The sequence below is a fragment of the Streptomyces sp. NPDC039462 genome, from assembly GCF_055639375.1.
In genome coordinates, this window is the sequence record NZ_JBVKAO010000001.1 from 1,025,502 (window position 1) to 1,079,875 (window position 54,374).

A 54,374-nucleotide genomic window follows, 5' to 3' on the forward strand; every position below is an offset into this window, starting at 1 on the left:
GCCGTAGGCGCGCTCGCCGACCGGGCGGGACTGGCTCTTGAACAGCTCCACGTCCTGGGCCACGTAGTCGGCGATGCCACTGGCCGGCTTCCGCGTGACCCAGGAGCCGCCCCACGTGGTCTTGTCGGGGTGGATGTGCGCGTCCACGAGGGACGGCAGGGCGATCCGGCCGCCGCCTTCGACGACCTTGGCGCCCTTGGGCGCGGGCCGGCCCGAGATCCGGCCGTCGACCACCGTGAGGTCGACGGGGGTGCGCCGGCCGAGCGGGCGCACGTTGCGGAACACGGTGGCCTTGGCGGCTGCGGACGCGGATGCGGTGGGGGTGCCGGTCGACAGCGCGGCACCGGCACCGGCGAGGGCGGCGCCGGCGAGCACACCGCGGCGGGACAGGGGTGTCATGGGGACTCCTTCGGGCGGGGGAGGAGCGGGGCGGCGGAAGGGGGGGCGTCCGCAGTTTGTATACCAACGCCTGGTGTGCCGCAAGGGTGTGTCGGGAATGCGGCGACATAAGGGCGGGTATGGGCGGGGGGCATCCCTCAGGATGCGGGGGTGCTCGGGCGGGTTGGTATACAGAGCGTCCGGCGGGCCCCTCGATCAGCCCTGTCGGCCCTCTAAGCCCTCCGCGCTCGCTGTGCCCTCCGCGCCCTCTGCGAAGAGCGACCGCAGGGCCACCGCCTGGCTGTCGCGTACATGGAGCAGCGTGCTCGCCGCCGCCGTGTCCTCGTCGCCCGCCGCGATGTGCCGGTAGATGAGCCGGTGCTGGGCGCGCATGTGGTCGGGCTCGGCGCGCATGCCGAAGAGGAGCTGGAGCTGCCAGCTCAGCTGCTCCATCGTGCGGGCGAGCAGCGGATTGCCGGAGAGGGCGACGATGCCCTCGTGGAACGCGGTGTGGGCGGCGACCTCGCGCGCCCCGTCGTCCGCGTCCGACGCCCGCTCGGCGCGGTCGAGGGTGGCCCGGAGCGCGGCGAGGCCCGGCGGTTCCTCCGGGGCATCGCGCGCCACCCGGCGGGCCGCGAGCCGGGACGCCTGGACGGCGAGGGGCTCCCACACCTCGTACAGATGCCGTACGTCGGCGCGCTCCAGGCGGCGCACCCGCACGCCGCTGTGCGGCAGGAGCTCCAGCAGGCCCTCGGCGACCAGCGCGCGCAGGGCCTCGCGGACAGGGACGCGGGACATCCGGAGCTCCTCGGCGACCTCCCGCTCCACCAGGCGGGCGCCGAGCGCGTAGCGGCGGTCGACGATGCGCTGCCGGACGGCCTCGCGCGCCTGGGCGCTCAGCGACGTCCGCTCGGCGCCGCCCGCCGTGGCGTCCGCCGCGCCGCTCGCCGTACTGCCCGCCACGTGCACCGTCCTCCGCTCGGTCCGGGCCCGCCGCCCCGGGGGACGTCCGCCCCGCCGTGGAGGATAGCCGGGCGGGCGGCGGGTCAGCCTCCGGTGACGCGGCGGTCCGCGTACTCGAAGACGGAGCCGTCGGGGTGCATCGCGATGAGGTTCCGGCCGGCCGGGGTGGGGACCGGGCCCGCGACGACCCGCGCCCCGGAGGCGTTCAGGATCGTGTACGCCTCGTCGACGTCCTCGACCGCGATGGTCGCCGCGACCTTGCGGAGCACCTCCAGCTCGTGCTCCGGGCCGCTCATCAGCAGGAAGCAGCCGACCGCCGCGACGGAGACGCCGCCGCGTTCGAAGCGCAGGGCCTTGCCGCCCGCGAGTCGTTCGTAGAACGCGACCGAGGACTCCAGGTCCTCGACGCAGATCCGCAGCGTGGTTCCCAGGATCTCCATGGTCGGAACGATTTCATGATTGCCCGTTCGGCCGCCACCGCCTCGGGCGAGAAGAGCGCCCAACTCCCTTCCGCCGCACGCCCGCACACCCGCACGCACGTCGGAGGGCGGCACCGTGCGGTGCCGCCCTCCGTTCGCCGTGCGCCGTCCTCAGGACTGGGGACGGCTGCCGTGGTTCGCGCCGTTCTTGCGGCGGGCCTTCTTCTTGCGGCGTCGCTTCGAGGACATGGGTACCTCCGTGGTTCCGATGGTGCTTCCCGGGTGCGAATCCGGACGATCACGCCCCGCCTACCCTAGGGGACAACCGGCCATGGTGTGTCCCTCGTCACGTGCGGGTCCGGGTCGTGCTGCGGTGTCTCGTGGGCGCGGGAGCGGGTACCCGGCCGCCATGACTGGCCCCGAGAAACCACTGATCAGCCCGGAGAAGCCACTGACCAGCCCGGATAAGCCACTGACCGGCCTCGACAAGGGCCTGACCGACGAACTGGTCCGGACGATCCGCGCCGAGCTGCGGGAAGAGCTGCGCGAGCAGACCAAGAAGCAGCGTCGCAAGGCAACGCTGTACGCCGCGTCCGGCGCCGCCGCCCTCTACGCGGGCGCCGCGGCGGCCCTGGCCGTCGGCCTCGTCATCGACCTCGGCCTGCCCGACTGGGCGGCGGCCCTCATCGTGGCGGGACTCCTCGGCGCGGCGGCGGTCCTGCTGCGCAACGCGGCGCGACCGCGGCCCGGCAAGGACGCACGGGATGCCGGGGACGCCGGGGCGCTGCCCGAGCCGGGCGGCAGCGGACTCACGGCCCCCACGGCCCCGCCCGGCGGCCTCGGCGTCCCCGACGCCCCACCGATGCCCCCCACCGCCCCGCCGGTGCCGGAGACCCCGCCGCGCCGGACCACCTGAACCCGAACGAGTTCCGGCGCCGCGGGCAGAGTCACCGATACGACGTAGCCGTGGACGTAGGCCTGGGGCCCCGCCGCCGAGTCGGCGCCGCCCCGTCCCCTCAGCGCCCCGCCCACCCCGTGACGCCCACCACCTCCGCCGCGATGTCCCGCACCTCGCGGCCGTCCGTGGTGACGTGGTGTGTGCCGGGGGCGGCATGCTCGTCCAGGTGGCGGGCCATGAACGTACTTCTCCGCAGCTGCTGTTCGAGTTCCGAGCCGCGTTCGCGGGCGGTGAGGCGCTGCTCGGCCGTGGTGTCCGTCGCGGTCAGCAGGACGCGGATGAGGCGCGGGCCGTCCAGCGCCCGGGTGAAGAGGTGTTCCTCGGCGGCCAGGACACTCGCCGTATTCGTGTAGACGAGCCGGCTGCAGCCGAGCGCGCGGTAGTTGGCCCAGATCGCCGCGAGATTGCGGCCCGTGATCCCTGAGCGGTCCGGGTCGTCCGGCGGCGCCGGGTGAACCGCGTCCAGGAGGTCGCCCTCGATCAGGGCGTGGCCGATGTCGGCCGCCCGCAGCAGGGCCGCCACCTCCAGGCCGACCGACGACTTGCCGACGCCCGACCGGCCTCCGATGAGCAGCACTTCCGCGCCCCTGCCCGCACTCATGCGTCTCTCCTCATGGGCCGAGCCTCCCAGGGCGCCCCGGCCCGACGCGACCGGGAATCGACCGGGAACCAGAGCGCGGCTCTCAGGCGACCCGGAACTCCTCCACGTCCTCCGTCCGCAGTTGCAGTCCGTGGCCGACGCCGCCGCCCGGGCGGACCACGCCCCCGGTCGGGTCGAGCGCTCCGTCGAAGAACATCGACTCGATCCGCACGTGGTCGTGGAACCACTCGATGTGCCGCAGGTTCGGCACGCAGGCAGCGGCCGCCGCGTGCGCGTGCGGCGCGCAGTGGCCCGAGACCTCCAGGCCGTGCGCCTGGGCGAGGGCCGCCGCGCGCAGCCACTCCGTGATCCCGCCGCAGCGGGTCGCGTCCACCTGGAGGCAGTCCACGGAGGGGATCATGCGGGCGAAGTACGGGAGGTCGTAGCCGTAGCCGCCCGCCGTCACGTCGCACACCAGGGCGTCCCTGACGAGCGAGAGCCCGCGCAGGTCGTCCGAGGAGACCGGCTCCTCGAACCAGCCGACGCCGTGCTCGGCGAGCACCCGGCCCACCCGCACCGCCTGTTTGCGTGTGTAGCCGCCGTTCGCGTCGACGTACAGCTCGGCCTGCGGGCCGATGACGTCGCGCGCGGTGCGGACCCGGGATACGTCGCGGGCGGCCGACCGACCCCAGGCCTCGCCGACCTTGATCTTGACGCGCGGGATGTGCTGTCCGTGCACCCAGCCGTTCAGCTGGGCCGCCAGGTGGGTGTCGTGGTACGTCGTGAAGCCGCCGCTCCCGTAGACGGGCACCTCGTCGCGGGCCGCCCCGAGGAGGCGTACGAGAGGCAGCTCCAGGAGGCGGGCCTTGAGGTCCCACAGGGCGATGTCGATCGCCGAGATCGCGCACCCGGCGGCGCCGGGGCGGCCGGTGTTGCGGACGGCCTGGGTCATCGCGTCGTGCGCGGCGGGGATGTCGAGGGCGTCGAGTCCCTTGATGACGGGGGTGAGTTGCTCGTCCACCAGGGCGGCCACCGTCGCGGGGGCGTAGGTCCAGCCGGTCCCCGTCGCGTCGCCCGCCGTGACCTCGGCGACGACGATGGTCGTGGTGTCCCAGGCGAAGGTGCCGTCGGCCTCCGGCGCGTCGGCGGGCACGGTGTAGGCGGAGACGACGGGTCGTTCGAGGGGAACTTCGTGGTTCATCGGGTCTGTCCTGGGTCGTGACGCGTGGTGAGCGGGTGCCGGGTGCTTTCGCCGGCACCCGCGGGGCGCCGGGTCGTGCGTGTCATCGCAGCGCACCGTCCCCGGGCGTGGCGGGCGGGGCGCTCTGGAGCTGCGGCAGGACCTTCGTGCGGTAGAAGTCGAAGAAGCCCCGCTGGTCCGGGCCGATCTGGCTCACGTACACGCGGTCGAAGCCCGCGTCGGTGAAGGCGCCGAGCGTGCCGACGTGTTCGTCCACGTCGTCGCCGCACGTGAAGGAGGAGGCGGCCATCTCGTCGGTGACCAGCGGGTCGAGCTGCTCGAAGTGGCGCGGCGTCGGCAGGAGTTGCGCCATTTCGCCGGGCAGTAACTGACTGCTCCACAGCTCGCGCGCCCGGCGCACCGCGGCCTCGCGGTCGAGGCCGTAGCAGACCTTGACGCCGCCGCTGACCGGCTTGCCGCCGCCACCGCCCTTGCGGTAGCGGGAGACCAGCGTCTCGTCGGGCGTCATCGTGATGAAGCCGTCGCCGATGCGGGCGGCGAGCGCCGTCGCCTTGGGGCCGAAGCCCGACACGTCGATGGGCACGGGCTCGTCCGGCACCGTGTACAGGCGGGCCTTCTCGACGGTGTAGTGCGTGCCGTGATGGTTGACCTCCTCGCCGGTGAAGAGGTTCCGCATCACCTGGACGGCCTCCTCCAGCATCTCCAGGCGGACGTGGGCGGGCGGCCATGGCCCGCCCAGGATGTGTTCGTTGAGCGCCTCGCCCGTGCCGACGCCGAGCCGGAAGCGGCCGCCCGTCAGTACCGCGCTCGTCGCCGCGGCCTGCGCCACGACCGCCGGGTGCATGCGCACGGTCGGGCAGGTCACCGCGGTCTCCACGGGCAGCGACACCGCCTCCGCGAGTGCGCCGATCACCGACCAGACGAACGGGCTCTGCCCCTGCGCCGCGTTCCACGGGTGGTAGTGGTCGGAGATCCACAGCGCCTGGAACCCGGCCTGTTCGGCCATCCGGGCCTGCTCGACCAGTTCGGCGGGACCGAACTCCTCGGTCGCCAGGAAATATCCGTACTCGGGCATGGGGGGTTGCACCTCCGGTGGGCGGCGGAGCTGGATGAATACGGCTGCGGGTAACCCCCGGGCGCCGGGGGCAAACGGCGCTCGGGCGGCGTCCCTCAGGCGGGGTCCCGGCATCCGCGGCGGTGAATTCCGCGGCCCGGGGCGGGAGTTTGGCCTCCGTCGCGCAGGGGCACGCGGGGGGTCCGACCGCGCCGGACCCGACCCTCCGGAGGCGCACGTGAGCCGACCCCGCATCGTCATCGTCGGAGCCGGGTTCGCCGGTTACCGCACCGCCCGCACCCTGTCCCGGCTGACCCGGCACAAGGCCGACATCACCCTGCTCAACCCGACCGACTACTTCCTCTACCTGCCGCTGCTGCCGCACGTCGCCACGGGCGTCCTGGAGCCGCGGCGCGTCACCGTCTCCCTCTCCGGCACGCTCCCGCGCGTACGCCTCGCGCTCGGCGAGGCCGACGGCGCCGACCTGGAACGGCACAAGGTGACGTACACCGACCCGGAGGGACAGCGCGGTGAGCTGCCGTACGACCGGCTCGTCCTCAGCGTGGGCAGCGTCAACAAGCTGCTCCCCGTGCCGGGCGTCGCCGAGCACGCGCACGGCTTCCGCGGCATGCCCGAGGCGCTGTACCTGCGCGACCACATCACCCGCCAGCTGGAGCTCGCCGCGACCGCGCCGGACGCGGCGACCTGCCGGGCCCGCTGCACCTTCGTGGTCGTCGGCGCCGGCTACACCGGCGTCGAACTCGCCGCCCACGGCCGCCTGTTCACGGACGCCCTGGTGCGCAGGCAGCCGCTGCGGCAGGGCATCAGGCCCCGCTGGCTGCTGCTCGACATCGCCGACCGCGTCCTGCCCGAGCTCGACCACCGCCTCTCGTCCACCGCCGACCGCGTGCTGAGGCGGCGCGGCGTGGACGTCCGCACCGGGACCTCCGTCAAAGAGGCCACATCCGACGGAGTACTTCTGGACGACGGGGACTCCGTCGACACACGCACCCTCGTCTGGTGCGTCGGCGTACGCCCCGATCCGCTCGTCGCGGGACTCGGCCGTCCGCTGGAGCGGGGACGGCTGCGCGTCGACACGTTCCTCCAGGTGCCGGGCCACCCCGAGGTGTTCGCCTGCGGGGACGCCGCGGCCGTGCCCGACCTGACCAGGCCCGGCGAGGTCACCCCGATGACCGCGCAGCACGCCTGGCGCCAGGGCGCGACGGCGGCACGCAACGTCGCCGCGTCGCTCGGCTTCGGCACCCGGAGCACCTACCGCCACCGCGACCTCGGTTTCACCGTGGACCTCGGCGGCGCCCAGGCCGCCGCCAACCCGCTCGGCGTGCCGCTGTCCGGGCCGCTCGCCGGAGCCGTCACCCGCGGCTACCACCTGGCGGCGATGCCCGGCAACCGCGTGCGCGTCGCCGCGGACTGGCTCCTGGACTCCCTGCTGCCGCGCCAGGCCGTGCAGTTGGGGCTCGTCCGCTCGTGGTCCGTACCGCTGGAGTCCACCTCGCCGGAGGTGGCCCGCGTGCCGCACCAGCGGACGAAGGGGAGCACGCCGCCCGAGAACGCCACGACCCCGATGCCTGAGGAGGGCCCCGATGCCGACCAGCACCGCACAACTTGAGGCGCTCGCCCAGCAGTTGCGTGTCGACTCCGTCCGGGCCGCGGCCGCCGCAGGATCCGGACACCCCACCTCGTCGATGTCCGCCGCCGACCTGATGGCGGTCCTCGTCGGCCGCCATCTCCACTACGACTTCGACCGCCCCGACCACCCCGGCAACGACCGCTTCATCCTCTCCAAGGGCCACGCGTCGCCGCTCCTCTACGCCGCGTACAAGGCCGCCGGAGCGCTCACCGACGACGAGCTGCTCACCTTCCGCGAGCACGGCAGCCGCCTCGAAGGCCACCCCACGCCGCGCACCCTGCCCTGGGTCGAGGTCGCCACCGGCTCGCTGGGGCAGGGGCTGCCCGTCGGCGTCGGCATGGCCCTGTCCGGGAAGCGGCTCGACAGGATCCCGTTCCGCGTCTGGGTGCTGTGCGGCGACAGCGAACTGGCGGAGGGCTCCGTGTGGGAGGCCGCCGAGCACGCCGGGTACGAGCACCTCGACAACCTCACCGCGATCGTCGACGTCAACCGGCTCGGCCAGCGCGGCCCGACCCGCCACGAATGGCAACTGAGCGCCTACGCAGTCCGGTTCAAGGCATTCGGCTGGCATGTGGTCGAGACCGACGGGCACGACGTCGACGCCGTCGACCGCGCCTGCCAGGAAGCCGGATCCACCGCCGGACAGCCCACCGTGATCCTCGCCCGCACCGTCAAGGGCAAGGGCGTCGCCGCCGTGGAGAACCGCGAGGGCCTGCACGGCAAGCCGCTGCCGGACGCCGAAGCGGCCGTCGAGGAGCTGGGCGGCGCACACGACGTACGCGTGGAGGTGCGCAGGCCGGCCGCCGCGCGGACGCTGCACGCCGTGCGCAGCGGCCACCTCGAACTGCCCCGCCACGCACTGGGCGACGCCGTCGCGACCCGCACCGCCTACGGCCAGGCGCTCACCGCGCTCGGCACCGCACGCGGCGACGTGGTGGCCCTGGACGGCGAGGTCGGCGACTCGACACGGGCGGAGTACTTCGCCAAGGAGCACCCCGACCGGTTCTTCGAGTGCTACATCGCCGAACAGCAACTCGTCGCCGCCGCCGTAGGATTGGCGGCCCGCGGCTGGGTGCCGTACGCCTCGACGTTCGCGGCGTTCCTCACCCGCGCCCACGACTTCGTGCGGATGGCGGCGGTCAGCGGCGCCGACATCAACCTCGTCGGCTCGCACGCGGGCGTCGCGATCGGCCAGGACGGCCCGTCCCAGATGGGCCTGGAGGACCTGGCGCTCTTCCGCGCGGTGCACGGCTCCACCGTCCTGTACCCGTGCGACGCCCACCAGACCGGGCAGCTCGTCGCCGAGATGGCAGGACTCGACGGAATCCGCTACCTGCGTACGTCACGCGGGGACGCGCCCGTCATCTACGGACCCGACGAGAGGTTCCCGGTCGGCGGCTCCAAGGTGCTGCGCTCCAGTGACGCGGACCGGCTGACCGTGGTGGCGGCGGGGGTGACCGTCCACGAGGCGCTGACCGCGGCGGACGCGCTCGACCGCGAGGGCGTCCCCGCGCGCGTCGTCGACCTGTACTCCGTCAAGCCCGTCGACCGCGACGCCCTGCGCGAGGCGGCCGAGCGCACCGGCTGCCTGCTCACCGTCGAGGACCACCGGGAGCAGGGCGGCCTCGGCGACGCGGTCCTCGACGCGTTCACCGACGGCAGGCCGGTGCCGCGCCTGGTGCGGCTCGCGGTGCGGACGATGCCGGGCTCGGCCTCCCCGGCGGAGCAGCTGCGCGCCGCCGGCATCGACGCGGAGTCGATCGTGGCGGCGGCGCGGCTCCTGGTGGAGCAGGGCGTGGTCCGCTGAGCAGGAGCAGGAGTACGAGCGCGGTCAACGCGATCGTGTTGCCCTGAACCAGGCGTTCGCCGACGGGTGGAACATCAGCGCCGTAGCCGTGAGCGCGGCGGCCAGGTGCAGCACGACCCCCGTGCCGGCCGGCCAACGGTCGGGCCAGGCCGCCAGGGTCGGCGCTGCCAGCGCCCCGAACGCCCCCAGGGCGCCCGTCAACGCCCAGCGCGGCCAGCGGGAGCCGCGGCGCAGCCGCACCGCGACCAGGACGACCGCGGAGAACAACGCCATACGCAGCAGGAGCCCTCCCGTGAACCCACCGATGAACCCGCCGGTGGACGCGTCGAGGTCACTGCCCCCGGACGCCTCCCTGACGACCGTGAGCACCATCGCGAAGACGCCCGCGGCCGCCGCGGTGAGCCAGAGCGCGAAGGCCGCCCTGACGGCGGCGGGCGCGGGCGGCTCGTCGGTGCCGGGCAGCATGCGGGCGAGGAGCCCGGGTTCGGGGGAGCGGGGCCGGGGGCGGGGGACTCGGGGCAGGGCGGGGTGGGAGACGGGGGCGCCGGGGGACCGCCGGTCAGGACCGGAGGCATTCGTCACATCGGCGTTGTGCGTCGGGGAGCTGTGCTTCATGGCGGGCCTCACAGGAGCGGGACGACTGGTCGACACGGTCCGATCCTTCCGGCCGGGAGCCCATGCGGCACGCCCGCCGTCCCCCGGCTTACGGGTGGTGTCAGCCACCCTCCCGACCAGGGTGAACACCACCGTGTCGGTGCGGCCGGGGGCGACTACCGGACCTGACGCTGGGTACTCGCCGGGTCACGTCGCACTTGGCGAACCGAGCCGAAGGGACCCCCATGAACGACGTACGGACGGTGCGGGCCGGCCGCCGCACCGTAGAGCTGCACCGACCGCAGAAAGTCCTCTTCCCCGGCCTCGACGGCAAGGGCAAGGGCGGCGGAGGCACCGAGGGGGACCACGGCGGCACGGGCCACACGAAGGCCGACCTCTTCGACTACTACCGGGCCGTCGCCCCCTTCATGCTGCCCCACCTGCGCGACCGGCCGCTGATGCTGGAGCGCCACCCGGACGGTGTCGACGGCCCGCAGTTCATGCAGAAGGACACCCCGGACCACTATCCGGACTGGATCACCCGCGTCGAGGTGGCCAAGGAGGGCGGCACCGTCACCCACACCGTGTGCGACGACACGGCGACCCTGCTCTTCCTGGCCGACCAGGCCTGCGTCACCCTGCACCGCTGGCTCTCCCGCACGGCCCGGATCGACCGCCCCGACCGGATCGTCTTCGACCTGGACCCCTCGACGGACGACTTCGGCGCGGTGCGCGACGCCGCGCGCCTCCTCGGCGAACTGCTCGACCACATGAACCTGCCGTCCGCCCTGATGACGACGGGTTCGCGCGGGCTGCACGTCGTCGTGCCGCTCAACGGCCACCACGACTTCGACGACGCGCGCGCCTTCGCCAAGGACGTCGCCGACACCCTCGCCGAAGCCCATCCCGAGCGGTTCACCACGGCCGCCCGCAAGAAGGACCGCGGCGACCGGCTCTACCTCGACGTACAGCGCAACGCGTACGCGCAGACGGCGGTGGCGCCGTTCTCGGTGCGGGCCGAGCCCGGGGCCCCGGTGGCCGTGCCCATCGCCTGGGAACAGCTCGACGACCCCGCGGTGCACGCCCGGAGCTGGACCATCGACAACGCGGTGGAGCAGGCACGCACCGACCCGTGGGCCGGCGTCCTGCGCTCCGGGCGCGCACTCGGCCCCGCCCGCCGCAAACTCCGCGCACTGCGCGGCTGACCGCCCCGGCGTCCTGGCCGGACACGTAGCGATCACGTTTGGCCAAGGCTCTTCGGGTAACCCGGTGAAGGAGGTGAACATGGCCAATACGTCACGTAAGACCACAGAAGACGCAGACAGTAAGGCATCAGGCGAAAAGACGTCCGGTGAGAAGACGTCACAGGCCAAGGAGGCTGACGGCGAGAAGGCTTCGCTCCCCGGTCCCATGGCGGTGCTCCGCCACGCCAGGGAACAGCTCGCCGAGCTGACCGGGGCGACGCCTGAATCGGTGTCATCCTTCGAACGCACCGAAGACGGCTGGCTGTTGGAGATCGAGGTCCTCGAACTCTCCCGTGTCCCCGACACGATGAGTCTCCTCGCGAGCTACGAAGTGCAGCTGGACCCGCAGGGCGAGCTGACGGGCTACCGACGGCTCCGCCGTTACGAGCGCGGACGCTCCGAACCCCGCGGCACCGGCGGCCGCTAGCAGGAAGGCCGGACCGGACAGCGCAGGACAGGACCGGAGAAGGGCAAGCCAAGACAGGACAGCCAAGACAGGACAGCCAAGACAGGACAAGAGCACCCAAGACCCAAGGAGGCACAGTCGGCATGACCGTAGTCCCGGCACAACAGTCCGGCGGCGGAGGCGGCACCAGTGGCCTGTACGACGTCGTGGAGCTCATCCTCGACCGAGGACTCGTCATCGACGCCTTCGTACGCGTTTCGCTCGTCGGTATCGAGATCCTGAAGATCGACGTCCGTGTCGTCGTCGCGAGCGTCGACACCTATCTCCGGTTCGCCGAGGCGTGCAACCGCCTCGACCTGGAGACCGGAAAGAAGAAGGACCCCGGCCTGCCCGACCTCGTGGGCGAGATCACCGAGTCCGGCGCCAAGGGCAAGTCCAAGGGAGCGCTCTCCGGAGCCGCCGAGACCATATCGGACGCCTTCAAGCAGTCCCGTGAGGAAGGCCAGCGCCAGACCGAGGACCGGCCGAAGCGCCGTTCCACCACGTCCCGCCGGAAGGAGGAGCAGGAGTGACCACCTACGTCTACGGCATCGCGAGCAGCTCCCACCCGGCGCTGCCCGAGGGCATGGAGGGCATCGGCCGGCCGGCCTGCCCCGTGCGCATCCTGAAGAGCGGTGAGCTCGCCGCCATCGTGAGCGACGCCCCCGAGGACCTCAAGCCCAAGCGGCGCGACCTCCTCGCGCACCAGAACGTCCTGTCGGAGGCCGGCGCCGCGGGCTCCGTGCTGCCGATGCGCTTCGGCAGTCTGGCCCCTGACGACGAGACGGTCACCTCCGTGCTCGGCGAACGGGCCGACCACTACTTGGAGCGGCTGCGCACCCTCGACGGCAAGGTCGAGTACAACGTGAAGGCCTCCCACCACGAACAGGCCGTACTGCACCAGGTCCTCGCCGAGAACCCGGAGCTGCGCGCGATGGTCGAGGCCAACCAGCGCCAGGGCGGCGGCACCCACGAACAGAAGCTGCAGCTCGGCGAGATGGTGACCTCGAACGTGCGGGCCCGTGAGCAGAGCGACGCCGTCGAGGTGCGGCGCGCCCTGGAACCGGCCGCCGAAGCGGTCGCCGACGGCCCGGAGAGCAGCGGCTGGCTGGCGAACATCTCGTTCCTGGTGAACCGCAAGTCCGCCGAGGGCTTCCTCTCGGCCGTCGAGGAGCTGCGGGCCACCCAGCCGCACCTGGACCTGCGGGTGCACGGTCCGCTGCCCCCGTACAGCTTCGTCGACCCGGGACCCGCCAAGTCCGCGGAGTGAGAGTGACGGCATGGGCCTGATCGGTGAACTGCTCCTGCTGCCTCTCGCCCCGGCCCGCGGCTCCCTCTGGGTGCTCAGGCAGGTGGTCGACGAGGCGGAGCGGCAGTACTACGACCCCTCGGCGATCCGTCGTGAACTCTCCCGCCTCGAGGAGCTCCTGGAGGCGGGAGAGATCGACGAGACCGAGTTCGAGCGGCGCGAGGACGAGCTCCTCGACCGACTGCAGCACAGCACAGGACAGGACTTCTGAGAATGAACCGAATGGCAGTGGGCCTCGCCGTGGGCGCGGGATACGTCCTCGGTCGCACGAAGAAGGCGAAGTTCGCGTTCGCCGTCGGCACGATGGTGGCCGGCAAGCGGCTCAACCTGAGCCCCAAGGCGCTGGGCGCCTTCGTGAACCAGCAGCTGCAGAACAACCCGCAGTTCAAGGAGATCGGCGACCAGCTCCGCCAGGACATGCGGGGCGTGGGCAAGGCGGCCACGGGATCGCTCCTCAACCGGCAGCTCGAAGGTCTCGCCGACCGGCTGCACGACCGGACCCTCGGCGTCCAGGACCGCATCGCCGGCGTGGTGCCGGGCCAGGCGGACGACGCCGACGAGGACGAGGACACCGAGAGCCGCGACGAGGACCAGGACACCGAGAGCCGCGACGAGGACCAGGACACCGAGAGCCGCGACGAGGACCGGGATCAGGGAGAGGACCGGGACGAGGACGCGAAGCCCGAGCGGTCGCCGCAGCGCAAGAAGGCGCCGTCGAAGCGGACCGCCAGGAAGCCGGACGAGAAGCCGGACGCCAAGTCCGCTCCGAAGGCCGCCGCGAAGAAGACCCCGGCCAAGAAGAGCCCGCAGAAGACAGCCCGTAAGACCGCGCAGAAGAAGTCCACCGCGGCGGCGCGCGGCACCGCCCGCAGGGCCGCGTCGTCGGCGTCGTCCCGCAGCGGCGGCAGGGCGAAGGGAGGCAGCGACCATGGCTGAGTCACCACTGAGCAACATCACGCGCAGCCCGGCCGCCGACCGCCTGAAGGAAGAGGCGCAGGCCTACTTGATGGCGCAGGTCGAGCGCATGCTCGTCGGCGTGGGCCACCGGCTCGGCGACGCCACCGTCAAGCTGAACGACATAGCGGAGGGCAAGAGCCCCGGCTTCGGCAAGCTGGCGGCCCAGGCGGGCAAGAAGGTCGCCGAGGGCAAGGGCCCGGTGCGCAGCGCGCTGGAACTCGGCGGCAGCCACCTGAAGGACTCCGTGAAGGGCGCCGTCCAGAACATCGGCGGCGGCAAGCGCAAGAAGGGCGGCGCGGGCCAGAAGCCGACAGTCATCATGGAGTACGTCGACGTGGGCGTGCCGCTCCGCGAGGCGTACGACCAGTGGACGCAGTACCAGGAGTTCGCCACGTTCACCAAGGGCGTCAAGGACGCCACCGTGGCGAGCGACACGGACACCGACTGGAAGCTCAAGGTCTTCTGGTCCACCCGCAGTCTGAAGGCGCACACCACCGAGCAGGTGCCGGACCAGCGCATCACCTGGACGTCCGAGGGCGGCAAGGGGACGACGAAGGGCGTCGTCACCTTCCACGCGCTCGCCGAGAACCTCACCCGGGTGCTGCTGATCATCGAGTACTACCCGAAGGGCCTCTTCGAGAAGACCGGCAACATCTGGCGCGCCCAGGGCCGCAGGGCCCGTCTCGACCTCAAGCACTTCGCCCGGCACATCACGCTGCGCGGCGAGGCGAGCGACGGCTGGCGCGGCGAGATCCGCGACGGCGAGGTCGTCCGCAGCCACGAGGACGCCGTGGCCGAGGAGGAGGACGAGCGCGCGGACGAGCACGAGGCGCAGGACGAGCACGAGGACGAGCCCGAGGCGCAGGACGAGCCGGAGTCCGAGTACGACGAGGAAGAGGACGAGCGGGAGGACGAACCGGCCGAGGAGTACGAGGACGAGGACGAGCCCGAAGAGGCGGAGGACGAGGAACTCCGGGGCGAGCACGACCACGAGCTCGGTGAAGAGGACGAGCCCGAGCCGGAGGACGAGCCCGAGGACGAGTACGACGAAGAGGTCGAAGACGAGGCCGACGCCGACGAGGAGAAGCAGCGCGAGTACGCCGAGTCGGCCGGCGGCGGACGGGCCCGTCGATGACGACCTCTTCTGGCGGCGGACTGCCCGGCCCCTACGGCGGAGGAGGCGGCGGAGCCAACCTCGCCGACATCCTCGAACGCGTCCTGGACAAGGGCATCGTCATCGCCGGCGACATCAAGATCAACCTGCTCGACATCGAACTGCTCACCATCAAGCTCCGCCTCATCGTCGCCTCCGTGGACAAGGCCAAGGAGATGGGAATCGACTGGTGGGAGGGCGACCCGGCGCTCTCCCAGGGGGCGCGCCGCACGGAACTCTCCCGGGAGAACGCCGAGTTGCGCCAGCGCCTGGCGGAACTGGAGGAGCGGATGTCCCTGGAGCCGGCCGACAAGGAGACACATGAACGCCGTGAACGATGATCCGCACGGCGACGGCCCGCGCCACGACGACCTGCGGTACGTCTACGCGGTCTGCCGCCCCTTCACCGCACCGCTCGCCGCCGACCTCACCGGGGTCGGCGGCGTGCCGCCCCGGCGCCTGGAGCACGAGGGCCTGGTCGCCCTGGTCGGCCCGGTGCCGGAGCGGGACTTCGCGGAGGACGCTCTCCGCGCCCACCTGGAGGACCTGGACTGGCTCGCCGACACGGCCCGCGCGCACCAGCGGGTGATCGACGCGCTCACCTCCGTCACCTCACCGCTGCCGCTGCGCCTCGCGACCGTCTTCCGTGACGACAGCGGCGTACGCGCCATGCTGGCGGACGGCGCTGAGCGCTTCCACCGTGTCCTCGAACGGATCGACGGACGCGTCGAGTGGGGCGTGAAGGTCCACCTCCTGCCGAGCGAGGAGTCCGCGGCGCCGCAGGCCGCCGCGCCGGCCCGGCAGACCGGGCCGACCAGCGGGCGCGACTACCTGCGCAGGCGGCGCAGCCAGCGCACGGCGCAGGAGGAGGGCTGGCAGCGGGCCGAGGCCTTCGCCCGGCGGCTGCACGAGACACTGTCGCGGCACGCCGAGGACTCCCGGCTGCACGCGCCGCAGAACGCGGAGCTGTCCCGCACGCCGGGCCGCAATGTGCTGAACGCGGCGTATCTGGTGAGCCGCGAGGACTCCGAGGAGTTCGTCGAGCTCGTGGACCGCACGAAGGACGAGGACGAGGGGACGAGCCGGCTGCGGGTGGAGCTGACGGGGCCGTGGGCCGCGTACTCCTTCACCGGCGACGAACGCGCCGACGAAGAGAAGGACCGTGCCGAATGACCGTCGTCGAACGCCGCGAGATCGCCCTGGTCGACCTGCTCGACCGGCTGCTCGCGGGCGGCGTCGTCATCAAGGGCGACATCACCCTGCGGATCGCGGACGTCGATCTCGTACGCATCGACCTCAACGCGTTGATCAGCTCGGTGAACGAACAAGTGCCGTCGCCGTGGCCGGACAGGGAGTGAACCATGGAACCGGAGCGCCGCGACGAACACCGCAAGCGCATGGACCTCGACCCCGACACCGTGGAGCGGGACCTGGTGAAACTGGTCCTGACCGTCGTCGAACTCCTCCGTCAGCTGATGGAGCGACAGGCAGTGCGCCGCTTCGACACCGGTGAGCTGACCGAGGACCAGGAGGAGCGGATCGGCCTCACGCTGATGCTCCTGGAGGACCGGATGGCCGAACTCCGGAACCGGTACGGGCTGCGGCCCGAGGACCTGAACCTGGACCTCGGGCCGCTGGGCCCCCTGCTCCCCAGGGAGTGACCCGCTCCGGCGGAGAGCCAGGCGGCTCACTTCCGGCAGAGCACCTCCCCGTGCAGCACCGCGAACCACGCGTCCTGCCGGCCGCCCCACTCCCGCCATGCCGCGGACACGGCGCGCAGCTCCTCCACGTCCGCGTGGCCGCCCGCCACCGCGCGCTCGGCGTACGTGGAGGCGAGCGTGCGGTCCGCCCACAGGCCGCTCCACCAGGCCCGCTCGTCCTCGGAGCTGTAGCACCAGGTGGCGGCGGTCGCGGTGATGCCGGTCTCCGCGAAACCGGCCTCCAGGGCCCAGGACTTGAGCCGGCGCCCCGCGTCGGGCTCGCCGCCGTTGGCCCGGGCCACCCGCAGGTAAAGGTCCAGCCAGTCGTCCATGGCGGGCAGCTCCGGATACCAGGTCATCGCCGAGTAGTCCGCGTCGCGGACCGCCACGATGCCGCCAGGCCTGCAGACGCGGCGCATCTCGCGCAGCGCCCGCACCGGGTCGCCCACGTGCTGGAGCACCTGATGGGCGTGGACGACGTCGAACGTGTCGTCGGGGTGGTCGAGTTCGTGCACGTCGGCGACGGCGAACCCGACATTGCGCAGGCCGCGTTCGGCGGCGGTGGCGCGCGCCGTGTCCAGGATGCCGGGGGCCCGGTCCACGCCGGTGACATGGCCGTCGGGGACCAGCGCGGCGAGGTCCGCGGTGATGGTCCCGGGGCCGCAGCCGATGTCCAGGACCGTCATGTCGGGCTTGAGCGAACCGACCAGGTAGGCGGCCGAGTTGGCGGCGGTGCGCCAGGTGTGCGAACGCAGCACGGACTCGTGGTGCCCGTGCGTGTAGACGGCGGTCTCCTCCGGCATGGCGGAACTCCTTCGGGTGCGACTGTACGAGGCACCGTACGCCGTCATGCCGAATAGTGAGACTGGCGTATCAATATGTGGTCAGTGCGTTCCGTTGGCGGACAGTCAGCGGGCCGCCGGGAACGGCCGGTAGACGGTCAGCGCCTCGGGCAGCTTGTCGACCGTCAACGACCCCTGGACCCGCGTCACTTCACCGTCGTACGCCACGACCGTGCCCGCCGCGAGGCCGTCCACCCGCAGCCGGGGCAGCCGTGCGGCCGTCTGCGCGGGGGAACGCACATCGGGCCCCGTCAGCGCCGCGGCGAGGAGCCTCGCGCCCGGCCTGCGGCCGCCGTGCACGACGCGGACGTCGAGCAGCCCGTCCGCCAGGTCGAGCCTGCGGCCCGGAGTGAGGCCCGGCCGGTGGTAGGTGCAGTTGCCCGCGAAGAGCATCCACATCGCCCGCTCCTTGCCCCGGAACTTCGCGACCAGCGGCCGTTCGTCGGAGCGCAGCACCTTCAGCGCCGCGAGCACCGAGGCAGGATGGCCGCCGATGCGGTGCGCCCAGTGCTCGCGCTGCCGCACCAGCTCCGGGTACACGCCGAGGCTGAACGTGTTGAGGAAGTAGCCCTCTTCCTGCTCCTCGGACCCGTTCTCCGAGGTGAAGCGGCCGACGTCCACGGCGACCGCGTCGCCCGCCTCCACCGCGCAGGCCAGGTCGCGGGCGTCCTCGACCCCGAGGTCGTACGCGAAGTGGTTGAGCGTGCCGCCGGGCAGCACCGCGAGCGGCAGGCCGTGGTGCAGCGCGACCCGGGCCGCGGCGTTCACCGTGCCGTCGCCGCCGCACACACCAAGGACCTGAGCGCGGGCCGCGGCCTTCTCCAGCTCGGCGCCGATGTCGGCGGGCTCGGCGACGACGACCTCCGCCTCCGGCAGCGCGTCGCGCAGCGACTTCACGCGCTGCGGGGTGCCGGCCCCCGCGTTGGCCACCAGGACGAGCCCCGCGCCGCCCGGCAGCGCGGGCGCCGTCACCCGGGGGCGGCCGGGCGGCGCCAGCTGCGCCCGCGTCGGCACCAGACCGCGCACCGCGAACGCCGCGCCCGCGCCCAGCGCCCCGCCCACCAGGACATCGCTCGGAAAGTGCGCCCCGGTGTACACGCGGGAGACCGCGACGGCCGCCGCGAGCGGCGCGACGGCCGCACCCCACGCCCGCGACTCCAGCGCCACACCCGTGGCGAACGCCGCGGCGGACGCCGAGTGGCCCGAGGGGAACGACGTGGTGATCGGCTGCCGCTTGAGCCGCCGGATCAGCGGCACCGGGTCGAGCAGCGGCCGGGGCCTGCGCACCGAGCGCTTGCCCAGCGTGTTGATCGTCGCGGAGGCCAGCGTCAGGGACGCCACGCCGCGCAGGGCCGCGCGCCGGGCCCGCGGGGTGCGCGTCGCGGCGATCCCCGCGGCCGTCGCGAACCACAGCACGCCGTGGTTGGCGCTCCGGCTCAGCCGGGGCAGCACCGGGTCGGCGCCGGGCCAGTGCCGCGCGGCGACCGCTTCGAACAGCCGGCTGTCGAGGGAGACCATGCGGGCCTTGAACGGATGGTGCCCGGCGGCGGGGCGGGACAGGTCGATGCCGGAGACGTCCGGGGAGTCAGCGCACATGCCGCACGCGTACCCTGCGCGCCGCCCTTCAGGCCGGACGGGTGAAGCGGACCGGGCGGGAATCGGTTTGCCCGGGCACCCGTCGGCCACGGACAATCCCGCTCATGGGACATCTGGAAGCCGCACACCTTGAGTACTACTTGCCGGACGGGCGGGCGCTGCTCGGTGATGTCTCCTTCCGGGTCGGCGAGGGCGCCGTCGTCGCCCTCGTCGGGGCGAACGGCGCGGGCAAGACGACGCTGCTCCGGCTGATCTCCGGCGAGCTCCAGCCGCACGGCGGCAGCGTCACCGTGAGCGGCGGACTCGGCGTGATGCCGCAGTTCGTGGGCTCCGTGCGCGACGAGTCCACCGTGCGCGACCTGCTCGTCTCCGTCGCCCAGCCGCGGATCCGCGAGGCCGCGAAGGCCGTCGACGCCGCCGAGCACGCGATCATGACGGTCGACGACGAGGCCGCCCAGATGGCGTACGCCCAGGCGCTCTCCGACTGGGCGGAGGTGCAGGGGTACGAGGCGGAGACCCTCTGGGACATCTGCACCACCGCCGCGCTCGGCGTCCCCTATGACAAGGCCCAGTTCCGCGAGGTCCGCACGCTCTCCGGCGGCGAGCAGAAGCGCCTCGTCCTTGAGGCCCTGCTGCGCGGCACCGACGAGGTGCTGCTCCTCGACGAGCCGGACAACTACCTCGACGTACCGGGCAAGCGCTGGCTGGAGGGGCAGCTCAAGGAGACCCGCAAGACCGTCCTGTTCGTCTCCCACGACCGGGAGCTGCTCGCCCGCGCCGCCGAGAAGATCGTCAGCGTCGAGCAGAGCCCCGGGGGCGCCGACGCGTGGGTGCACGGCGGCGGCTTCGAGACGTTCCACGAGGCCCGCAAGGAGCGCTTCGCGCGCTTCGAGGAGCTGCGCCGCCGCTGGGACGAGAAGCACGAGCAGCTGAAGAAGCTGGTGCGCACCCTGCGCCAGGCCGCCGACGTCAGCCACGAGATGGCCTCGCGCTACCACGCGGCGCAGACGAGGCTCCGCAAGTTCGAGGAGGCGGGCCCGCCGCCCGAGCCGCCGCGCGAGCAGGACATCACCATGCGGCTGCACGGCGGGCGGACCGGCGTCCGGGCCGTGACCTGTGAGGGACTGGAGCTCACCGGCCTGATGCAACCCTTCGACCTGGAGGTGTTCTACGGCGAGCGGGTCGCGGTCCTCGGCTCGAACGGCTCGGGCAAGTCGCACTTCCTGCGGCTGCTCGCGGGCGACACCGACAACCCCGTCGCGCACACCGGGTCCTGGAAGCTCGGCGCGCGCGTCGTGCCAGGCCACTTCGCGCAGACCCACGCGCACCCCGAGCTGATGGGCCGCACGCTCCTGGACATCCTGTGGCGCGAGCACGCGCAGGACCGCGGCGCCGCGATGTCCCGGCTGCGGCGGTACGAGCTGACGGGCCAGGCGGAGCAGAAGTTCGAGCGGCTCTCCGGTGGCCAGCAGGCCCGCTTCCAGATCCTCCTGCTCGAACTGCAGGGCTGCACGGCACTGCTCCTCGACGAGCCCACGGACAACCTCGACCTGGAGTCCGCCGAGGCGCTCCAGGAAGGTCTTGAGGCGTTCCAGGGGACGGTCCTCGCCGTCACCCACGACCGCTGGTTCGCCCGCTCCTTCGACCGCTATCTCGTCTTCGGCAGCGACGGCCGGGTCCGTGAGACGCCGGAGCCCGTGTGGGACGAGCGGCGGGTCGACCGGGTGCGGTAGACCCGCCGCTCCGCCGGGCGTCAGCCGAAGGCCGGCGACGCCGGCTGCGGGCGCCCGGCCCCCGGTGCCGCACGGCACGTCACGTCCTTCGCCGGCAGCCTGCCGGTGACCAGATAGGCGGTGGCGGTGTCCTGGGCGCACCGGTCGGCCGGGCCCGCCGCCATGCCGTACGCGACGCCGTGGCCCTCGCCCTCGTCGACGGTGACCAGCCGGGAGCCCTTGAGCGCGCGTTGCATGCCCCGCGCGGTCGACAGCGGGGTCTGCGAGTCCCACTCGTTCTGCAGGATCAGGGTGCCGACCTTGTTGTCGATCCTGGTCAGGGGCTCCACCGGGCGGTCCCAGAAGGCGCACGGCGTGATGTTGGACGCGAAGTCCCCGAACAGCGGGTAGCGGGCCGCGTCACGGACCGAGTCGCGGCGGTACGTCTCCGGATCGCGCGGCGAAGGGGCGTCGCCGCACATCACGGTCCAGAGCGACGACAGCAGGTTGTCCGGGCTCTCCGGCGCGGACGGGAGCTCGGGGACCGGCTTGCCGGCGGCGGCGTCCTTGAGGAGGACGACGAGTTCGGCGGCGCTGCGGACGGTGAAGAACTCGCGCCGCAGGAGGACGCGGACGTCCGCGCCGGTGAGCTTCTCCGTGCCCACCACGATCGGGTCCCGGTCGGCCCGCTCCACCAGGCGCCAGAAGGCCGCGGCGACCTCGTCCGGGGTCTTCCCCAGGTGGTACGTGGCGGAGCGCTCGGCGGTCCACCGCGACCAGCGGGCGAACGCGGGCTCGGCCTCCGAGGCCCACACCTGGATCATCTTCCGCCACATGCGCTTCGGATCGACGGCGCTGTCCAGGACGAACCGGTCGGCGCGTCCGGGGAACAGCTGCGTGTAGGTGGCCCCGAGGGCCGTCCCGTACGAGACGCCGAAGTAAGAGATCTTCTTCTCGCCGAGGACGGCCCGCAGGACGTCCATGTCCCGAGCCGTGTTGCGGGTCGTCATGTGCGGCAGCCTGTCGCCCGCCCGCGCGCGGCACTTGTCCGCCACGGTCTTCGCCCATCTGACGCTGTCGCCGAACGGCTTGTAGGGGCGCGGCCACTGCCGCTCCGCCTCGGTGAGCCCGCAGTTGACGGGTGCGCTCCGGCCGACGCCACGGGGGTCGAACCCGATGAGGTCGTACCGGTCCTTCACGGACGCGGGCAGGTGCTCGGAGAGGTGGAGCGGCAGGCCGAGCCCGGGGCCGCCCGGGCCGCCGGGGTTGGAGAGCAGGACGCCGCGGCGCTTGCCCGCGTCGCCCGCCCTGATCCGGGATATCGCGAGGTCGATGGTGGCGCCGGCGGGGTGGCGGTAGTCGAGCGGCACCTTGATGGTGGCGCACCGGAATCGGGCGGGCGTGTCGGCGCCGCACCGCTGCCAGTCCGGGGTCTGGTGCGTGAAGCGGGCCGCGTGGCCGCTTCCGGTGCCCTGCCGGGGCGCGGCGGAGGCCGGCAGCGCGGTGAGGCCGGGGAGGAGCGTGGCGGTTGCGCCGAGCGCGAGGATCGGTAAGAGGCGGCGGCGTGGGGCGGAGCGGGGCACGGGGTGGTCCTTCCGGTCGCAGAAGTCCTGACGACCGGAGGGACGCCGGAACAGAGCCCCCTGCCTCCCCCGTGGGAACCGCTGTTTCAGGACATCTCCCGAACCTCTTCCCACCACCCCCGCACGCCCCTGTCACGCACCGGGAGCGCGCGCGAACCGTGTGCGGTGCATCCTGGATAGTACGGGCCCAGCGGGTACCCGGGAGGCAGGGAGCGAGACGACCACAGCGATGGGAGCGCGCCATGAACGGAGTCGAGCCGAGCCGGCTGGACGACCAGCAGCTCATCAAGGAGCTGGAGACGATCCACCGCACCCGCCACACCACCCTGCTGCACGGTTCGAGCGACGCCCTGCGGGCCCACAACGAACGCATGGCCCAGCTGGAGGGCGAGTATCTGCGCCGCCACCCGCACCGCTCCGTGGCGGGCGGACGGACCCGCGAAGGCGCGCGGGAGAGGGGAACGACAAGCTCATGACGGACCGTTCCGCAAGCAAGGCCGACCCGCCCCTGCTGGACCGGCACGGCGCGGCGCTCGACCTCTTCACCGACCGCGTGCACGCCGTCCGCGCCGACCAGTGGGACGACCCCACGCCCTGCACCGACTGGACCGTGCACGACCTGGTGAACCACCTCACGGCCGAACAGCTGTGGGTGCCGCCGCTGGTCCGCGACGGCGCCACGATGGAGTCCGTCGGCGACCTCTTCGAGGGGGACATGCTCGGCCCGGACCAGATCGCCTCCTGGGACACCGCGGCCGCCGCCTCCAGGGCCGCATTCCGCGAGCCGGGTGCCCTGGACCGCATCGTCCACCTCTCCTCCGGGGACGCGTCGAGCACCTTCTACTGCGGGCAGATGACCGTCGACCTCGTGGTGCACGCCTGGGACCTGTCCCGCGCGATCGGCGCCGACGAGCAACTGCCCGACGAGCTCATCGACTTCGCCGTACGGGAAGTCGCCCCGTACGCCGATGAGTTGGAGAAGAGCGGCCTCTTCGCCCCCGCGGTGGAGCCGCCGCCCGACGCGGACGCGCAGACCAAGCTGCTGAACCTCATGGGCCGCAGGGTGTGACCCCCTCGCCGCAGAGGGAACCTGATGTCCATGAGAGTCGGTGTGGTGGATGTGGGATCGAACACGGTGCGCCTGGTCGTCGCGGACGCCGACGGGCAGGTGCCGTTGCCGGTCCACACGGTGAAGAGACGGCTGCGGCTCGGCGAGCACCTGGACCAGGACGGGCGGCTCGGCGAGGAGCCGGTCCGGCAATTGGTCGCCGCGGTGCGGGACGTGCAGGAAGAGGCGCGGAGGTGGGGCGTGGCCGAGCCCTTCGCCTTCGTCACGTCGATCGTGCGCGACGCCCCGAACCGCGCGGAGGTCCTTGAGGCGGTGGCGGCGGGGACCGGGGTCCGGCTGCGCACCCTGTCCGGTGAGGCCGAGGCGGAGCTGACGTTCCTCGCCGCCAGGCGGTGGATGGGCTGGCGCGCGGGGCCGCTGGTGCTCTTCGACATCGGCGGCGGCTCCCTGGAGGTGGCCTTCGGGCGTAGCCGCCTGCCGGACTACGCCGCCTCGCTGCCGCTGGGGGCGAGACGGCTGACGCGGGAGCTCTTCGACGGCCAGGACCCGCCCCGCGAGGAGGACCTCAAGGCGGTGCGCCGCCAGGTGCGCCACCAGCTGCGCGACGTGGCCGCGCGGATCCGCTGGGAGATGCCGCACACGGCCGTCGCCACGTCCCGCACGTTCCAGCAGCTCGCCCGGTTGTGCGGGGCGGCTCCCGGTCGCTACGGACCGTTCATGGAGCGGCAGTTGGGCCGCGCCGAGCTGGGCAAGGCGGTCCGGGAACTGGCCCGGCTGCCCGCCGACCGGCGCGCACAGCTGCCGGGCATCTCGGCGGCGCGCGCCGGGCAGTGCGTGGCCGGCGCGGTCGTCGCCCACACGGCCATGAAGCTGACCGGGATCGAGACGGTGACGGTCTGCCCGTGGGCGCTGCGCGAGGGGATCCTGCTGCGCTACATCGAGGACGGTGACGCCGACTGGTGGGCCGGGGAACATGTGCACACCGCCGACGGCGGTCGCGGTGACCCGGCGTCCCTGCAACTGGCCACCGCGACCTGCGCCACCTGAACGCGGCCCTTCCGGGCTACTTCCCCTTGGTCCCCTTGGCGAACTCCGCGAGGAACGCCTCGCAGAACGCCTTGAGGTCGTCCGGCTTGCGGCTGGTGACGAGCGTGTTGGGGCCGCCCGTGCAGACCTTGACCTGCTCGTCGACCCAGGTGCCGCCCGCGTTGCGGATGTCGGTCTTCAGGCTCGGCCAGGAGGTCAGCGTCCGGCCGCGCACCACGTCCGCCTCGACGAGCGTCCACGGGGCGTGGCAGATGGCCGCCACCGGCCTGCCCTGCTCGAAGAAGTCCCGTACGAACGCGACGGCCTTCTCGTCCATCCGCAGGAAGTCCGGGTTGGCGACCCCGCCGGGCAGCACGAGCCCGTCGAACGCGTCGGCCCGCGTCTCGCCCACGACCTCCTGGACGGGGAACGTGTCCGCCTTGTCGAGGTGGTTGAAGCCCTGGACCTCGCCGGACTGCGTCGACACCAGGACGGGCTCGTCGCCCGCGCCCTCGACGGCCTGCCACGGGTCGGTGAGTTCGATCTGCTCGACGCCCTCGGGCGCCACGAGAAACGCGATGCGCTTCGGCATGGCGGAGTGTCCTTTCTCTTCTTCCGGCTCCTGCACAGCTGTACGGGTGCCTCTCCGTGCGGGTTATATGTAGGCCCTTTTGCCCTTTCTACGGGCCTTTGGTCCCACGGTGGTACAGCGACACGGCACGTCTACGCGAGGCCCGGCGCGAGGTCGCCGAGGCTGACCATCCCCACCGGCCGGCCGTCCTCGACGACGGGCAGCCGCCGTATCGCGTGGTCGCGCATCAGACCGACCGCTGCCGACACCGCGTCGTCGGGACCCACCACCACCGGGTTGGGCGTGCAGACGGCCTGCGCGCTGACCGTCAGCGGATCGGCGCCGTCCGCCACGGCGCGCAGCGCGATGTCCCGGTCGGTGAGCACGCCGAGAACCCGGCCGTCCACGGTGACGAGGACGTCGCCGATGTCCTGGGCACGCATCAGCTGCGCCGCTTCCACCAGAGAAGCGTCGGGGCGGACGGCCACGACGCCCGGCGTCATGACCTCCCTCACGTAATCGGCCATGGCTGGGCCCTTCCTGCATATGTCCTTCGTACGTTCGTCGTGTGCCTTCGCCGCAGTACCCCTGAGCCCCGCGGCCATGCCCTTTCCGGGAGGTTTGCGCCGCCGGGCCGGGGAGACCCGGGCAGCGACACCCCCCACACCGACTGGGAGGGCAGAGGTCATGGCGGTACTCGCCGTATTCATCCCGCTGGTCATGCTGGGCGTGGTCCTGGCGCTCGGCCGGTACGAGGAAATGCTGCTGCCGCCCGCGAAGAACCCGGACGACGTCATAGGGCGCCGCACCGCGTGACGCGGCAGCACGGTGCCGCCGGGCCTGTGGAAACGGCCGGGCGGCACTGTCGCGCGCGGCACCCTCCGGGCCTCAGTGCCGGCCCCACTCCTGCATCTTCGCCTTCAGGCCCTGCTTGAGCATCGAGCCCCGGTCCGCGTCACCCTTGAGCATCGAGGTCACCGTGGCCTCCAGCTGGTCCCACGTCGCGTGCGGCGGGATCGGCGGGACCGCGGGGTCGGTGCGGAACTCGAGCACCGCGGGGCCGTTCGCCGCGAGCCCGGCGCGCCAGGCCTCCTCGACGTCCTCGGGGCGCTCCACCAGGATGCCGGTCAGCCCGATCGAGCGGGCGAACTCGGCGTACGGCACGTCCGGCAGCGATTGCGACGGCAGGAAGGACGGGGCGCCCTCCATCGACCGCATCTCCCACGTCACCTGGTTCAGGTCCTGGTTGTTCCACACACCGACGACCAGCCGCGGATCGTCCCAGCGGTGCCGGTACTTGGCGGCGGTGACCAGCTCCGCCATGCCGTTCATCTGCATCGCCCCGTCCCCCACCAGGGCCACCACGGGCCGGTCGGCATGTGCGAACTTCGCCCCGATCGCGTACGGCACACCGCACCCCATCGTGGCGAGAGTGCCCGACAGGGAGGCCCGCATGTCGCCGCGGATCGTGAGGTGGCGCGCGTACCAGTTCGCCACCGAGCCCGAGTCGGCGGTGATGATCGCGTTGTCGGGCAGCAGCGGGTCGAGGGCGCGCGCCACGTGCTCCGGATTGACCGGGTCGGCGGAGAGCGCCGCCCTGCGCTCCAGCACACCCTTCCAGCGCGTCACGTTCGCGCGGATCTCGTCGTGCCACTCGCGGCAGACCGCACGGCGGTTCTTGTCGATGAGCGGGATCAGCTCGCGCAGCGTCGCCCGCGCGTCGCCGACGAGATTCACCTCGTACGGATAGCGCATCCCGACCATGTGCGGATCGATGTCGATCTGCACGCCCCGCGCGGAGCCGAACTCCGGCAGGTACTGCGAGTAGGGGAAGCTCGACCCGATCGTCAGGAGCGTGTCGCAGTCGCGCATCAGCTCGTAGCTGGGGCGGGTGCCGAGCAGACCGATCGAACCGGTGACGTAGGGAAGCTCGTCGCTCAGCGCGTCCTTGCCGAGCAGCGCCTTCGCCACGCCCGCGCCGAGCACCTCGGCGATCTCCTCGACCTCGGCACGCGCCCCCGCCGCTCCCTGCCCGATGAGGATCGCCGCCTTGTCGCCGGAGTTGAGGACCTCCGCGGCGCGCTCCAGGGCGGTCGGCGAGGGCATCGCCGTCCAGCTGCTGCGGTCCAGGCTGGAGGGGACCATCTTGAACGCGTGCGGGGGAGGGGAGTACTCCAGCTCCTGTACGTCACCGGGGACGATGACGGCCGTCGGGCAGCGCCGCGCGTACGCGGTGCGGATCGCCCGGTCGATGACGTTGGGCAGCTGCTCGGGCACCGTCACCGTCTCGACGAAGTCGCCCGCCACGTCCTTGAACAGCGTGTGCAGGTCGACCTCCTGCTGGTACGAGCCGCCCATCGCGCTGCGGTCCGTCTGCCCGACGAGGGCGAGGACCGGCACGTGGTCGAGCTTCGCGTCGTAGAGACCGTTGAGGAGATGGACCGCCCCGGGGCCCGACGTCGCCACGCACACGCCGAGCCGCCTGCCGAACTTGGCGTACCCGACGGCCTGGAGGGCGGCCATCTCCTCGTGCCGCGCCTGCACGAAACGCGGCCGGTCCTCGGCCCTGCCCCAGGCGGCGAGCAGACCGTTGATGCCGTCACCCGGATAGCCGAAGACCTGCTCGACGCCCCAGGCGCGCAGCCTCTCCAGAATGTGGTCGGCGACCTTGACGCTCATGACGGAGCCCTCCGGGCGGATCGGGGATCGGAAGTCCCGTCCGGGTGTCCGGCGGAACCGTCGAGAAACCTCGGGGTGTTTGCTGCGGGAAGGTCGGGGCAGGCGGAAGAGAGTGCTTCGGACCGGAGGCACGTCCGTGGGAGCGACCGCGTCGCTCGCCCCCGGGTGTGCCCGCAGTGCTCCGGCACGCACTCACTCCCACGGTGACCGTCCACCCCAAGGCACCCCACGAGGGAGTTGCGACGCACCATGCGATCCCACGCCAGCACCGCAGTGGCCACCAGGACCAAGCGGCACCCGCACGACGACGCCCCCGACACGGCGGAAGGCTTCGCCCGCCTCGTCGAGATGGAACCCGGCCCCGAACGCGACGCCCTGCGCCAGGAGCTCGTCCGGGCCTGGCTGCCCATGGCCCAACGGCTCGCCGCCCGGTTCCGCAACCGCGGCGAGGCCCTCGACGACCTGCGGCAGGTCGCCGCCCTCGGCCTCGTGAAGGCCGTCGACCGCTACGACCCGCAGCGCGGCACCGCCTTCGAGAGCTACGCGGTACCGACCGTCACCGGTGAGATCAAGCGGCACTTCCGCGACCACATGTGGACCCTGCACGTGCCGCGCCGCGTCCAGGACCTGCGCAACCGCGTCCGGTTCGCCCGCCAGGACCTCTCCCAGATCTCGGGCCGCGCCCCCACCGTCGCCGAGATCGCCGAGCACGCGCAGATGAGCGAGGAGGACGTCAAGGCCGGCCTGGAGGCGCTCGACAGCTTCACCGCGCTCTCCCTCGACGCCGAACTGCCCGGCAGCGAGGACGGCTACTCGCTGAGCGACGCGCTCGGCGAACCCGACCCCGCGCTCGACGTCGTCGTCGACCGCGAGGCCGTCAAGCCGCGCATCGCGGAGCTGCCCGAGCGCGAGCGGGAGATCCTCTACATGCGCTTCTTCGGCGACATGACGCAGAGCCGCATCGCGGACGAGATGGGCATCTCGCAGATGCACGTCTCACGGCTGATCAGCCGCTGCTGCGACCGGCTCCGCGACCAGGTCATGCGGGACGCCGCCTGACGCCTCAGCGGTCGGCGGTGCCACGCCGCATGGCGAGCGCCATGTGCCGGGACATCACGTCGACCGCTCGCGCCTCGGCCATCGAGAAGGCCAGCCGCGCACCGCTCCGGAACAGCGTGAGGACCCCCTCCACCGGGCCCTGCGGGCGGGCGGTCAGCGGCACGCACAGCAGGGACGTGACCTCGGCGCGGATCAGCGTGTGCGCGCCGGACGCGTCCCTGCCGAAGGCGTCCGGGTCCTCCGGGCGCACCTGAAGCGACGCCGCCCCGCCGCGTGCCGTCTCCACGACGAGCGGGGACGCGGCGGGGTCCTGCGCCAGCACGTCGGCGACCGGGCCGTCCGGCGGTCCAAGGACCGTCGTACGCCGCAGCCGCGCCGCACCCTCGTCGGCGATCACCCAGTCGGCGAACCGCCCGTGCAGGACCGCCGCCGCCCGTTCGAGGACGGCCGCGCGGTCCCCGGCGGGCGCGGTCAGCAGCGCCGACGTCATGGCGTCCATGAGGTCGAGCTGCGCCGCGTGCCGCGTCGCCTCGCCGAGGTCGGGGGCCGGGCCCGGCGCGCTCGGCACCTGCTGCGCGCGGTCGGCCGCGGGCTGCAGCACGACGAGGACCGCCATCCGCGGCTCGGCGCCGGGACGCAGCGCCGTGAGGGTCGCCCGGACCGGCGTGCCGGGGCTCTGCTGAAGGTGGACGTTCAGGCTGCGGTCGCCCTCGCCACGGGCGACCGCCGCGGTCTGCGAACGGAAGGCGACCCGGTCCGCGTGCATCAGGAACCCGGTCAGCGGCCGGCCCGTCGCGTATCCGGCGCGCACCCCGGTGAGGCCCGTCGCCGCGAAGTTCATGCGGCGGACCACGGTCTCCCGGTCGATTAGCGCGACCGGCAGCGGCAGCCGTTGGAACAGGGACCGCAACAGCCGCTGCTCGTCCCGGTCCGATGTGGCGTCGTCCCACCGTCCGTTGACGGCGAGCCGCTGGTACGTGGGCCACAACTGGGCGGCCACGTGATCGAGTTCGAAGATGGCCGCGTCGAGCACGGTGCTGAGGTCGCCCGCGGGAACGGACCGGGCGGACTTCAAGTCCGCTATCCGGCGCACAAAATCCGCGAGCTCTTCACCGAACTCCTCCATTTGAGACATGCGTCGAACCTATCCGCTGCGGCAGTTTCCCGGAGGCCTTGGAGGGAAGCCGAAGGGCAGAGGAGGAACACGTCATGGCGCCCATGCCCGACCCGGACCTGCTTCGACCCGAGTCATCCCTGCCCGGCCGCCGGCTTTCCGAACTCGCCGAACAGGCCGTTCGCTGCACCCCCGCCTGCTGCGGTGCGAGCACGACGGTCTCCGACGGCGGCGACGAGCACCCCATCGCCGTCACCCACCCCGACCTCGCCGGGCTCGTCTCGGTGCAGCTGCACTCGGGCGACGGGCCCATCCCGGCCGCCGAGCAGTGGGGCGCGCCGGTCGGCGCCGACGACCTGCTGCGGGACGAGCGCTGGCCCGAGTACCGCGCGATGGCCCTCGACTCCGGCGTGCGCTCCAGCGTCACCCTGCCCTTCCGGCGCGGCGGGCTCACGGTCACCCTGAGCCTCTTCAGCTTCCGTCCCGGAGCGCTCGACGACCCGGGCCACGGGCCCGCCCAGGCGCTCGGCGACCTCGCCACGAACTGCTTCGTGCGCGACCGGCACTACCGCGCCGCGCTGACCGAACTGGACCAGCTGGGCACGGCCATGCGGACACGGCCCGTCGTGGACCAGGCGTCAGGGATCGTCATGCACGTCCTGGGGTGCGACGCGGACACCGCCTTCGGGGTGCTGCGGCGGATATCCCAGACGACCAACAGGAAGCTCGCGGACGTCGCGGCCGCGCTGGTCGAGACGAAGGGCCGCGGCCTGGAACGCGAACTGGTCTCCCTGGCCCGCTGAGCGCGGCAGGGGGCGACGGCGACAGCCGAGTGAGACATGGGCCCGAACCGGGCGGACGACCGGTTCGGGCCTTCCGCGTGTGCCCCGGGACGCTCACCCGGGCGGAGGCCAGGGCGGGCGGGGGAGAGGGCGCCGCGCTGTGATGGACACGTACGGCGATGCCCCGGCCCTGTCCCGGTGACGCCCCGAGGATGTGCCGGCACGTGCTGGATTCACACCCCCGCGACGGGGCATGACCAGGACAGAGGTACGCGAGTGCACGGAGGTACGGATGCGGCGGACGGACACGGAGGGCCGCGGACCCGTCCGGTACGGGCCGCACCCGCCGGAGCCTGGCCTCCCGGTGCTGCCCGAGCTGGCGGCGGCCGCCGCAGCGGCAGTCGGCCGTTCCGCATGCGAGCCCGCGGGCGGCGGTCCCGTGCTCCTCGACGCCGCGTGCGGCTACTGGACCCGGCGCGGCCTGCCCGTGGAGCGCGACCGGACCGTCGCCGCCCCCGGCGCCCCGCCCCTCCTGCTCGCCCTCACCGCGGCCCTCGGCGGCGACGTCCTGCTGCCCCGCCCCTGCCCCGCCTGGTGGGCGCCCCAGGCGCGGCTGCTCGGCCGCGGCGTCTACCCCGTGCCGACGCCCGCCGAATGCGGCGGGATCCCCGACCCGTACGCCCTCCTGGAAACCGTCCGCCGGGTCCGCGCCGAAGGCGGCACACCCCGGCTCCTCGTGCTCTCCGTCGCCGACGACCCGACCGCCACCGTGCCACCCCCGGAAACGCTCCACGAGACCGTCGAGGCGGCCGTCGGCGAAGGCCTGCACATCGTCAGTGACGAGACCTGGCGCGACACCCTGCACGAGCCGCACGACACCGTCCTGATCGGGCCCGCCGAGATGGACCACGAGCGGGTCACCGTCCTCTGCGACCTCGCCGGCCCGTTCCTGCCCCCGGCGCTGCCCGCCGCCGTCGCCCGCTTCCCCGCCACCGCCGAGGGCGCCGCCCTGCGCGCCCGCACCCTGGACGTCCTCACCGCGCTCGGCGCGACCCTCGCCGCCCCGGCGGCGGCCGCCGCCTCGTACGCACTCGGCGAACCGGACGAGATCACCGACCGGCTCACCGCCGCCGTCCGGCTGCACGCGCGCGTGGCCGCCGCCGCGCGGCGCGCCCTCCTCGCCGCCGGCGCCCTCACCCGACCCCCGCAGGCGGGCCGCCACCTCTACGCCGACCTGGGCCCCCTGCGGTCCGCGCTCGCCGCGCGGGGCGTCGGCGACGCGCAGGACCTGGAGGACTTCCTCACCGAACGGCTCGGCATGCCCGCACCGGGCGGCCACCGCTTCGGCGACGACATGGACGCCCTGCGCGTACGCCTGTCCACGGGCCCACTCCTCGGCTCCGCCCCCGCGGAACGCCTGGCCTCCCTCACCGCCCCCGACCCCCTGGACCTGCCGCATGTGAAAAGAGCGCTCGGCGCCTTCGGATCGGCCTTCGAAGACCTCCACGCAGCAGACCGTCGAATGGAGCCGCCTCGATGACCCAACAGACACATCAGCACCACGGCGGTCCCCGGAACCGGGCAGCACACCCGCGACCGGATTCCGACCGGACGTCCGACACCGGCCCGGCGTCCGACACCCCTGCCCCGCCGTGCCCGCCCCGCGGGCCCCGCGTGTGGCCGACGTCGTTCGCCGACCGGCTGACCGCGCCGTTGCCCGGCCTGCGGGGGCTTGCCCGGTTCGCTCGGGAGAGTGCGTTGCGGCCGCGGCCCGAAGGGCTCGTCGACATTCCGCGGCTGCCCTTCGAACCCGGGCCGTTGCCGGACGTCGACGCGCGTACCGTCGCCGTCACCTGGGCCGGGCACGCCAGCTGGATCATCCGCATCGGGGGGCTCACCGTCCTCACCGACCCCGTCTGGTCGAGGAAGATCCTCGGTACCCCGGCGCGTGTCACGCCCGTCGGTGTCGCCTGGAGCGCGCTGCCGCGGGTCGACGCGGTCGTCATCAGCCACAACCACTACGACCACCTGGACTGGCCGACCTTGAAGAGGCTGCCCAGGGACACCCCCGTCTTCGTGCCCGCGGGGCTCGGCCGCTGGTTCACCCGCCGCCGTTTCGTCGACGTCACCGAGCTCGACTGGTGGGAGGGCGCCGAACTCGGCGGGGTGCGCCTGGACTTCGTACCGGCGCACCACTGGTCCAAGCGGAGCCTCCTCGACACGTGCCGCACGCTGTGGGGCGGCTGGGTGCTCACGGACGCGCGCGGGCAGCGGGTCTACTTCGCGGGCGACACCGGGTACGGCCACTGGTTCGAGCGGATCGGCGCCCGTTACCCCGGTATCGACCTCGCCCTCCTGCCGATCGGCGCGTACGACCCGCGATGGTGGCTGCGCGACGTCCACTGCGACCCCGAGGAGGCGGTGCGCGCGGCGGCCGACATGGGGGCGCGCCGCATGGCCCCCATGCACTGGGGCACCTTCCTGCTCTCCGCCGAGCCGGTCCTCGAACCGCTCACCCGGGTGCGCGCGGCGTGGGAGAGGACGGGGCGGCCGCGCGAGGACCTGTGGGACCTGCCGGTGGGAGCGTCGCGGGTGCTGGATCGAAGCTCCGCAGCTGCCGGGTGAGCGCGTCCCCCAGGGCCTGGTCCAACGGGCCGCTGTGCTCGATGCCCAGCTGACCGGCCAGCTCGACGGCGTGCAGACGGACGGCGGCCTCCAGCAACTGGGCGTAGGCATCGACCGCGCTGCGGAGCCGGGACCTCGCGGTCAGCGCGAGCACGCCCGCGACCGGCGCCGCGGGCCACCACCACACCGCAAGCGGCGCGTACAACACCCCCCAGCCGCCCAGCGTGGACGCACGTGTGAGCGCCTGCTCGGCGGCGGTGATCTCCGCGCGGGTGGTCTCGGGCAGCATGAGCCACAGGTGCGGCCAGAGCACCGGCAGGTCCAGGTGGTGGTCGCGCTCCAGGCGGATGGCGACGGCGTGGACACGATCGCCGCTCCACGTCGGCCGGTCCGGTTCCTCCGCGCCGACGCGCCGCATGGCTTGGTGCGCGGCATGACGGGGCGCGGGGTCGGCCCGCTCGCCCCGCAGCGCCAGGAACCGGGCGTCGGCGTCCAGTTGCCGCCGGTAGCGCAGCGCGGCATCCCTCCAGCGAGCCCGGCGGCGTACGACACGTGCGTACGCCCACTGCCGGAACGGACGCGGCCAGGCCCGCCATCCGGCGGCCAGGACGGCGCGCCGGAGCACCGAACCCAGCCCTTGGGCGGCAAGACCCGCCGCCCCGGCCGCGGCGAGAACCGCGCCGAGCAGCACGACCTGCCCGCCGGCCTCGGAGACGACGGGGGACCGGGCCCACCGGCCGATCCGGTCGACGAGTCGCTGGTGGTCCAGGGCATGGGCGTGGCCGAGGGAAGAGGCGACGGTGGCCGTGGCGAGCAGGAGCGCCCCGGGCAGCACCAGCAGCGTGAGCCAGCGCTCGGCGAGCTTCTGCCCCAGCGCGCCGAGGAATCCGTTCACCGCGCTACAGCCGTTCCCCGCGCAGGGGCAGGCCGCTGACGCGGCAGCGCGGCGCGTCGGAGCCGTCGGGCCAGGCGTGCCGGGAGCACTGGCGCGTCGGGCAGAGCAGCACCTGCTCGGCGGGCAGGGAGGGGTCGATCCCGAGCGGGGTCATGCCGCGGGCGGCGCCGCCGTGCACCCCTGCGGCGTCACCCACCGCGAGCAGCGCCTCGTGCAGGGCGTCCAGCGCGGGGGCGGGGTCCTCTCCGGCACGCAGGTCGGCGAGGAGGCGCTCCAACGGGGCGGCGCCCCCGGTCGCGTACGTCTCCAGGTCGGCACGGATGCGCTCCAGACGCCCGCAGACGTGGGCGATCGCCTCCCGCACCCTCGTGTCGACACCGCTGTGCTGTTCCGCCACTTCGCGCCCCCTTGTCCGTACTGACGCGGCCATGCTGTCCGAAGCCGCCCGTCGGCGGCAACAGTCGATCTAGCCTTGCCGGTTGACGAGCCGTCATCGACAGGGGGGCCTGATGGGACAGCGCGAAAGGCTGCTGGCAGCGGTCAGGAGCGGCGTGGAGCGGGCGGGCGAGAGACGGGATCTGTCCCACGCCCTGGATCCGGCCGCGCTGAGCGCTGCGCGCGAGCTGGCGGCGTTCGCCGCCGAGGGCGACCTGGAAGCCGCGCACGCCTTGGCCTGGCTGCACTACGTGCGCTCCCAGGTGCTCCCGCGGGCGCGGGCCGAACGGGAGTGGAAAGAGGCGGTCCGCCTCTTCGGGCAGTGCTTCGTCGTGACGGAGGAGACCGTACCGGAGTCCCTGCGCCCGGCCGTCGCCGAGCGGGCGGTCCCCGATCTGATGGACCTGCTCACCCGCTCCTTCGCCACCACCACCGATCCGGCGCTCCTGGACACCGCCGTGGACCTGGCGCGACGTATCGAGCGCAGGCTGCCCGAAGGCCATCCGCGCCACGCCCACACCCTTTCCCTCCTCTGTGCCGCCCTGGACACACGGTTCGCGCGCGGCGGGGACCTCACGGACGCGGACGAGGCGGTTCGGGCGGGCCGTGCCGCCGTCCTGGCCACCCCCGACGGCCGGCCGCAGCGCGCGGGCTACCTCTCCAACCTCTGCGCCGCTCTGCTGAACCGCGCCGAGCGCACCGGTGACGTGCGGGACATGGACGAAGCGGTGGCCACCGGCCGCGCCGCCGCCCGGGGCGGTAACGAGGACGACTCCGAGCGGGCCCTGCACCTGACCAACCTCGGTGCGGCCCTTCGGGCGCGGTTCCAGCGAAACGGCGAGCCGGGCGACATCGACGAGGCGGTGGAGGCGAGCCGCGCCGCCGTCCGCGCCGCACGCGCCGAGGATCCCCGCCGGGGCCTGTTCCTGTCCAACCTCGCCGTCGCCCTGCAGTCCCGGTTCCAGCGCACCGGGATGCTCACGGATGTGCACGAGGCCGTGGAGGCGAGCCGCGCTGCCGTCCGGACCGGCGCGCGGAGCGCGGCCTTCCTGTCCAACCTCTGCGTCGTCCTGCTGGACCGCTTCAACCGCACCGGGATGCTCGCGGACGTGGACGAAGCGGTGGAGGCGGGCCGCACCGCCGTCCGGGCGGCACCTGACGGACACCCCGACCAGGCCGTGAGCCTGACCGGTCTCAGCTCCGCCCTGCGGTTCCGCTTCCAGGGCACCGGGATGCTCGCGGACGTGGACGAGGCCGTGGAGGCGAGCCGCGCCGCCCTCCGGGCCACCCCCGGCCAACACCCCGAACGCGCGGCACGCCTGGCGGGCCTCGGCGCCTGCCTGCGGATGAGGTTCGAGCGCACCGGGGAACCGGGGGACGTGGACGAGGCCGTGGAGGCGGGGCGCGCCGTCCTGCGGATCGTCCCCGACGGCCACCCTCGACGCGCGGCGTACCTGGCCGAGTTCGCGGTCGCCTCGCAGCTGCGGTTCGAGCGCGGCGGGGACCCGCGCGACCTGGACGAGGCGGTGGAGGCGAGTCGCGCCGCCGGCAGGCTCACTCCTGGCGGCCACCCCCGGTGCATGCACTTGGTCAGCCTCTGTATCGCCCTGCGGACGAGGTTCGAGCGCGGCGGGGACCCGCGCGACCTGGACGAGGCGGTGGAGGCGGGCCGCGCGGCCCGCCGGGTGATGCCCGCAGACCACCCCAACCGTGCCGGCGCCCTGATGAACCTCGCGAGCGCCCTGCGGCTGCGGTTCGAGCGCACCGGAGCGGCAGCCGACTCGGCGGAGGAGCGGTCCGTCTGGGAAGGTGCGGCCGAGTCGGCCGCCGCTCCACCGTGGATACGCATCCGTGCGGCGCGGGGGGCAGCGCGCCTGGCCGCGTCCTCGGACCCCGGCCGGGCGGCCGCGCTCCTGGAGCGGGCCGTGCTGACGCTGCCGCAGGTGGCACCGCGCCGGCTGCGGCGAGGCGACCAGCAGCACGCCCTCGGCACCGACGCCGTCGATCTCGCCGCCGACGCGGCGGCCCTGGCCCTGACCGCCCCCGGCGGCACCGCGTCAGAACGGGCCGCGCGGGCGCTGCGCCTGGTGGAGGCGGGCCGGGCCGTGCTCCTGTCCCAGGCGCTGGACACCCGGGACGACCTGTCCGAGTTGCACGTCCACCACCCCGAACTGGCCTCGCGCTTCGCCGTTCTGCGCGCCCTGCTGGACCAGGAGCAGACCGCAGTCGAGGGGGCGGCCGCGGGCACGGGCCACGAACGTTACCGCGTAGCGGCCGAGTTGGAAGAGCTGATGGACCGCATCCGGACCCTCGAAGGCTTCACCGGCTTCGGCCTGCCCCCGACCCTCGACACCCTCCTGAGCGAAGCCGCCCACGGCCCCGTGGTGACGTACAACATCAGCCGCTACCGCAGCGACGCGCTGCTCCTCACCGGCGAGGGCATCACCTCCTGCCCCCTGCCCCGGCTCACGGAGAAGGCCCTCTACACCCAACTGGAGACCTTCCACCAGGCATTGGATGAGGTGACAGCGCCCGACGGCGACCGGATCGCCGCGCAGCGGTCCCTGCGCGGCGTACTGGAATGGCTCTGGGAGGCGGCCGCGGAGCCGGTCCTCTCGGCCCTGGCGGCGACGCCCGACACGGCCGCGAGGGCTCGGCCCGGGGAACTGCCGCGGGTGTGGTGGGCGCCGGGCGGTCTGCTGGGACTGCTTCCCCTGCACGCGGCGGGCTTCCACACCGACCAGGGCGACGCGGCACCGCGCCGCACGGTCCTGGACCGGGTGATCTCCTCCTACACGCCCACCATCCGAGCCCTGCGCCACGCCCGCAGGAGCCGCCTCCTGCCCGCGCCCACCGACGAGCCCCGGTCCCTGATCGTCGCCATGCCGCACACACGCGGCCTCAGCCCCTTGGAGTACGCCGCCGAGGAGGCCCGCCGGATCCACCCTCTGCTGCCCCGCCCGGTCCACCTCACGGCACCCGGTCCCACCGCCGACGGCGCCCCGCCCCCGCCGAGCCGCGAGACCCCGACCACGGACACCGTCCTCGCCTGCCTTCCGCAGTACGCCGTGGCCCACTTCGCCTGCCACGCCGAGAGCGACCACAACGACCCCGCACAGAGCCGCCTGCTCCTGAACGACCACGCCACCACCCCGCTGACCGTCGCCGCACTGGCCCGGATGAACCTCCCCCACGCACAGCTGGCCTACCTCTCGGCCTGCAGCACCGCGGACCCCGGCAGCTTCGATCTGCTGGACGAGGCCATCCATCTCACCAGCGCGTTCCAGCTCGCGGGCTTCCCCCACGTCATCGGGACACTGTGGCCGGTCAGCGACCGCCTGGCCGCCGACATCGCCGAATCCTTCTACACCCACCTGACCACCGGCCCGCGCGGCGGCACGCTCACCCCCGCACGGTCCGCCACGGCCCTGCACCACACCATCCGGGCGGTACGTGACCGCTATCCGGCGACGCCGTCCCTCTGGGCGGGCCACCTGCACGCGGGCGCGTAGGCGACGGCCCCGGGGACCCCGTCCCGGCGGCTATGCCGGGGCCCGCCGGATTTTGCGCCACAGGGACGGCGCCACACTGATCAGCACCGTCAGCGCCACCGCCACCGCCACGCCCTCCCACGGCTCCTTGAAGAGGGACCCGCCCAGGATGCCGATCAGCTGGTACGTCACCGCCCACGCGAGGCACGCCGGCACGTCCCCGCGGGCGAACTGACGCAGCGGCATCTTCGCCATCAGGCACGCCAGCATCACCGGTATCCGGCCCGCGGGGACGAGCCGCGACAGGACGAGGACCATCACGCCGTGGTCCGCCAGCTTGGCCTGCGCCTGCGCGAGCCGCTCCTCCGGCGCACGGTCACGGATCGCCGCCAGCCAGCGCGACCCGTTCTTCGAGCGCATGCCGCGCCGCCCGAGCCAGTACAGGGCCATGTCCCCGAGAAACGCCGCGAGCGCCGCGACGCCGAAGACCACCAGCAGCGCGAACGGCGCCGTCTGATGGAAGGCCACCACCGCCGCCGAACTGACCAGCGCGCCCGTCGGCACCACCGGGACCAGCGCGCCGATCACCACGAGGAGGAACAGCGACGGATAGCCGACCGCCTGCTGCGTACTCTCCGGCGTCACATGGACCGCCGCGGCGAGCATCACCTGGACACCTCCGGCTGCACGCTCTCCCCGTGCGCGAGCCGGTGCACGGCCACCTCGGGGGCGAGCCGGGCCGCCTGCCGTACGAACTCGTGGCCCGGCGTGTGGAACTCGTGCGGACGGACGGCGTCCATGCCTATCGGCCAGTACGTCCCGTAGTGCACAGGGACCGCGCTGCGCGGCGCGATCCGGGCCAGCGCCTCTGCGGCCCGGCGCGCGTCCAGATGCCCGTGGCCGAGATAGGGGCCCCAGCCGCCGACGGGCAGCAGCGCCACGTCGACGGGGCCCACCTCATCGGCCATCCCGTCGAACAGCCCGGTGTCCCCGGCGAAGTACGTGCGCGCCTCACCGTCCACCACATAGCCGAGGGCGGGCGACCGGTGCGGGCCGACGGGCAGCCGCCGCCCGTCGTGCAGTGCGGACACCACCCGTACGACGACATCGCCGACCGGGACCTCGTCGCCCGGCACGACCTCGGTGAAGCGCAGATTCGGCAGTCGGCGGGCCAGACCCGGCACCGACCGCGCCGTCCCGCGCGGGACCAGCGCACGGGTGCCGGGCACGAGCCGGGCGAGCGACGGTACATGCAGATGGTCGGCGTGCAGATGCGAAAGGAGCACGACGTCCGCGACCGCGGCGTGCGGCGGCGGAAGTGCGCCCCTGCGGCGCCGCAGATGCGCCAGACGGCGGGCGAAGAGCGGATCGGTCAGTACGCGGACGCCCGAGTCCTCGACCGTACAAGTGGCGTGACCCCACCATGTGACCTCGACGGGCACCCGTTCCTCCTTCGTGCGACTGTCTCCGAGCCTACGGCCAGGAGTAGGGTCAGCGGCTGAGACCGAAGGTCAGGGGGACGCCGTGGAGGATGCCGTGGGCCGCACCGCCGCCGTGCGCGTCGCGGCGATCGCCAGTCTGACGCCCCTGGAGGAGCTGGAGGCCGACCCCTTCCTGGTCGACTCGCGCAGCCAGCACGCGATGTGCGCGCGGTGGGCCGCCGCGCGGGGGTACGTGATCACCCGCGAACTCGTCGTACGAGGACTGCGCGCCGACCACGACATGTTGTGGGGCGACGTCGAGGCCGGCCTCGTGGACCTCTTCGTCGTGCCGAGCCGCAGGGTCCTGGAGCTGGCGCTGAGATCCGCGGACGAGTTCACCGCGGAGTGCGGGCGGCGGGGCGTGCGCATCGAGACGGCGGGCCTCGCCGAGCCGGCGTACGACTCCCAGATGAAGGCGAGCGTGCACCGGAGACTGTCGATGCCCACAGCGGGCTACGACGGCCGCTGACCCCCACCCCCCCACCCGAGCCCCACCGCCGCCTCCGTCGCAGTGCGGCGGGTTGTGACACGCTGGTGGCCGAAATCCGGGGTTGGTGAAAGGGCTGGGCGTGGGGCAAGGGCGATGGCGGCGGGTCGGCAGCGCTCTGTGGCGTGTGGTCGCCGTGTGGGCCGTCAGCACGCTGACGATGCTCGTGCTCGCCGGCATCCTGCCGGACTTCAAGCTTCAGTCCGGCGACGACGACAGCGCCACCCGCATCGCGGTCACCGCCGCCCTCGGCGCCGGCGCCTTCGGTCTGCTCTCCGCGCTGGTGTGGCCCCTGCTGGTCCGCGCCCTGCTGCTCGTGCCCGCGCTCGTGCTCGGACTGCTCGCGTTCTTCCTCAACGGATCGCTGCTGCTGCTCGCCCTGAGCCTCATCCCCGAGGGCCGCGGCGAGGCGGGCGCGGAGACCGCCGTCGTCGTCGCCGCGGTGATGTCCGCCGTCGCCTCGGCCACCGGCGGCGCCCTCGCCGTGCGGGACGACGACGCCTACCGGCGCAGGCTGTACCGGCTCGCGGACCGGCGGCGCAGGCGCGGCGACGGGAGCCCGGGGCCCGCGGGACCCGGCACCGTCTTCATCCAGCTCGACGGCGTCGGCCACGACGTCCTCACGGCCGCCGTCGCCAAGGGACTCATGCCCACCGTCGCCCGCTGGCTCGGCGACGCCGGGGCCGCCGGGCCCGCGACGCACCGGCTCACGCCCTGGCGCACCGACTGGTCCAGCCAGACCGGCGCCAGCCAGCTCGGCATCCTGCACGGCTCCAACCACGACGTGCCCGCCTTCCGGTGGTACGAGAAGGACACCGGCGAGGTCATGGTGAGCAACCGGCCCGCCTCCGCCGTCGAACTGCAGCGCCGGGCCGTCGCGCGCACCGGGGACGGCGGGCTCCTCACCGTCGACGGCGCGAGCCGCGGCAACCTGTTCAGCGGCGGCGCGGACCAGCTCGCCCTCGTCCTGTCCGTGGCGGCCCGACGGGGCAAGGAGAACCGGTCCCGGGCCGGGTACTTCGCGTACTTCTCCGACCCCGCCAACGCCGTCCGCACCGCCCTCTCCTTCGTCGCCGAGGTCTTCCGGGAGATCGGCGAGTCCACCCGCGCCCGCTTCAGGAAGACCCGCCCGCGGGTCTCCCGCGGCGGCCTCTACCCGTTCATCCGCGCCTTCGCGACCGTCGTCGAGCGCGACGTCGTGGTCGCCGCCGTCATCGGGGACATGCTCGCCGGGCGCAGCGCGGTCTACGCCGACCTCGTCGCGTACGACGAAGTGGCGCACCACTCCGGGCCGTCGGGGAAAGACGTCGAGAAGGTCCTGCGGCGGCTCGACCGGTCGCTCGCGCTGCTCGACCAGGTCGCCGAGCACGCGCCGCGCGCCTACCGGATCGTGGTGCTCTCCGACCACGGGCAGAGCCCCGGCGAGACGTTCCGCGCCCGCTACGGCCTCACCCTCGCCGACCTGGTCCGGGCCGGCTGCGGGCTGCCTGTGCCGCGCAAGGCGCAGCGCACGCACAGCGGCGCCGAGGCCCGCTCGGCCGTGCGGGCCGCCCTGCGCCGGCCCGTCGAGGAGGGCGCCGAGGAGCGCCGTCCGGTCCGCCGCGCCGAGCCGATCGTGCTGGCCTCCGGCAACCTCGGACTCGTCTCGTTCCCCGACGTCCGGCACCGCATGACCCGCGAGGAGATCGACCGCCGCCACCCGGCACTGCTCCCCACCCTCGCCAACCACCCGGGCATCGGCTTCCTGCTCGTACGGAGCGCGGAGCGGGGCCCGGTCGTGCTCGGGGCACGCGGTGCCGAGGTGTATCTGGACGAGGACCCCGCCGAGCTCGGGCCGCTCGCCGACTTCGGTCCCGGCGCCGCGGAGGCCGTCCGGCGCACCGACGGCTTTCCGCACACCGCCGACATCATGGTCAACTCCTGGTACGACCCGGAGGAGGGCGAGGTGCTCGCCTTCGAGGAGCAGATCGGCTCGCACGGCGGGCTCGGCGGGGCGCAGTCCCGGCCCTTCCTGCTGTCGCCGCTCGTGCTCACCGACCCGGTGCAGGACGGCGCGGAGCTGGTCGGCGCCGAGCAGGTCCACCAGGTGCTGCGGCGCTGGCTGGGGGAGGCCCACGGGCCGCAGATACCCGTGGCCGTCGACGTGAACGATTCCTTGTTCGACACCCCGGACGACACAGCTTTTGCGGCGTCCGACCACGCCGCGCAGGACAAAACACACTGATTTGGATCAGCGTCCGCGGTGCCCGACCATGTCTTGCGCCCGGCGATCCCGGGCGCCGGGCACGACGAGAGGCGCACCACCCCATGCACGACACCGGAACCGTTGCACCGTCGGATCCGGCCCCCGACCAGGGAGAACCGGCGCAGGCGCCGAGCAAGCACGCCCGCCGCTTCGGGCTTCCGATCGCCACGTGCCTCGTCATGGGGAACATCATCGGCGGCGGCATCTTCCTGCTCCCGGCCTCCGTCGCCCCGTTCGGCACCATCAGCCTGGTCGCCTTCGCCGTGCTGACCGCCGGGGCCATCGCGCTCGCCCTCGTCTTCGGGCGGCTCGCCGAGCGCGACCCGCGCACCGGCGGCCCGTACGTCTACGCCCGCGCGGCCTTCGGCGACTTCGCGGGCTTCCTGGCCGCCTGGTCGTACTGGATCACCACCTGGGTGAGCAACGCGGCCCTCGCCGTCGCCGCCGTCGGATACCTGGACGTCCTCGTCCCCGTCAACGACCACAAGTGGACCGCCTGCCTGGCCGCGCTGGTTCTGCAACTCCTGCCCGCCCTCGCGAATTTCGCGGGCACGCGGTACGTCGGGGCCGTCCAGCTGGTCGCCACCGTCCTGAAGTTCCTGCCGCTGCTGCTCGTCGCGGTCGGCGGCCTCTTCTTCTTCGACAGCGCCAACCTCGGGGCGTTCCGGGCAAGCGACGACAGTCCGCTGGGCGCCGTCTCGGCGGCCGCCGCGATCCTGCTCTTCTCCTACCTGGGCGTCGAGTCGGCCGCCGTCAGCGCCGGCGAGGTCCGCGACCCGCGGCGCAACGTCGGCCGCGCCACCATCCTCGGCACCCTCGGCGCCGCCCTCGTCTACCTGCTCGGCACCCTCGCCGTCTTCGGGACGGTCGCGCACGACAAGCTGGTCTCCTCCACCGCGCCGTTCTCCGACGCCGTCGACGTGATGTTCGGCGGCTCCTGGGGCGGCACCGCGGTCGCCTGCGCCGCGCTGGTCTCGATGGTCGGCGCCCTCAACGGCTGGACGCTGCTCAGCGCGCAGACGCCGTACGCGGCCGCCCAGGACGGGCTCTTCCCGAGCGCGTTCGGGCGGAAGAAGCGCGGCGTGCCGACCGTCGGCGTCCTCGTCACCGTCGTCCTCGCCTCGCTGCTCACCGTCTACAACTACACGGCGGGCTCCGGCGGGGTCTTCGAGTCCCTCGTCCTGATCACCACGTTCACGGCGACCGTGCCCTATCTCCTCGCCACCGCCGCGCAGATCTACTTCCTGGTCTCCGGGCAGCGCGAGCGCGTCCACCGCGGCCGTCTGGTGCGGGACGGCGTCCTCGCGGGCGTCGCGTTCGCGTTCTCCATGTGGCTGGTCGCCGGGTCCGGCTACGCGGCCGTCTACCAGGGCGTGCTGTTCCTCTTCGTCGGTGTGCTCGTCTACGCGTGGATGGCGGCCCGCAAGCAGCGGGCCGCCACCGTGAACCACTGAGCGGGACTACCTCGCCAGCGGCGCGACGACCCAGCGGCGTGTCTTGAACATGCTGCCCTGCGAGCCGATCTCGATCAGCTTGCGGGCCGCGGGGTACGCCTCGTTGCCCTCCAGCTCATAGCCGACCTCGAAGGTGCCGGGGACGTCGCTGACCTGGGGCGCCCGTGCCGCCGTCGCGGCCTGCGCCGGATCGTCGGCGGTGACCGTCGCGAGCTGCGCGAGGAGCTTGCGCTGCGCCGCGTCGAGGGCCTTGCGCGGGTCGCGCTCCAGCGGCGCCGCCGTGGCCTTGCCGCCCTTGGGCGGGGGCGGCGAGATCTCGGTGCTCGGCTCACGCGTGATGCCGGTGGTCCGGCGGGTGGCGATCTCGGCCTGGACGGCCGTGCCGTCGTTGTCGAGCCCGACGCGGATCAGGCCCTGCCCCGGCGTGATGACGGGCACGCCGTCGAAGACCTGCCGGAACGTCACGTGCGTCTGCAGCGTCACCGGGCGCCCGACCTCGGAGCCGTCCTTCGTCCCGGAGTTCTGCATCAGGTCGTGCACGCTGTCGACGACCAGCTCGGCGCCCTCGGCGTACCGCTCGGCGACCGTGCGGGCCGCCTCGACCGCCCGCTCGGTGGGCAGCTGCTGGGTGTTGCGGTGGTTGGGCTCGGCGAGCCTGACCCAGCGGACGCCCTCCGGCCCCGTGGAGATGACGCGGTCTCCGGAGGTCGCGTTGAGCACGCCGAGCTCGTCGACCTGCACCTCCTGCAGCGCCGCCGACGGGAAGTCGGCCAGCTGCCCCAGCTTGCCGAGTTCGGCGCTCGGGTCGCGGGGCGCAAGCTGGACGATCTGGTGCTGCCCGGGGAGCTGGGTGAGCGGCTCCCTGACGCCTTCGCGCGCGTAGTACCAGCGCCACGCGTACCAGTTGTCCGGCACGTGCTCGCGGAAGAAGTTCCGCTCGGTGTTGAGGCGGTTGGTGGCCTCGGCCTGGGTGGCGCCGACCGCGCACACCGACGGCGCCTGGCCGTGGTAGATGTCCCAGCTGGCGTTGAGCCAGGCGTCGCAGAACGTCTGCCCGGCCCGCCACTTCTCCCAGAACTTCTTGCCGTAGTCCGGGCTGTCGATGCTGACGGTCTCGAACCCGAAGATCATGCGGAAGCCGATGTTGGGCCCGGCCCACGTACGGATAGGCGAGTGCCCCCCGGTGACCTTCAGCGAGTCGCAGGTCGACCAGAAGACGTAGTTCGCCTTCTCGTTGCCGAGCGCCATCCGGTTGGATACGGCGTCGCTGCGGCCGTCCCAGGCCGCGCCGAGCGGCGCGAAGAACACGCCGTTGCCGTCCATGCCGCCGTGGCCCGAGTGGTAGACGGCGCAGACGGCGTCCATGCCGTAGCGGTCCTGCCAGTTGTCGTACGTCTCCTCGTACGCCCACACCTGGGCGCCGCCGTCGGCGAACCAGAAGTTGCGGTCGTAGAACTGCTGGAGGTACGCCAGCCAGCCGGTGGCGTCGGCGTGCGTGTGGTAGAGCGGCGACTGGTTGACGAACTTCTGGATGCTGAAGGCCCCCCACCAGCCGAAGGTCGAGTCCCGGTCACCCGCGGCTCCGGGCTTCTCCGGTTCGAGTGGCGACGGACCGCGGTCCGAGTAGTTGATGCGCATGGCCATACCCCCTGAGAGGATCTCCTCGCCGTCGTCCGCGAGGGGGCCTCAAAGTGTCACCGCGGACGCGCCTTGCCCAGTTGCCATTCCGGCCATAGGACCCCCGCCACGTGCTTGTTCCCGCACCTCAGACGCCCCTGTGGCGCGGCGGCCCACACAACGTGTTCGTATCGGCGGACGCGCACCTGCACCCTCGACTCGAACACCCCCCGGGTGCCGGCCGGGCGCCCGGCGGCTCGTATCCGACGTGGCGACATCGCGTCGGTCGATTTCCGGCCGGGCATACCGTTCGCAGTTCAATGTCACTGGTGAGAAGCGGAGTTGCCGATGCACAGCGCAGGGGATCGGATCGACACCTCGACGGCACATTCGGCGCGGGTGTACGACTACATCCTGGGCGGCAAGGACCACTACCTTGTCGACGTCGAGGCGGGTGACGCCATGTGCAGGCACTGGCCGGCGCTGCCCGTGCACATGCTGGAGAACCGGCGGTTCATGCACCGTGCCGGGCGGTTCCTCGCCCAGGAGCACGGCGTCCGGCAGTTCCTCGACATCGGCACCGGCCTGCCCACCGCCCCCAACCTGCACGAGGTCGTGCAGGGCGTGGCGCCGGAGTCCCGCGTGGTCTACGTCGACAACGACCCGATCGTCCTGGCCCACGCCCGCGCTCTCCTGCAGAGCTCGCCGGAGGGGGCGACCGCCTACGTCGACGCCGACATGCACGACCCGGACGCCATCCTGGACAGCGCCGAGTTCCGCGCCCTGGTGGACCTGGACGAGCCGGTCGGCCTGATGATCATCGGCATACTGCACTTCATCCTGCCGCCGGACGACCGACGCCTCGTGCGGCGCCTGCTGGAACCGCTCCCGTCGGGCAGCTTCCTGGCCATGACGATCGGCACCGCCGACTTCGCGCCCGAAGAGGTCGGCCGGGTGGCCGAGGAGTACGAGCGGCAGGGCATGCCCATGGCGCTCCGCGACCTGTCGACCGCCACCGCCCTGTTCGAGGGCATGGACCTCCTGGACCCGGGCGTCACCCAGGTGCACAAGTGGCGTCCTGGCCCCTTGCAGGACGGCATCGACGACGCGGCGATCGCGATGTACGGGGCGGTGGCCCGCAAGCCCTGAACGGGGCGGTGGCCCGCAAGCCCTGAACGGGGCGGTGGCCCGGAAGCCCTGAACGGGCCGCTTCGGCCATCGCACGCCGCACGAGGGCACCGCACGCCCCGTTTTCATCCCGAGTGTGATCGGATGGTGGCAACGGAAAATCCGATCACGGATCCGCACTGAAGGGAACTGCATCGTGGCTACCACCCGTTCCGCGCACACCGTCTGGGAAGGCTCTCTGACGGAGGGCTCGGGCACCGTCACCTTCGACTCCTCCGGCATCGGGGAGCAGGCGGTGTCCTGGCCGTCGCGCGCCGAGGAGGCGAACGGCAAGACCAGCCCGGAGGAGCTCATCGCCGCCGCGCACTCCAGCTGCTTCTCCATGGCCCTGTCGCACACCCTGACCGGTGCCGGCAACCCGCCCACCCGGCTCACCACGTCCGCCGACGTGACCCTGCAGCCCGGCACCGGCATCACCGGCATCCACCTCACCGTCGAGGGCGTCGTGCCCGGTATCGACGAGGCCGCCTTCGTCGAGGCCGCCGAGAAGGCCAAGGACGGCTGCCCGGTGAGCCAGGCCCTGACGGGTACGACCATCACGCTTTCGGCCAAGCTGGCCTGACGAAGCCGCAGTTGACGATGCCGTCGCCCCTGTCGGGGTGGCGGCATTGTCGCGTGCGGCATTGACATCAGCCCGCTCAAGTTTTGTGATGGAGAGCGGAGTAGACCGGGAAACGGGGGACGTGAGCTCGCGGCGGAAGGGACTGGACCATGGCACGTGCGGTCGGGATCGATCTCGGGACGACGAACTCAGTGGTGGCCGTGCTGGAGGGCGGTGAGCCCACCGTCGTCGCCAACGCGGAGGGCGCGCGCACCACGCCCTCCGTCGTCGCCTTCGCGAAGAACGGCGACGTCCTGGTGGGTGAGGTCGCCAAGCGGCAGGCGGTCACCAACGTGGAGCGCACCGCGCGCTCCGTCAAACGCCACATGGGCGACAGCGGCTGGCGCTTCCCGGAGAGCGGCTCCGTGGACGGCACCCGCTACACCGCGCAGGAGCTCTCCGCGCGCGTCCTGCAGAAGCTGAAGCGCGACGCCGAGGCCTATCTCGGCGAGGACGTCACGGACGCGGTGGTCACCGTCCCCGCGTACTTCGACGACACCCAGCGCCAGGCCACCAAGGAGGCCGGCGAGATCGCGGGGCTGAACGTCCTGCGCATCATCAACGAACCGACCGCGGCGGCCCTCGCCTACGGCCTCGACAAGGGCGACGACCAGACCGTCCTGGTCTTCGACCTCGGCGGCGGCACCTTCGACGTGTCGCTCCTTGAGATGGGCGAGGGCGTCATCGAGGTGAAGGCCACCAACGGTGACACGCAGCTCGGCGGCGACGACTGGGACCAGCGGATCGTCGACTACCTGGTGCGACAGTTCAAGAACGGGCACGGCGTGGACCTCGGCAAGGACAAGATGGCGCTCCAACGCCTGCGCGAGGGCGCCGAGAAGGCGAAGATCGAGCTGTCCTCGTCGAGCGAGACGGACATCAACCTGCCCTACATCACGGCCTCCTCGGAAGGCCCGCTGCACCTGGCGGAGAAATTGACGCGCGCCCAGTTCCAGGAGCTGACCGCCGACCTCCTCGACCGCTGCAAGGAGCCCTTCCACCAGGCGGTGAAGGACGCGGGCGTCAAGCTCTCCGCCGTGGACCACGTGATCCTGGTCGGCGGCTCCACCCGGATGCCCGCGGTCACGGACCTGGTCAGGGAGCTCACCGGCAAGGACCCGCACAAGGGCGTCAACCCGGACGAGGTGGTGGCGCTCGGCGCGGCCCTCCAGGCCGGTGTGATCCGCGGCGACGTCAAGGACGTGCTCCTGCTCGACGTGACCCCGCTCTCCCTCGGCATCGAGACCAAGGGCGGCATCATGACGAAGCTGATCGAGCGCAACACCACGATCCCCACGAAGCGTTCGGAGACCTTCTCCACCGCCGAGGACAACCAGCCCTCGGTCGGCATCCAGGTCTTCCAGGGCGAGCGGGAGATCGCCGCGTACAACAAGAAGCTCGGCGTCTTCGACCTGACAGGCCTGCCGCCCGCGCCGCGCGGCGTCCCCAAGATCGAGGTCACCTTCGACATCGACGCCAACGGAATCATGCACGTCTCGGCGAAGGACCAGGCCACGGGACGCGAGCAGCGCATGACGGTGACCGGCGGTTCCGCGTTGCCCAAGGACGACATCAACCGCATGGTGCGGGAGGCCGAGGAACACGCGGAGGAGGACCGCAAACGCCGCGAGGCGGCGGAGGTCCGCAACCAGGCGGAACAGCTCGTCTACCAGACGGAGCGGTTCCTCCGCGAGAACGGCGAGCGTGTGCCGGCGGACACGAGGACCGAAGTGGAGGCGGCATCGGACGAGTTGAAGGACCTCCTGAAGAACCGGGCCGACGACACGACGGCCCTGCGCACGGGCGCGGAGAAGCTGGCCGCGGTCAGCCAGAAGATGGGCCAGGCGATGTACGCGGCTTCCGACGGCGGCGCCCAGGAACAGGCGCAGACGCCGCGGACGCCCACGGAGGACGCCGCGGACGCCGCCGCGGAGGACAGCGTGGTGGACGCCGAGATCGTGGACGATGACGACCAGAAGAAGGACGGCACCCCGTAGGCGACCCGGGAGCGGATGGGATCAGAGGCAGGGGAGCGGATGGGCTCAGGACCCCGTCCGTTCCCAGCCCCGCCGCTCCGGCCGCGCGCCCAGCCGCTCCGGATCCCGGCTGCGGTAGACGACGTACGGCCGGAAGAGGTACTGGAGCGGGGCGCTGAACATGTGGACGAGCCGGGTGAACGGCACCAGCGCGAACAGCACCATTCCGACCACCGCGTGGATCTCGTACAGCAGCGGTACGCCCGTCATCCGGTCGATGTCCGGCTGGAGCGTGAACAGGCTGCGGGCCCAGGGGGCGATCGACGCACGATAGTTGTAGCCGTCGCCGGAGGCATGCATCAGCTTCGCCACCATGCCGAGCACGATCGCCGCGAACAGCACCAGGTACATCAGCTTGTCGTTGGCGGTCGTGGCCCGGAACACCGGCGTGTTGGTCCGCCGCCGGTAGAGCAGCAGCAGGATGCCGAGGACGAGGAGGACTCCGGCCGCCGTGCCGCCGTACAGCGAGAACAGGTGGTACGTGTGTTCGCTCAGGCCCGCCTTCTCCGTCCACGACTCCGGCAGGAACAGCCCGACCAGATGGCCCACGAGCACGAAGAGGATGCCGTAGTGGAACATCGGCGATGCGATGTTCAGGAGCTTGGACTCGTAGACCTGGGAGGAGCGGGTCGTCCAGCCGAACTTGTCGTAGCGATAGCGCCAGATCGTGCCCGCGACGAGCAGGACGAGGGCCAGGTAGGGGAGCACGCCCCACAGCAGTGTCTTCACGAGGGGACCTCCCCGACGAGTGCGAAGGGCTGGAGCCCGACCTCCTCGCGCGGCGGCCCGGAGCGGGCCAGCGCCAGCGCCTCCGCGCGGTCCTTGGGCGAGGGGCCCGGCAGCGTCGCGCACACCGCCTCGACGACCGCCGCGTAGGGGGTGCCGAAGTCGGCGAGTGCGATCCGCAGCAGCTCAAGGCCGCCGCGGTGCTCGTTCAGGAGCACCGGGCCCGCGTGTGCCGAGAACTCCAGGACCGCAGGCAGGAAGTCCGGCAGCTCCTCGCCGGTGAAGTCCAGGCCGTGCTCGCGGTAGACCTCCTTGAAGCGGACCAGGGCCATGCCGCGCCGCCGCGTGTCGCCCTCCCGCCACCAGCTCAGATACAGGCTGTGGCGGTTCTTGAAGTCGAAGACCTGGACGTAGTGCGCGGCGAGCTCGCGCGGCTCGGCGGCCGAGGCGTACGCCAGGAAACCGTGCAGCTCCGCGGGCGCGGCCGCCCGCAGCAGCGGCAGCCGCGCGTGGAACTCGTCGTCCGGATAGGCCAGGCAGAGCGCCGCCGCCTGGTACAGCACCGCGTGCCGGGTCACGTCTCGTCCTCCTTGGGCGCATGGGCCTTCTCGACCGCGCTGGGCTGTTCGTCGGCGGTCTGCCTGGCCCGCAGCGTGTGGAAGTTCTCGATGGTGACGAGCGGCAGCTGCCTGCGGCCGGAGTCCTGGCCGAACGGCCCGTCGCCGCCCATCCCGGGACCGTCCTCGTAGTCGAGGCTGCACGAGTTCGAGCCCTCGGGCAGCGCGGACTCCTCGAGCCGCCGAGCGTCGGCGACGGCCGCGGTCGGGATGACGTACCGGTCCTCGTACTTCGCGATCGCCAGGAGCCGGTACATCTCCTCGATCTCCGGCCCCGTCATCCCCACCGCCGCCGCGGTCGCACCGTCCGGCTCGTCACCGAGGTTGATGGCCCGCATGTGGGCCCGCATCGCCGCCAGCTTCTCCAGGGAGGACCGCACGGGCCCCACGTCCCCGGCGGTGAAGATCTCCGCGAGGTATTCGAGGGGGATGCGCAGCGTGTCGATGGCGCCGAAGAGATTGCCCAGGTCCTCGCCGTCGTGGCCGGTCTCCGTCAGCGCGTCGACCACCGGGGAGAGCGGCGGGATGTACCAGACCATCGGCATGGTGCGGTACTCCGGGTGCAGCGGGAGCGCCACCTTGTACTTGCTGATCAGCGCGTGCACGGGGGAGCGACGCGCCGCCTCGATCCAGTCGTACGAGATCCCGTCCCGCTCCGCCGCACGCCGCACCTCGGGGTCATCGGGATCGAGGAACACGTCCAGCTGGGCGTCGTACAACTTGTGGTCGTCGGGCTCGCTCGCCGCCGCCGTCACCTTGTCCGCGTCGTACAGGATCACCCCGAGGTAGCGCAGCCGGCCCACGCACGTCTCCGAGCAGACGGTCGGCAGGCCGACCTCGACGCGCGGATAGCACAGGGTGCACTTCTCGGCCTTGCCGGTGCGGTGGTTGAAGTAGACCTTCTTGTACGGGCAGCCGGTCACGCACTTGCGCCAGCCGCGGCAGTGGTCCTGGTCGACGAGGACGATGCCGTCCTCCGACCGCTTGTACATCGCACCGGACGGGCAGGACGCCACGCACGACGGGTTCAGGCAGTGCTCGCAGATGCGGGGCAGATAGAACATGAAGGTCTGCTCGAAGCTGAACTTCACCTTGTCCGCGACCTGTTGGCGGGTCTTGGCGACCATCGGGTCGAGGTCGCCGTGCTCGGTGGCGCCGCCGAGGTTGTCGTCCCAGTTCGACGACCACTCGATCTTCATGGGCTTGCCGCTGATCAGGGAGCGGGGTTCGGCCACCGGGTAGTCGTCGCCGAGCGGGGCGTCGGTGAGGTTCCGGTACTCGTACGTCCAGGGCTCGTAGTAGTCCTTGATCTCCGGGAGCTTGGGGTTGGAGAAGATCTCCAGGAGCGACTTGACCCGGCCGCCGTTCTTCAGCTTCAGGGCGCCCCGCTTGTTCAGCTCCCAGCCGCCGCGCCACTTCTCCTGGTCCTCGTAGCGGCGCGGATAGCCCTGCCCGGGCCGGGTCTCGACGTTGTTGAACCAGACGTACTCCATGCCGTCGCGGTTGGTCCACGCCTGCTTGCAGGTGACGGAGCAGGTGTGACACCCGATGCACTTGTCGAGGTTCATCACCATCGCGATCTGGGCCATACAGCGTCCGATGGTGCCTTCGGCACGGGGCATGTCAGTACTCCACATCCTGCGAGCGGCGGCGGATGACGGTGACCTCGTCGCGCTGGTTCCCCGTCGGGCCCAGATAGTTGAAGGCCCACGACAACTGCGCGTAGCCGCCGATGAGATGGGACGGTTTGAGGATGAGGCGGGTCAGGGAGTTGTGGATGCCGCCGCGCTTGCCGGTGGTCTCCGCCTTGGGGACGTTCACGGTGCGTTCCTGCGCGTGGTGCATGTAGACCGTGCCGGCCGGCATGCGGTGCGAGACGATCGCGCGCGCCACCACCACACCGTTCCGGTTGACGGCCTCGATCCAGTCGTTGTCCTTCACGCCGATCGCGTCCGCGTCCTGCGGCGCCATCCAGACGCACTGGCCGCCGCGCGAGAGGGACAGCATGAAGAGGTTGTCCTGGTACTCGGAGTGGATCGACCACTTGTTGTGCGGCGTGAGGTAACGGACCGTCACCTCCCGTTCCCCGTCCGGGCCGAGCCGCGGCTCGCCGAAGAGCCGGTTCATGTCCAGCGGCGGCCGGTAGACGGGCATCGCCTCGCCGAGCTCGTGCATCCAGTCGTGGTCGATGAAGAAGTGCTGGCGTCCGGTGAGGGTGTGCCAGGGCTTGAGGTGCTCGGTGTTGAGCGTGAACGCCGTGTACCTGCGCCCGCCCGACTCGCTGCCGCTCCACTCCGGCGAGGTGATCACCGGCACGGGCGCGGCCTGCGTGTCGGCGTACGTGATGCGCTTGCCCTCGTGCTCGGCGGCCAGGTGCGCCATCTCCTGGCCGGTGCGCGCCTCCAGGGTGTGGAAGCCCTGGGTGGCGAGGCGTCCGTTCGTCGTGCCGGACAGCGCGAGGATGGTGTTGGCGGCCTTCACCGCCGTGTCCAGGGCGGGGCGGCCGTCCGCGGGCCCGCCGCGCACGACGCCGTTGCGCTCGCGCAACTCCTCGACCTCTTGGCCGGGTTGGAAGGTGATGCCCTTCACCGGCAGCCCGAGCGTCTCCACGAGCGGGCCGAGCGAGGCGAATTTGGCGCCGATCGCGGTGTAGTCGCGCTCCACGACCGCCAGGTTCGGCATCGTCCTGCCCGGCACGGGTTCGCACTCGCCCTTGCGCCAGTCGAGGACGACTCCGCCGGGCTGCGCGGTCTCGCCCGGCGTGTCGTGCTGGAGCGCGGTCGCGACGAGGTCCTTGCGCACGCCCAGGTGGTCCACCGACAGCTCGCTGAGCCGGTCGGCGATGGCGCGGAACGTGTCGAAGTCGGTGCGGGCCTGCCAGGGCGGGTCGACGGCCGGGGTGAAGGAGTGCACGTAGGGGTGCATGTCCGTGGTCGACAGGTCGTGCTTCTCGTACCAGGTGGCGGCGGGCAGGACGACGTCGGAGAGCAGCGTCGACGACGTCTGGCGGAAGTCGAGGGAGACGAGCAGGTCGAGCTTGCCCTCGGGCGCCTCGTCGCGCCACGTGACGGTGAACGGGCGCTCGTCCGGGGCCGCCTCCTCCGCCCGCAGCGACGAGTGCGTGCCGAGCAGGTGTTTCGTGAAGTACTCGGCGCCCTTGGCGGAGGAGCCGAGGAGGTTGGCGCGCCACAGGGTCAGGACGCGCGGCCAGTTCTCGGGGGCGTCGGGATCCTCGCAGGCGAACTTGAGCGTGCCCGCGCGGAGTTCGTCGACGACGTTCGCGACGGGGTCACCCGAGTCCCCCGAAGTCTCACCCAAAACCAGCGAGTTGCGGTCGAAGGTCGGGTACGACGGCATCCAGCCGGTCCGTGCCGAGAGGGCCAGGCAGTCGGCGCCCGTCATCCCCGCGAACCGGCCCTCGCCGAGCGGCGAGGAGAGCACGTCCGCCGCGAACCTGTCGTAGCGCCACTGGTCGGTGTTGAGGAACCAGTACGCGGTGCCGATCATCTGCCGCGGCGGCCTGCTCCAGTCGTTGGCGCTCGCGAGCGTGGCCCAGCCGGTGTTCGGGCGGCACTTCTCCTGCCCGACGTAGTGCGCCCAGCCGCCGCCGTTGCGGCCCTGGCAGCCGGTGAGCTGGAGCAGCGCGAGGAAGGAGCGGTAGATCGTCTCGGAGTGGAACCAGTGGTTGGTCCCCGCCCCCATGAGGATCATGCAGCGGCCCCGCGACTTCTCGGCCGTCGCGGCGAACTCGCGGGCGATCTTCACGCACTTCGCTGCGGGGACGGAGGTGTGGACCTCCTGCCAGGCGGGCGTGCCGGGCGTGGCGGCGTCCTCGTACGACGTGGGCCACGTGCCCGGCAGCCCCTCGCGCCCGACGCCGTACTGCGCGAGCAGCAGATCGAAGACCGTGGTGACCAGCGGCCCGTCCTGCCCGCCCAGCCGGGTGGCGGGGACCCCGCGCCGCACGACCTCGCCACGGCCCTGGCCGTGCGTGCCGCCCTCGGTGTCGAAGCGTGGCAGCAGCACCTCG

General features: G+C 72.6%; 54 protein-coding genes (2 of these 54 cut by a window edge). 30 read left to right on the forward strand and 24 right to left on the reverse strand.

The genetic code is table 11. The features are described 5' to 3' along the window. From ACZ7LU_RS04310 to ACZ7LU_RS04325, 4 genes are all read right to left on the reverse strand, one after another. On the reverse strand, positions 1–399 hold the 5' end (the start) of the coding sequence (locus tag ACZ7LU_RS04310; protein ID WP_471915641.1) for an amidohydrolase. It extends 882 nt beyond the left edge of the window; only the first 399 of its 1,281 coding nucleotides appear in the window; it begins with the start codon at positions 397–399; its stop codon lies beyond the left edge, outside the window. 195 nt (positions 400–594) lie between these two features. After that, positions 595–1,341: a GntR family transcriptional regulator gene (locus ACZ7LU_RS04315; protein ID WP_471915642.1), complete on the reverse strand. Its 747-nt coding sequence runs from the start codon at positions 1,339–1,341 to the stop codon at positions 595–597. A gap of 83 nt (positions 1,342–1,424) precedes the next feature. Next, complete coding sequence (locus tag ACZ7LU_RS04320) at positions 1,425–1,781, reverse strand: VOC family protein (RefSeq protein ID WP_398299672.1); 357 nt, start codon at positions 1,779–1,781, stop codon at positions 1,425–1,427. A gap of 150 nt (positions 1,782–1,931) precedes the next feature. Next, complete coding sequence (locus tag ACZ7LU_RS04325; protein ID WP_370443954.1) at positions 1,932–2,009, reverse strand: 50S ribosomal protein bL37; 78 nt, start codon at positions 2,007–2,009, stop codon at positions 1,932–1,934. Positions 2,010–2,169: 160 nt separating this feature from the next. Here ACZ7LU_RS04325 and ACZ7LU_RS04330 point away from each other — a divergent pair, with 160 nt between their 5' ends. Continuing rightward, positions 2,170–2,676 (forward strand): phage holin family protein, encoded by a 507-nt coding sequence (locus tag ACZ7LU_RS04330; protein WP_471915643.1) that lies wholly within the window; start codon positions 2,170–2,172, stop codon positions 2,674–2,676. A gap of 100 nt (positions 2,677–2,776) precedes the next feature. On the opposite strand, the gene ACZ7LU_RS04335 is transcribed toward ACZ7LU_RS04330, so the two are convergent. The 3 genes from ACZ7LU_RS04335 to ACZ7LU_RS04345 all read right to left on the reverse strand — a co-directional run bounded on the left by ACZ7LU_RS04335 (position 2,777) and on the right by ACZ7LU_RS04345 (position 5,574). Then, complete coding sequence (locus tag ACZ7LU_RS04335) at positions 2,777–3,319, reverse strand: nucleoside/nucleotide kinase family protein (protein ID WP_471915644.1); 543 nt, start codon at positions 3,317–3,319, stop codon at positions 2,777–2,779. An 82-nt stretch (positions 3,320–3,401) separates the two neighbouring features. Next, entirely contained in the window at positions 3,402–4,499 is a 1,098-nt protein-coding gene (locus ACZ7LU_RS04340) for an enolase C-terminal domain-like protein (protein ID WP_398299667.1), read from the reverse strand. Between the two features lie 82 nt (positions 4,500–4,581). Further along, entirely contained in the window at positions 4,582–5,574 is a 993-nt protein-coding gene (locus ACZ7LU_RS04345; protein ID WP_471915645.1) for a TIGR03557 family F420-dependent LLM class oxidoreductase, read from the reverse strand. Between the two features lie 217 nt (positions 5,575–5,791). On the opposite strand from ACZ7LU_RS04345, the gene ACZ7LU_RS04350 reads away from it, so the two are divergent. Both ACZ7LU_RS04350 and ACZ7LU_RS04355 read left to right on the forward strand, forming a co-directional pair. Beyond that, entirely contained in the window at positions 5,792–7,183 is a 1,392-nt protein-coding gene (locus ACZ7LU_RS04350; protein ID WP_471915646.1) for an NAD(P)/FAD-dependent oxidoreductase, read from the forward strand. Further along, complete coding sequence (locus ACZ7LU_RS04355; RefSeq protein ID WP_471915647.1) at positions 7,158–9,011, forward strand: transketolase; 1,854 nt, start codon at positions 7,158–7,160, stop codon at positions 9,009–9,011. Before ACZ7LU_RS04350 ends, ACZ7LU_RS04355 begins: the two co-directional genes overlap by 26 nt. Before the next feature lie 24 nt (positions 9,012–9,035). Here the strand turns inward: ACZ7LU_RS04355 and ACZ7LU_RS04360 are convergent, their stop codons facing one another. After that, a complete protein-coding gene (locus ACZ7LU_RS04360; protein WP_471915648.1) occupies positions 9,036–9,626 on the reverse strand; it encodes a hypothetical protein in 591 nt (196 codons plus the stop codon). A gap of 224 nt (positions 9,627–9,850) precedes the next feature. On the opposite strand from ACZ7LU_RS04360, the gene ligD reads away from it, so the two are divergent. From ligD to ACZ7LU_RS04415, 11 genes are all read left to right on the forward strand, one after another. Next, positions 9,851–10,810, forward strand: coding sequence for a non-homologous end-joining DNA ligase (gene ligD / locus ACZ7LU_RS04365; RefSeq protein ID WP_471915649.1), 960 nt, complete (start codon positions 9,851–9,853; stop codon positions 10,808–10,810). A gap of 79 nt (positions 10,811–10,889) precedes the next feature. Beyond that, positions 10,890–11,276: a gas vesicle protein GvpO gene (locus ACZ7LU_RS04370; protein ID WP_470982612.1), complete on the forward strand. Its 387-nt coding sequence runs from the start codon at positions 10,890–10,892 to the stop codon at positions 11,274–11,276. A 122-nt stretch (positions 11,277–11,398) separates the two neighbouring features. Further along, positions 11,399–11,827 (forward strand): gas vesicle structural protein GvpA, encoded by a 429-nt coding sequence (locus ACZ7LU_RS04375; protein ID WP_398299654.1) that lies wholly within the window; start codon positions 11,399–11,401, stop codon positions 11,825–11,827. Further along, positions 11,824–12,564, forward strand: coding sequence for a GvpL/GvpF family gas vesicle protein (locus ACZ7LU_RS04380; protein WP_468302530.1), 741 nt, complete (start codon positions 11,824–11,826; stop codon positions 12,562–12,564). The genes ACZ7LU_RS04375 and ACZ7LU_RS04380 overlap by 4 nt, the downstream gene beginning before the upstream one ends. 10 nt (positions 12,565–12,574) lie before the next feature. Further along, positions 12,575–12,814 carry a gas vesicle protein GvpG gene (locus tag ACZ7LU_RS04385; protein ID WP_471915650.1) on the forward strand — a complete coding sequence of 80 codons (240 nt, stop codon included), beginning with the start codon at positions 12,575–12,577 and terminating at the stop codon, positions 12,812–12,814. 2 nt (positions 12,815–12,816) lie between these two features. Then, positions 12,817–13,539: a DNA primase gene (locus ACZ7LU_RS04390; protein WP_471915651.1), complete on the forward strand. Its 723-nt coding sequence runs from the start codon at positions 12,817–12,819 to the stop codon at positions 13,537–13,539. Continuing rightward, on the forward strand, positions 13,532–14,695 hold the full coding sequence (locus ACZ7LU_RS04395; protein ID WP_471915652.1) for an SRPBCC family protein: 1,164 nt from the start codon (positions 13,532–13,534) through the stop codon (positions 14,693–14,695). The genes ACZ7LU_RS04390 and ACZ7LU_RS04395 overlap by 8 nt, the downstream gene beginning before the upstream one ends. Beyond that, entirely contained in the window at positions 14,692–15,054 is a 363-nt protein-coding gene (locus ACZ7LU_RS04400) for a gas vesicle protein (protein ID WP_398299646.1), read from the forward strand. Before ACZ7LU_RS04395 ends, ACZ7LU_RS04400 begins: the two co-directional genes overlap by 4 nt. Continuing rightward, positions 15,035–15,886 (forward strand): GvpL/GvpF family gas vesicle protein, encoded by an 852-nt coding sequence (locus tag ACZ7LU_RS04405; protein WP_398299644.1) that lies wholly within the window; start codon positions 15,035–15,037, stop codon positions 15,884–15,886. The genes ACZ7LU_RS04400 and ACZ7LU_RS04405 overlap by 20 nt, the downstream gene beginning before the upstream one ends. Further along, on the forward strand, positions 15,883–16,071 hold the full coding sequence (locus tag ACZ7LU_RS04410; protein ID WP_362992974.1) for a gas vesicle protein: 189 nt from the start codon (positions 15,883–15,885) through the stop codon (positions 16,069–16,071). The genes ACZ7LU_RS04405 and ACZ7LU_RS04410 overlap by 4 nt, the downstream gene beginning before the upstream one ends. 3 nt (positions 16,072–16,074) lie before the next feature. Continuing rightward, complete coding sequence (locus tag ACZ7LU_RS04415) at positions 16,075–16,374, forward strand: gas vesicle protein K (RefSeq protein WP_398299642.1); 300 nt, start codon at positions 16,075–16,077, stop codon at positions 16,372–16,374. A 26-nt stretch (positions 16,375–16,400) separates the two neighbouring features. On the opposite strand, the gene ACZ7LU_RS04420 is transcribed toward ACZ7LU_RS04415, so the two are convergent. Both ACZ7LU_RS04420 and ACZ7LU_RS04425 read right to left on the reverse strand, forming a co-directional pair. Further along, positions 16,401–17,216 carry a class I SAM-dependent methyltransferase gene (locus ACZ7LU_RS04420; RefSeq protein ID WP_471915653.1) on the reverse strand — a complete coding sequence of 272 codons (816 nt, stop codon included), beginning with the start codon at positions 17,214–17,216 and terminating at the stop codon, positions 16,401–16,403. A 105-nt stretch (positions 17,217–17,321) separates the two neighbouring features. Then, positions 17,322–18,851 carry a phosphatase PAP2 family protein gene (locus tag ACZ7LU_RS04425; protein ID WP_471915654.1) on the reverse strand — a complete coding sequence of 510 codons (1,530 nt, stop codon included), beginning with the start codon at positions 18,849–18,851 and terminating at the stop codon, positions 17,322–17,324. A gap of 104 nt (positions 18,852–18,955) precedes the next feature. On the opposite strand from ACZ7LU_RS04425, the gene ACZ7LU_RS04430 reads away from it, so the two are divergent. Beyond that, on the forward strand, positions 18,956–20,584 hold the full coding sequence (locus ACZ7LU_RS04430; RefSeq protein WP_398299636.1) for an ABC-F family ATP-binding cassette domain-containing protein: 1,629 nt from the start codon (positions 18,956–18,958) through the stop codon (positions 20,582–20,584). A 20-nt stretch (positions 20,585–20,604) separates the two neighbouring features. Here ACZ7LU_RS04430 and ACZ7LU_RS04435 read toward each other — a convergent pair whose 3' ends face one another. Beyond that, positions 20,605–22,146, reverse strand: coding sequence for an alpha/beta hydrolase (locus ACZ7LU_RS04435; RefSeq protein WP_471915655.1), 1,542 nt, complete (start codon positions 22,144–22,146; stop codon positions 20,605–20,607). A 242-nt stretch (positions 22,147–22,388) separates the two neighbouring features. On the opposite strand from ACZ7LU_RS04435, the gene ACZ7LU_RS04440 reads away from it, so the two are divergent. From ACZ7LU_RS04440 to ACZ7LU_RS04450, 3 genes are read left to right on the forward strand one after another with little or no spacing between them, the layout of a single operon-like run. Next, complete coding sequence (locus tag ACZ7LU_RS04440) at positions 22,389–22,622, forward strand: DUF6158 family protein (RefSeq protein ID WP_471915656.1); 234 nt, start codon at positions 22,389–22,391, stop codon at positions 22,620–22,622. Continuing rightward, positions 22,619–23,215: a TIGR03086 family metal-binding protein gene (locus ACZ7LU_RS04445; protein WP_398299631.1), complete on the forward strand. Its 597-nt coding sequence runs from the start codon at positions 22,619–22,621 to the stop codon at positions 23,213–23,215. Before ACZ7LU_RS04440 ends, ACZ7LU_RS04445 begins: the two co-directional genes overlap by 4 nt. A gap of 30 nt (positions 23,216–23,245) precedes the next feature. Continuing rightward, the gene (locus ACZ7LU_RS04450) at positions 23,246–24,262 is read left to right on the forward strand and encodes a Ppx/GppA family phosphatase (protein ID WP_468712590.1); all 1,017 of its coding nucleotides are present in this window, start codon (positions 23,246–23,248) and stop codon (positions 24,260–24,262) included. Between the two features lie 16 nt (positions 24,263–24,278). Here ACZ7LU_RS04450 and ACZ7LU_RS04455 read toward each other — a convergent pair whose 3' ends face one another. Continuing rightward, on the reverse strand, positions 24,279–24,833 hold the full coding sequence (locus tag ACZ7LU_RS04455; RefSeq protein WP_468557587.1) for a type 1 glutamine amidotransferase domain-containing protein: 555 nt from the start codon (positions 24,831–24,833) through the stop codon (positions 24,279–24,281). Positions 24,834–24,964: 131 nt separating this feature from the next. Further along, positions 24,965–25,339 (reverse strand): CBS domain-containing protein, encoded by a 375-nt coding sequence (locus tag ACZ7LU_RS04460; RefSeq protein WP_398299626.1) that lies wholly within the window; start codon positions 25,337–25,339, stop codon positions 24,965–24,967. 160 nt (positions 25,340–25,499) lie between these two features. On the opposite strand from ACZ7LU_RS04460, the gene ACZ7LU_RS04465 reads away from it, so the two are divergent. Continuing rightward, complete coding sequence (locus tag ACZ7LU_RS04465) at positions 25,500–25,628, forward strand: hypothetical protein (RefSeq protein WP_398299624.1); 129 nt, start codon at positions 25,500–25,502, stop codon at positions 25,626–25,628. Between the two features lie 72 nt (positions 25,629–25,700). Here the strand turns inward: ACZ7LU_RS04465 and ACZ7LU_RS04470 are convergent, their stop codons facing one another. Beyond that, positions 25,701–27,491 carry a thiamine pyrophosphate-requiring protein gene (locus ACZ7LU_RS04470; RefSeq protein WP_471915657.1) on the reverse strand — a complete coding sequence of 597 codons (1,791 nt, stop codon included), beginning with the start codon at positions 27,489–27,491 and terminating at the stop codon, positions 25,701–25,703. Positions 27,492–27,740: 249 nt separating this feature from the next. Here ACZ7LU_RS04470 and ACZ7LU_RS04475 point away from each other — a divergent pair, with 249 nt between their 5' ends. Then, positions 27,741–28,550 (forward strand): RNA polymerase sigma factor SigF, encoded by an 810-nt coding sequence (locus ACZ7LU_RS04475; RefSeq protein WP_398299620.1) that lies wholly within the window; start codon positions 27,741–27,743, stop codon positions 28,548–28,550. A gap of 4 nt (positions 28,551–28,554) precedes the next feature. On the opposite strand, the gene ACZ7LU_RS04480 is transcribed toward ACZ7LU_RS04475, so the two are convergent. Continuing rightward, positions 28,555–29,685, reverse strand: a complete 1,131-nt coding sequence (locus tag ACZ7LU_RS04480; protein WP_471915658.1) for a PAS domain-containing protein — start codon at positions 29,683–29,685, stop codon at positions 28,555–28,557. Between the two features lie 74 nt (positions 29,686–29,759). Here ACZ7LU_RS04480 and ACZ7LU_RS04485 point away from each other — a divergent pair, with 74 nt between their 5' ends. From ACZ7LU_RS04485 to ACZ7LU_RS04495, 3 genes are all read left to right on the forward strand, one after another. Continuing rightward, complete coding sequence (locus tag ACZ7LU_RS04485; RefSeq protein WP_470982574.1) at positions 29,760–30,467, forward strand: ANTAR domain-containing response regulator; 708 nt, start codon at positions 29,760–29,762, stop codon at positions 30,465–30,467. A gap of 271 nt (positions 30,468–30,738) precedes the next feature. Next, positions 30,739–31,986 carry an aminotransferase class I/II-fold pyridoxal phosphate-dependent enzyme gene (locus ACZ7LU_RS04490; RefSeq protein WP_471916477.1) on the forward strand — a complete coding sequence of 416 codons (1,248 nt, stop codon included), beginning with the start codon at positions 30,739–30,741 and terminating at the stop codon, positions 31,984–31,986. Then, on the forward strand, positions 31,983–33,071 hold the full coding sequence (locus tag ACZ7LU_RS04495) for an MBL fold metallo-hydrolase (protein ID WP_471915659.1): 1,089 nt from the start codon (positions 31,983–31,985) through the stop codon (positions 33,069–33,071). Before ACZ7LU_RS04490 ends, ACZ7LU_RS04495 begins: the two co-directional genes overlap by 4 nt. On the opposite strand, the gene ACZ7LU_RS04500 is transcribed toward ACZ7LU_RS04495, so the two are convergent. Both ACZ7LU_RS04500 and ACZ7LU_RS04505 read right to left on the reverse strand, forming a co-directional pair. Further along, positions 32,959–33,966: a hypothetical protein gene (locus ACZ7LU_RS04500; RefSeq protein WP_471915660.1), complete on the reverse strand. Its 1,008-nt coding sequence runs from the start codon at positions 33,964–33,966 to the stop codon at positions 32,959–32,961. The two genes, ACZ7LU_RS04495 and ACZ7LU_RS04500, sit on opposite strands and share 113 nt — an antisense overlap. 4 nt (positions 33,967–33,970) lie before the next feature. Then, positions 33,971–34,363 carry a hypothetical protein gene (locus ACZ7LU_RS04505; RefSeq protein WP_471915661.1) on the reverse strand — a complete coding sequence of 131 codons (393 nt, stop codon included), beginning with the start codon at positions 34,361–34,363 and terminating at the stop codon, positions 33,971–33,973. Between the two features lie 112 nt (positions 34,364–34,475). On the opposite strand from ACZ7LU_RS04505, the gene ACZ7LU_RS04510 reads away from it, so the two are divergent. Further along, the gene (locus ACZ7LU_RS04510; RefSeq protein WP_471915662.1) at positions 34,476–37,913 is read left to right on the forward strand and encodes a CHAT domain-containing protein; all 3,438 of its coding nucleotides are present in this window, start codon (positions 34,476–34,478) and stop codon (positions 37,911–37,913) included. Positions 37,914–37,943: 30 nt separating this feature from the next. Here the strand turns inward: ACZ7LU_RS04510 and ACZ7LU_RS04515 are convergent, their stop codons facing one another. After that, complete coding sequence (locus ACZ7LU_RS04515; protein WP_468086645.1) at positions 37,944–38,558, reverse strand: DedA family protein; 615 nt, start codon at positions 38,556–38,558, stop codon at positions 37,944–37,946. Further along, positions 38,558–39,334 (reverse strand): MBL fold metallo-hydrolase, encoded by a 777-nt coding sequence (locus tag ACZ7LU_RS04520; RefSeq protein ID WP_468557597.1) that lies wholly within the window; start codon positions 39,332–39,334, stop codon positions 38,558–38,560. Before ACZ7LU_RS04520 ends, ACZ7LU_RS04515 begins: the two co-directional genes overlap by 1 nt. Before the next feature lie 82 nt (positions 39,335–39,416). Between ACZ7LU_RS04520 and ACZ7LU_RS04525 the strand changes: the two genes are divergently transcribed. The 3 genes from ACZ7LU_RS04525 (at position 39,417) to ACZ7LU_RS04535 (ending at position 43,559) form a co-directional block, all read left to right on the forward strand. After that, positions 39,417–39,842, forward strand: coding sequence for a hypothetical protein (locus tag ACZ7LU_RS04525; protein WP_468086284.1), 426 nt, complete (start codon positions 39,417–39,419; stop codon positions 39,840–39,842). Positions 39,843–39,942: 100 nt separating this feature from the next. Continuing rightward, positions 39,943–42,084: a phage holin family protein gene (locus ACZ7LU_RS04530; RefSeq protein WP_471915663.1), complete on the forward strand. Its 2,142-nt coding sequence runs from the start codon at positions 39,943–39,945 to the stop codon at positions 42,082–42,084. Between the two features lie 83 nt (positions 42,085–42,167). After that, on the forward strand, positions 42,168–43,559 hold the full coding sequence (locus tag ACZ7LU_RS04535; protein ID WP_398299608.1) for an amino acid permease: 1,392 nt from the start codon (positions 42,168–42,170) through the stop codon (positions 43,557–43,559). Between the two features lie 6 nt (positions 43,560–43,565). Here ACZ7LU_RS04535 and ACZ7LU_RS04540 read toward each other — a convergent pair whose 3' ends face one another. After that, positions 43,566–45,197 carry a DUF6345 domain-containing protein gene (locus ACZ7LU_RS04540; RefSeq protein ID WP_471150569.1) on the reverse strand — a complete coding sequence of 544 codons (1,632 nt, stop codon included), beginning with the start codon at positions 45,195–45,197 and terminating at the stop codon, positions 43,566–43,568. A gap of 327 nt (positions 45,198–45,524) precedes the next feature. Between ACZ7LU_RS04540 and ACZ7LU_RS04545 the strand changes: the two genes are divergently transcribed. The 3 genes from ACZ7LU_RS04545 to dnaK all read left to right on the forward strand — a co-directional run bounded on the left by ACZ7LU_RS04545 (position 45,525) and on the right by dnaK (position 48,962). Next, positions 45,525–46,325, forward strand: coding sequence for an SAM-dependent methyltransferase (locus ACZ7LU_RS04545; protein ID WP_398299604.1), 801 nt, complete (start codon positions 45,525–45,527; stop codon positions 46,323–46,325). A gap of 175 nt (positions 46,326–46,500) precedes the next feature. Beyond that, the gene (locus tag ACZ7LU_RS04550) at positions 46,501–46,926 is read left to right on the forward strand and encodes an OsmC family protein (RefSeq protein WP_398299603.1); all 426 of its coding nucleotides are present in this window, start codon (positions 46,501–46,503) and stop codon (positions 46,924–46,926) included. A gap of 149 nt (positions 46,927–47,075) precedes the next feature. After that, entirely contained in the window at positions 47,076–48,962 is a 1,887-nt protein-coding gene (gene dnaK / locus ACZ7LU_RS04555; RefSeq protein WP_471915664.1) for a molecular chaperone DnaK, read from the forward strand. 45 nt (positions 48,963–49,007) lie between these two features. Here dnaK and narI read toward each other — a convergent pair whose 3' ends face one another. The 4 genes in view from narI to ACZ7LU_RS04575 are tightly spaced (at most 1 nt apart) and all read right to left on the reverse strand, a layout consistent with a single transcriptional unit that may run on beyond the window. Next, entirely contained in the window at positions 49,008–49,730 is a 723-nt protein-coding gene (gene narI / locus ACZ7LU_RS04560; protein ID WP_468557609.1) for a respiratory nitrate reductase subunit gamma, read from the reverse strand. Further along, a complete protein-coding gene (gene narJ, locus ACZ7LU_RS04565) occupies positions 49,727–50,305 on the reverse strand; it encodes a nitrate reductase molybdenum cofactor assembly chaperone (RefSeq protein ID WP_471915665.1) in 579 nt (192 codons plus the stop codon). Before narJ ends, narI begins: the two co-directional genes overlap by 4 nt. Then, a complete protein-coding gene (narH, locus tag ACZ7LU_RS04570; RefSeq protein WP_471915666.1) occupies positions 50,302–51,966 on the reverse strand; it encodes a nitrate reductase subunit beta in 1,665 nt (554 codons plus the stop codon). The genes narJ and narH overlap by 4 nt, the downstream gene beginning before the upstream one ends. Position 51,967: 1 nt before the next feature. Then, positions 51,968–54,374: the 3' portion of a nitrate reductase subunit alpha gene (locus ACZ7LU_RS04575; protein ID WP_471915667.1), read on the reverse strand. 1,295 nt of this gene lie beyond the right edge of the window; only the last 2,407 of its 3,702 coding nucleotides appear in the window; its start codon lies beyond the right edge, outside the window; the stop codon is at positions 51,968–51,970.

Bases quoted from the DNA above. Each gene is read 5' to 3' on its own strand.
- ACZ7LU_RS04320 (WP_398299672.1), bottom strand. From the start codon at position 1,781: ATGGAGATCCTGGGAACCACGCTGCGGATCTGCGTCGAGGACCTGGAG.
- ACZ7LU_RS04325 (WP_370443954.1), bottom strand. From the start codon at position 2,009: ATGTCCTCGAAGCGACGCCGCAAGAAGAAGGCCCGCCGCAAGAACGGC.
- ACZ7LU_RS04330 (WP_471915643.1), top strand. From the start codon at position 2,170: ATGACTGGCCCCGAGAAACCACTGATCAGCCCGGAGAAGCCACTGACC.
- ACZ7LU_RS04335 (WP_471915644.1), bottom strand. From the start codon at position 3,319: ATGAGTGCGGGCAGGGGCGCGGAAGTGCTGCTCATCGGAGGCCGGTCG.
- ACZ7LU_RS04340 (WP_398299667.1), bottom strand. From the start codon at position 4,499: ATGAACCACGAAGTTCCCCTCGAACGACCCGTCGTCTCCGCCTACACC.
- ACZ7LU_RS04345 (WP_471915645.1), bottom strand. From the start codon at position 5,574: ATGCCCGAGTACGGATATTTCCTGGCGACCGAGGAGTTCGGTCCCGCC.
- ACZ7LU_RS04355 (WP_471915647.1), top strand. From the start codon at position 7,158: ATGCCGACCAGCACCGCACAACTTGAGGCGCTCGCCCAGCAGTTGCGT.
- ACZ7LU_RS04360 (WP_471915648.1), bottom strand. From the start codon at position 9,626: ATGAAGCACAGCTCCCCGACGCACAACGCCGATGTGACGAATGCCTCC.
- ligD (WP_471915649.1), top strand. From the start codon at position 9,851: ATGAACGACGTACGGACGGTGCGGGCCGGCCGCCGCACCGTAGAGCTG.
- ACZ7LU_RS04370 (WP_470982612.1), top strand. From the start codon at position 10,890: ATGGCCAATACGTCACGTAAGACCACAGAAGACGCAGACAGTAAGGCA.
- ACZ7LU_RS04375 (WP_398299654.1), top strand. From the start codon at position 11,399: ATGACCGTAGTCCCGGCACAACAGTCCGGCGGCGGAGGCGGCACCAGT.
- ACZ7LU_RS04385 (WP_471915650.1), top strand. From the start codon at position 12,575: ATGGGCCTGATCGGTGAACTGCTCCTGCTGCCTCTCGCCCCGGCCCGC.
- ACZ7LU_RS04390 (WP_471915651.1), top strand. From the start codon at position 12,817: ATGAACCGAATGGCAGTGGGCCTCGCCGTGGGCGCGGGATACGTCCTC.
- ACZ7LU_RS04395 (WP_471915652.1), top strand. From the start codon at position 13,532: ATGGCTGAGTCACCACTGAGCAACATCACGCGCAGCCCGGCCGCCGAC.
- ACZ7LU_RS04400 (WP_398299646.1), top strand. From the start codon at position 14,692: ATGACGACCTCTTCTGGCGGCGGACTGCCCGGCCCCTACGGCGGAGGA.
- ACZ7LU_RS04405 (WP_398299644.1), top strand. From the start codon at position 15,035: ATGAACGCCGTGAACGATGATCCGCACGGCGACGGCCCGCGCCACGAC.
- ACZ7LU_RS04410 (WP_362992974.1), top strand. From the start codon at position 15,883: ATGACCGTCGTCGAACGCCGCGAGATCGCCCTGGTCGACCTGCTCGAC.
- ACZ7LU_RS04415 (WP_398299642.1), top strand. From the start codon at position 16,075: ATGGAACCGGAGCGCCGCGACGAACACCGCAAGCGCATGGACCTCGAC.
- ACZ7LU_RS04420 (WP_471915653.1), bottom strand. From the start codon at position 17,216: ATGCCGGAGGAGACCGCCGTCTACACGCACGGGCACCACGAGTCCGTG.
- ACZ7LU_RS04425 (WP_471915654.1), bottom strand. From the start codon at position 18,851: ATGTGCGCTGACTCCCCGGACGTCTCCGGCATCGACCTGTCCCGCCCC.
- ACZ7LU_RS04430 (WP_398299636.1), top strand. From the start codon at position 18,956: ATGGGACATCTGGAAGCCGCACACCTTGAGTACTACTTGCCGGACGGG.
- ACZ7LU_RS04440 (WP_471915656.1), top strand. From the start codon at position 22,389: ATGAACGGAGTCGAGCCGAGCCGGCTGGACGACCAGCAGCTCATCAAG.
- ACZ7LU_RS04445 (WP_398299631.1), top strand. From the start codon at position 22,619: ATGACGGACCGTTCCGCAAGCAAGGCCGACCCGCCCCTGCTGGACCGG.
- ACZ7LU_RS04450 (WP_468712590.1), top strand. From the start codon at position 23,246: ATGAGAGTCGGTGTGGTGGATGTGGGATCGAACACGGTGCGCCTGGTC.
- ACZ7LU_RS04455 (WP_468557587.1), bottom strand. From the start codon at position 24,833: ATGCCGAAGCGCATCGCGTTTCTCGTGGCGCCCGAGGGCGTCGAGCAG.
- ACZ7LU_RS04460 (WP_398299626.1), bottom strand. From the start codon at position 25,339: ATGGCCGATTACGTGAGGGAGGTCATGACGCCGGGCGTCGTGGCCGTC.
- ACZ7LU_RS04465 (WP_398299624.1), top strand. From the start codon at position 25,500: ATGGCGGTACTCGCCGTATTCATCCCGCTGGTCATGCTGGGCGTGGTC.
- ACZ7LU_RS04470 (WP_471915657.1), bottom strand. From the start codon at position 27,491: ATGAGCGTCAAGGTCGCCGACCACATTCTGGAGAGGCTGCGCGCCTGG.
- ACZ7LU_RS04475 (WP_398299620.1), top strand. From the start codon at position 27,741: ATGCGATCCCACGCCAGCACCGCAGTGGCCACCAGGACCAAGCGGCAC.
- ACZ7LU_RS04480 (WP_471915658.1), bottom strand. From the start codon at position 29,685: ATGTCTCAAATGGAGGAGTTCGGTGAAGAGCTCGCGGATTTTGTGCGC.
- ACZ7LU_RS04485 (WP_470982574.1), top strand. From the start codon at position 29,760: ATGGCGCCCATGCCCGACCCGGACCTGCTTCGACCCGAGTCATCCCTG.
- ACZ7LU_RS04490 (WP_471916477.1), top strand. From the start codon at position 30,739: ATGCGGCGGACGGACACGGAGGGCCGCGGACCCGTCCGGTACGGGCCG.
- ACZ7LU_RS04495 (WP_471915659.1), top strand. From the start codon at position 31,983: ATGACCCAACAGACACATCAGCACCACGGCGGTCCCCGGAACCGGGCA.
- ACZ7LU_RS04510 (WP_471915662.1), top strand. From the start codon at position 34,476: ATGGGACAGCGCGAAAGGCTGCTGGCAGCGGTCAGGAGCGGCGTGGAG.
- ACZ7LU_RS04515 (WP_468086645.1), bottom strand. From the start codon at position 38,558: ATGCTCGCCGCGGCGGTCCATGTGACGCCGGAGAGTACGCAGCAGGCG.
- ACZ7LU_RS04535 (WP_398299608.1), top strand. From the start codon at position 42,168: ATGCACGACACCGGAACCGTTGCACCGTCGGATCCGGCCCCCGACCAG.
- ACZ7LU_RS04540 (WP_471150569.1), bottom strand. From the start codon at position 45,197: ATGCGCATCAACTACTCGGACCGCGGTCCGTCGCCACTCGAACCGGAG.
- ACZ7LU_RS04545 (WP_398299604.1), top strand. From the start codon at position 45,525: ATGCACAGCGCAGGGGATCGGATCGACACCTCGACGGCACATTCGGCG.
- dnaK (WP_471915664.1), top strand. From the start codon at position 47,076: ATGGCACGTGCGGTCGGGATCGATCTCGGGACGACGAACTCAGTGGTG.
- narH (WP_471915666.1), bottom strand. From the start codon at position 51,966: ATGCCCCGTGCCGAAGGCACCATCGGACGCTGTATGGCCCAGATCGCG.